The sequence below is a fragment of the Francisella frigiditurris genome (assembly GCF_001880225.1).
Lineage (GTDB): Bacteria > Pseudomonadota > Gammaproteobacteria > Francisellales > Francisellaceae > Francisella > Francisella frigiditurris.
Genome location: NZ_CP009654.1, coordinates 1,615,001 through 1,671,789, shown reverse-complemented (window position 1 = coordinate 1,671,789; position 56,789 = coordinate 1,615,001). Strand labels below are relative to the sequence as shown.

The window sequence follows — 56,789 nt, the reverse complement described above, 5'->3', positions numbered from 1 at the left end:
TATTTCAAATTAGATAATTCTTCTGCTTCTGGGATATTTGGAGTAACTATATTTACAATAGGAAGTAGTTTATCTCTTAAAATATTTATAGCATCTTTTTGTAATAAGAGATCGCCACTTTTAGCTACCATTACAGGATCTAAAACTATAGGAATACCTTTGGCATTTTTTTCTAAAAAGTTAGTTACAAGATTTATTATTTCTGATGTGAATAACATTCCTATTTTTATAGCATCAGGTCGGATATCTTCAAAAATTGTTTCGAGTTGTTCCTCAATACATTTTAAAGAAATACCGTAACAATTTTTTACTCCACAAGTATTTTGGACAGGTAATGCAGTAAGAACAGTCATTCCATAACATCCAAGAGCAGAAAACGTTTTTAGGTCAGCTTGTAATCCAGCTCCTCCAGAGCCATCAAAACCAGCTATTGATAGACATTTATATTTCATAATTTTTCTCCAAAGTGAGTAAAGGGCGTTAGCTTGAGTTCTATAGGTTTATTTTGTTTATTAAATACAATTTCTTTAGAGGAAGTAATTTTACCTATAGACTTTAATTCATACTTGAAGGTGTTAAAAAAACTATTTGAGATTTCCTCAAATTTATTGCCTTTAACTGTAAAGAGAAGACTATAATCTTCTCCTCCAGATAAAGCTATTTGGGTAGGATCAAACTCTAAAAGCTTACATGCCTCTACAAATTGTTGATCAAGATTTAGTTTATCTAAATCAATTATGGCACCGACATCTGAAGATTCACAAAGTCTCTTGATATCAATATATAAACCATCAGAAATATCCATCATGCTGGTGATAGATTTATGTTTACTAAGCCATTGTCCTTCTTTTATTTTTGCATTAGGCTCTAAACAAAAATTTTTATAGTATGCGCCGATATCTAAGTTATTTTCTAAAGCAAACAACCCTAATCTAGCATAGCCTAAGAAACCAGCGACACAAAGGATATCATCATTTTGAGCAGAGTTTCGATATTTTATATTTTCAGGATTACAAGTCCCAATAGCAGTTATACTAATGCTAATTTTATCTGGAGATTTAGTCGTATCTCCACCAATCAATATTATGTTTTCTTCTATACAGAGCTTAAGTAAGTCTTCTAAAAATTCTTGAGCATATATAGAACTGTTATCAGGAATTGCTATACCACATAGTATGTATTTTGGTGTTGCTCCCATAGCAGCGAGATCACTTAAATTTACATGAAGGGCTTTGTGGGCAAGATTTTTAGCACTAAAGTAGCTAGTTCTAAAATGAATATCCTCTATAAGTAAATCTTTTGTTATTACATACTGTCCATTATCTAAACTAGGAAGAATTGCAGAATCATCTCCAATAAATCCATTTGAGTTTTTAGCTAGCTTCTTTACTATCTTATCCTCATTTAAATTCATATTATCTTCTCCATAAGTTTGAAGTTGCTAGCATGTAATTGATCCAAAAAAGATATTTTAAAAGAAGCAGGGTGTTTATTTTCTAAAGAAGTTAATTCTCCACAGAGCGTAAAGTATTGAGTAGCTAATTTTGTTGCTTCAAAAGAATCTTCAATGACACATCTAAAAGCAGCTATAACTGCTGTTAAAGAGCAACCCATACCAGTAACAAGAGGCATTAAGTTAGAACCAAAAGGTACTTCAATACTTGTTTCTCCATTCGTAATAAAATCTATTTCACCACTTATAGCTATAACTGATTTATAGGTATTAGCTAACTTTATAGCAGCTGGTTTTGCATCATTTATGGTATTAGCTGTTTCAACACCTTTTGAGAACAAGAGTGAATCAGTAAGGGATATAATTTCACTAGCATTACCTCGTATAATAGATGCATGGTTTGCTATTTTTTTAGCAGAAGTAGTTCTAATTTGAGTAGCTCCGGAACCAACAGGATCAAGAATTATTGGTTTCTTATATCTATCTGCAGAATTTATAGCTTGTGTAATTCTATTTAGAAAATTGTTGTCTAATGTCCCAATATTTATATATATGGCTGAAGATATAGATACTAGCTCATCAAGCTCCTCTTCATATTGACTCATGATAGGAGCAGCACCAACAGCTAATAAACTATTTGCAACAAAATCCATAGTTACAAAATTAGTAAGATTAAGCACTACAGGTTTTTTCTCTCTTAATGAGTAAAGAGCCTTTTGAATTTCTTTAAGCATATTTTCTTTCATCAACAATTCTCCTTAAGTTTTGGTAATTTTCTTTGCTGTTTTGATTATGAAAAGCTTCTATAGCAGCAATTCCATAAACTCCTGTTTGCAGAACATTTTTAGCATTTGTATTATTTATTCCGCCAATGGCAACAATTGGATGTTTTGAGATTTTGTAAGCTTCTTTTAAGTTGTTTATACCCCAGATGGTTTCAATATTCGGTTTATTTCTTGTGGGAAAAATACTACCAACACCTATATAATCGATAGGTAAGTTATTTGCGATTTTGATTTGTTCTAGGTTATTTGTACTTAGTCCTAGTATTTTGTTTGGACCCAGAAGTTCTCTAGCTTTTTGAATATTTCCATCTGACTGTCCTAGATGTAGCCCATAAGCATTTAACTTTAAACAAAGCTCTATATTATCGTTTACTATTAAAGGAATATTTAAAGCGTCTAGTAATTTCTTTAACTTCTGCCCAAATAGTAATAAATCATGACCGCTCAAAGTTTTTTCTCTAAGTTGAACAGAGGTTATACCAGAGGTTGCACAAATTTTTATCAATTCTAAGTAGTCACTAATTGGTTGATTTTGCTTATTTGTAACTAATATTAGTTTTAGAGCATCTTTCATGTATATCTTCCTTATTTTTAACAGAGGAAGAAAGTAAAAACATAAAAGATAAATTGATTAAAATACTTTTTAAGTTTACTTTCACACTCCCTCCGCAGGTATTAACCAGAGCAGGTTCAAAGGGTCAAGTCTCAGCCAACTAAAAGTCAGCACCCCTGGTGAACTTATTTCAAAATTGATTCTAGTAGAAATAGTTTACGTAGTCAAATAGATTTAATTAGATGTCTTCTTTCCAGATTTCTCTAAAAATCTTGATGATTTGATCATGTTTAAGAAGGAAATCATTATTATAAGTTTCTTTTGAATATCTCTGAGTATTCACGACTCTTTTGTCTTCGTTAAGCACTATTCTATTTCCAATGCTAAACATTATATCCATAATAGGTTTCAAAATCTTAGCGGTTAAAAAGTTACGATAATGTAATATATATATTTTTGTTTGATTTTCATTTATAGGAACAAAGTAAGCGCTAACTTTCATTTTCTTTGAAATATTAAGAAGCCAAGCATTTGGAAAAATATATTTAATCATTAATTCACCACTCTTTATGGCTTCAATATTTTTGTCTTTCTCTATAATTTTAATATCATCTGATATTTTATAGCCTTTACCAATAGTTCTTTTATGTACAGTGGCTAGATGTGTATAGTCAAGTTGGTTCTCTATGCAATGCCTTATATTATTATTCCAGATATCAGTTATCATCGCATATTTGCCATTAAATGAGTCAAAGAGTTCCTGGCAGAATTTAAATGCATAATCATTGTTTAAATCTTCATCAAAGATATTTATCCAGATCATATCCGCTATTATTTTTGTAGGATAAACGTTAGCTTTTAATTTGGGAATAGAACACTGCGTTTCAGGAGTATATTTGCAATTACCAACATCATTAAATTGAAACCCATGAAAAGGACATGTAATACAATTATCAATAACTTTACCTGAGCTTAGCTCAGCACCTCGATGTGGACAGTTATTATCCATAATGATTATTTTGTTATCATCATTTTTCCAAACTACAAGATTTAAGCCAAATCTTTCTAATTTTTGAGGTTTATTTTTAAACTCATTAATATGTGCTATAGCATACCAAGCTTTTGGAATTTTCATTATCCATTCTCCATATGGTGTGGATTAGAAATATAATCAAATTAAATTTTAATATACATCTCTATGAAGATATATTAAATAATTATACAATCATACTAAAAGCTTTTAAATCCAATAGAATATGAGTAGAAAAGAGTATCTTAGAAATACAAAAAGAATTGTTATAAAAATAGGCACTAGTACTTTGACTCATAGTAGTGGTTTATTGAATATTGATCGTATAGAAAAAATAGTTCGTCAATTATCTGATTTGCATAATCAAGGATATGAAGTTGTATTGGTTACCTCTGGAGCAGTTGGTGCTGGTATGGGTAAATTGAACCTTACAAACAAACCTAAAACTCTACCAGAAAAACAGGCAGTCGCAGCTGTGGGTCAAGTAGCTTTGACTCATTTATATCAAAAGCTTTTCTCTGAGTATGGTAAAAATATTGGTCAGCTGCTTTTAACAAAAGATGATATTGCAAATAGAGAAAGGTATTTAAATGCCAGGAACACATTTTTTGCTTTAATTAATAAAGGAGTTATACCAGTAGTTAATGAAAATGATGCTGTTGTTGTTGATGAGATAAAAGTAGGGGATAATGACACTTTGTCAGCTTTAGTGGCAAGTCTAGTAGAAGCTGATCTTTTAGTTATATTGTCAGATATAGATGGTTTATATACAGCTAATCCAAAAGTCGAGAGTTCAGCAAAGTTCTTAGATACAGTTCTACATATTTCTGCTGAAATAAAAGCTATGGCAGGAGGAGCAGGTTCAAAATTTGCTACAGGTGGTATGGCAACAAAATTAAAAGCTGGTGAGATAGCTACAAAGTCTGGGACTAATATGATTATAGCTTGTGGCGAGAATCCACAAAATTTGAGAAAGATTATAGATGGTGAAGATATCGGGACTCTTTTTCTAAAAGATAGTAAGCAGATTGCCGCTAAGAAACATTGGATAAGTTATAGCAGTAATAAAAAAGGAATACTGATAATAGATGATGGCGCAGTAGAGGCACTTTATAAATCTAAGAGTTTGCTACCTTGTGGAGTAGTAAAAGCAGAGGGTAGTTTTTCTAAAGGCTCTACAGTAGCTATATTTAATAAGTATGGTGAAGAAATAGCTACAGGGCTATCTAACTATTCATCAAAAGAGATTGAGCTTATTAAAGGTAATAAAAGCTATGATATTGTAAAAATACTAGGCTACTGTGACTATAATGAAATAGTTCATATTGATAACTTACATATTAAAGAGGCTTAGAAATGAGCAGTAATTATATTTTAGATCTTGGAGTAAAAGCTAAGGAAGCTTCAAAGCATCTAGCACAGTTAAATACTATAACTAAAAATAAAGTTTTATATGATCTAGAAAAAGCTTTACTAGAGAAGGCTAATTATATTAAAGAAGAAAATCAAAAAGACTTAACTGTAGCTAGTGAAAGAGGCTTATCAAAAGCCTTTTTAGATAGGTTAACTCTGACTGATACAAGAATAAAATCAATGGCTGATGGAGTTAGGCAAATAGCTGATTTTGCTGATCCAATAGGTAAAATTGAAAAAGGATTTAAACATCCTAAAGGTATGACAATATCTCAAGTTAGAGTACCATTAGGTGTTATTGCTATGATTTTTGAATCACGTCCTAATGTAACTATAGATGCTGGTGTATTAGCTTTAAAATCTGGTAATGCAATTATCCTAAGAGGTGGCTCTGACTCAATAAATACAAATAAAGCTTTGAAAAATATATTTGTTGACGTTTGTACTAAAAATGGATTACCTGAAGGCACTGTTCAACTAGTTGAAAATACAGATAGAGAGTTGGTTAAAGAGCTAGTTACTTTAGATAAATATGTTGATGTAATAATACCAAGAGGTGGAAAGGGTCTTAAAAAAGCTATTCAGAATGATGCAACAGTTCCAATGATTGAGACAGGAGCAGGAATTTGTCATACATATATAGATGAGTTTGCAGATTTAGACAAAGCATTAAAAATAGTTATTAATGCTAAAGTTCAAAGACCTGGTGTTTGTAATTCTTTAGAAACATTGCTTATTCATGAAGATATTTTAGATAAGTTTTTACCAGAATTAGAAAATGAACTTATAAAAAATAGTGTTGAAATAAGAGCTGATGATAAGAGCTTAGAATATTTGAAACAAGCTAAATTAGCGACTGTAGAAGATTGGGAGACTGAATATCTAGATCTTATTTTATCTATTAAGACAGTTTCTAATGTTAAAGAGGCTGTAGAGCATATTAATACTTATGGAAGTATGCATTCCGAAAGTATTATTACTGAAAGCTATACTAATACGGAAATATTTCTAAATGAAGTTGATGCAGCAGCTGTTTATGCAAATGTTTCTACTAGATTTACAGATGGTGGTGAATTTGGTTTTGGTGGAGAAATTGGTATTAGCACACAAAAGCTTCATGCAAGAGGACCTATGGGGATTAATGAGCTTACAACATTGAAATATGTTATTAGAGGTAATGGACAAATTAGAGAATAATATGAATTCTAATAATATGCCAGAATGGTATTTTACAACAAAGTTTGAAATACCTATCAAACCAGCTAAATATCCTGATAAATTTATGATCTTAACAGCATGGAATCCTTTAAATCAAAAGCTATCTAAAGAAGAAAATATATCTAGAAATAATGCTTTAAAAAAAGATTTGAAAGAAAGCTTCTCTTTTATATATGAAATAAATGGCTTTGATCCAGAATCTAAACATAAAGAAAATGGATTTATGGCAAACTGTTTTGATTTAGAAAAAGCTTGTGATTATGGACTAAAGTATCAACAAGATGCGATTTATTATGTCGTAGAGGATAAGTTATATGTTGTTCAATGTGCTTTAGATAAAAGAGAAATGATTAGTGTTGGTAAATTTCTTGATAGAGTTTTCTAATAATTTTTATAAAAAAATTTATACATTAATGAAAAAATAACTATAAGTATCACCCCAGAGAAAACTACTATTCTCTGATCTGGATCACATAACATCCCTAGTATGATTAGGCTATTAAATATAATGCTAGCATAAGGCAGTATTGGAAATCCAAAGGCTTTAAATTTAAGCTGTTTAATTTCTTCTTTTGATAAAGATTTTCTGAATTTGATATGGCACAAACTAATGACTAACCAGATTAAACATCCAACCATTCCGGATGATGATATTATGAGGATGAAAACTTTTTCAGCACCTATAAATCTACTAAGTAAACATATGCAAGAGATAATAGCTGTAAAAATTACGCCATAGTATGGAATATGGTGTTTATTAATTTTCTTAAATAATTTAGGTGCTTGGTTATCATTAGACATAGACCAAAGTAGTCTAGCACAAGCATAAAAAGCAGAATTAACCGCAGATAAACTAGCTGTTAGTATTACAAGTTGCATTATTGTGTCTATATATCTTATATTTACTAGCTTGAGCACAGTTACAAAAGGTGTATCAATTACGCTAGAATCTTTATAAGGTATTATGTATGCAATTATAAAAGTTGAGAAAATAAAAAATACTAAAATACGTAAGGCTACACTTTTAATAGCTTTGATAATATTTTTTACAGGATCTTTAGTTTCTCCAGCTGCAATACCAACTAATTCAGCGCCCTGAAAGGTACAAACTATTATTACTAAACCAAAAGCAAAAGCTTGGAAACCATTTGGGAATAATCCATCAGTATAAAAATTTACTAATCCAGCAACGGGTTTATTTGTATGTAAAAATCCAAATACTATTAATCCGCCAATTAGAATAAAAATCAGAATAGTTAAGATTTTTATACCAGCCAGCCAAAATTCAATTTCTGCAAAAATCCTAACAGATAAAAAATTAAGTAGACTTATTGAGACAATAAAGAGTAAACAGTATTGCCATACTGATATTATAGGGAAAAAGTTATTACAAATTATTGCAGCAGCAACAAGAGAAGCTGCTGCTGCGGTGACCCAATTTATTAGGTATAGCCAACCAGTTAAAAAGCCAGCATATTTAGATAAGAATCTAGTGGCATAGCTTTGGAATGATCCACTTACTGGGAGTGCTACAGCCATCTCTGCTAAGCTGACTAGGACTATCATCATGAGTATGCCACCTAGTATAAAACCTAGAACTGTACCAAAAGCTCCTACTGTGTTTAATATACTTCCAACGCCTAAGAAAAAACTAGCAGAGATAGTTCCTCCTAGGGATATCATAACTATGTGTCTAGATAATATTGATCTTTTTAATTCTTGATTTGACATATTTTTGAAAAAGAGAATCAATAAATTCATTATATGCCATAAGTCATATTTTTAGATAATAAAAAATTTTCTATAGGGTAACTTTTAGATAGTTGATATTGGAATATATATTAGGTTAGAGGTTTTGATTTTATTTTGTTTCAGGTATTCTTTTCCAAAAGTATTATTTAAATAAATGAGAAAAGATGAGAAATAATTATTTATGGTTTATAAGGAATAAGATTAAAAAAATAATATATTCTTATTAGGTTCAGTCCATGACCTTACTATAGACCAACTCCCTGCTCCTCTAGAAACAGTCGATTTTATTACTTCTACAAAATTTGAATCAGTTTTTATAGAAGATAATTTTCTTGGGCAACGACAGTTTAGCTATGCTCAATGACAACTTGAAAAGATAGGCTTGGGAAAATATATTGATGTATTAAAAAAGAGAATTGCAGAGGAACCAATTACTAAAGAGGAGATGTGTGAAATAGATAAAATCTTAAGGTTTAATTCTCTAGAAGGCATTCCATTAGATTATACTTTTGCTACATTAGCAAGTTACAATAATAATTTAAAACAATTTGATACAAAATCTTTAAGATCATTAGATTCGACCTTAAAATTTTCAAATGAAGAAAATGAGGTTGTTTATTATGAATATGACAAATATCTTAAAGAAGGAGGAAACTCAACTATAAAAGATTTGCCATGTGATAATACTATAATTAAAGATGTTAATAAGCTTATAGAATATAGTGAGAAACTAGATGAACTTAATAAAAATACTCAAGATGGAAAAAAGAAAAAAAAGAGATCTGAGTTATGGACTAGAGATATTGAGGAACTATTAAAAATAGGAAATAGTAAAAATCATATAATGATTATGGGATTTGGTCATATTGTTGATATTATTTCAAATTTCAGTACAAATAAAAAAGATTATGACACATATTATAAAAAAATTAGTTTATAAAACCTTTCCCAATTTCTTAATAAGAAAAAATTAAGAAAATATATAGACTTATAGAATTTATTTATAAACTGGGAACTTGTCACAAAGAGTAACTACTTTAGCAGCAGTTTCTTTTTCTATTTTTTCATCACCACAATTAAATACTACATCTGCTAACCAATTAGCAACTTGCTCACATTCAGCTTCTTTAAATCCACGAGTAGTAATAGCAGGGCTTCCTATTCTTAATCCACTTGTTACAAAAGGAGAACGAGGATCGTTAGGAATAGAGTTTTTATTTACTGTAATATTTGCTCTACCAAGAGCAGCTTCGGCATCTTTACCTGAAAAACCAGTATTTGTGATATCTAGAAGTAATAAATGATTGTGTGTACCACCAGAAATAATATTGATATTTCTTTCTTTAAGAGCTTTTTCTAAAGCTTTAGCATTTTTCAATACTTGCTTTTGATACTCTTTAAATTCTGGTCTTAGAGCTTCTTTAAATGATACTGCTTTAGCAGCAATAACATGCATTAAAGGACCGCCTTGAATACCAGGGAATATAGCAGATTGAAATTTTTTAGCTAAATCTGGATTATCGTTACAAAGGATAAGACCACCACGAGGACCTCTAAGAGTTTTATGTGTAGTAGTTGTAGCTACATGCACATGCGGGAATGGATTAGGATATAGTCCAGCAGCTACAAGACCAGCCACATGAGCTATATCAGCCATTAATACTGCATCAACGCTATCAGCAATTTCTCTAAATTTTGCCCAATCAATAATTCCAGAAAATGCTGAGAAGCCTGCAATGATCATTTTAGGCTTATGTTCTTTAGCTAGTTGAGCAACTTGAGCATAGTTAATATCACCTTTCTCATCTAATCCATATTGAATAGATTCGTAATGTTTTCCAGAGAAGTTCACTTTAGAACCATGTGTAAGGTGCCCGCCAGCACCTAGATCCATTCCTAATACAACATCACCAGGTTTTAATACTGCAGTATATACAGCAGCATTTGCTTGTGATCCAGAGTGAGGCTGAACATTTGCATAATCTACGCCAAAAAGCTCTTTAGCTCTTTCAACAGCTAGCTCTTCTGCGATATCTACATACTCACAACCACCATAATATCTTTTACCATGATAACCTTCAGCATACTTGTTTGTTAGTTGAGATCCTTGTGCTTCCATCACAGCTGGACTAGCATAGTTTTCAGAAGCAATTAATTCTACATGTTCATGTTGTCTTTTTACTTCTAATTGAATAGCTTTGAAAATTTCTGAATCAGTATTTTTTAAATTATTTTTATCCCAACTAAACATTATATTTATCTCCTGATGATATGTGTTGAAATTATATAAGTGTGAATATATAAATAAATTGGATGTTCGTAATTATATCTTATATTCTTATATATAAAAAGTTTTTGAAAGGCATTTGGGTTATGGGAAAGGTCATTGACTTAGATCAAATAGAGCAACAAGAATGGGAAGAAGAAAATGCCTATTATAGGCAGTCAGAAAGTAAGTCTAAAATAAAAAGAGATATGTTAGAAATAACAGATTTCGGGAGAGAGCTTACGGAGTTAAATAATACTCAATTAGATAAATTACCAATAGATGAAAATCTTAAGAAAAATATACTTACTGCACGGAGTATGCAAAAAATAGCCTTAAAAAGGCAAATTCAATTTATTGGTAAACTTTTAAGGAAGGTTGATAATCTAGAAGATATTCAGGAAGCTCATAGTAAATTAGTAAATAAGAATAAAGAAGCTAATTTAGTTTTTCATAGATTAGAGCATATTAGGGAAGCTTTATTGGCTACAGAAACTGCTGATAGTATGCTTCAACAAGTTTTAGAAGAATTTCCAGGAATAGATATACAGAATTTAAGACAATTAATAAGAAATCATCATAAAGAAATGGAAAAAAATAAGCCTAAAAAGTCTTACAGACAAATATTTCAAGTGCTTAAAGAAGCATCTCCTGAAATTAACTAATTATTGATTAATGCTAGATACTGCTTTATCCTTTAAGACAAACATTTTTGCATACTGTTTTTAATCTTAATGAAAAGCTTAAAAGATATTAGAAATTTAATGAAAGAAGATATTGAAAAAAATGATCGATTGATTGTCGATTCATTATCTTCTGAAGTCGTTCTTATCAATCAGATTAGTCAATATATTATTAATAGTGGTGGTAAAAGATTAAGGCCTCTTTTAGTTTTGTTGTTTGCAAAAGCTATGGGTTACCAAGGTCAAAAACATTATGCAGCAGCAGCAATAATAGAATTTATACATACAGCAACTTTATTACATGATGATGTGGTTGATGACTCTCAGTTAAGAAGGGGGCGTCAAACTGCAAATAATGTCTTTGGAAATGCAGCAAGTGTTTTAACAGGGGATTTCCTTTATTCAAGATCTTTCCAGATGATGGTTAAGCTAGATAATATGCATATTATGCAAATACTAGCTGATGCAACAAATAAAATATCTGAGGGAGAGGTTCTGCAGCTATTAAATGCTAGAAATATTAATTTAGATGAAGAAGGGTACACGAACGTAATTTACTGTAAAACAGCTAAGCTTTTTGAGGCGGCATGTGAATTAGCAGGTATTCTAGCTTTAGATAAAGAAGATTTTGTACAAAAAAGAAATCAGATTCAGCAGTACGGTGTATATTTAGGTAATGCTTTCCAAATAGCAGATGATGTTTTAGATTATATTTCAGATGCTGAAAGTTTAGGTAAGAATATTGGTGATGATTTAGATGAAGGTAAAATGACTTTACCAACTATTTATGCATTAGCTAATGTCTCAAAAGAAGAACAACAAGTTTTAAAGAATGCTATTGAAAATGGTGATTATAATATAGAAGAAATAGTTTCAATAGTTAAGCAAAGTGGAGCTATAGAGTATTCTTATAAAGTTGCTTGTGACTACGCAGAAAAAGCTAAGCAAGCAATTGATTTCTTGCCTGATACGGAATATAAAAGTGCAATGATTTTACTTTGTGATTTGGCTGTAAATAGAAAGGCTTAAAATGAATTTTTTTAGGTTAAGTTTTATAAGGTTTGTTGTAGCTTGTGTTTCTTTACTAGCGATTAGTTATTCAATTTATGATAGTGGTTTTAACATTTTCCAAGTATTTGCACAATTTACATATATAAGCAACATATCGGTCATTCTGGTTCTGTTTCTAGTTTGTTTTAAGTGTATTAGTGATAAATATATTTTGATGGTTTTACCACAAATAACTCTTACATATATTGTATTTGCATTACTTTTGTCTAAAGGTATAGTAAATGAAACACCTTATAGTTTAGTGGAGCATTATTTTTTACCAATATATCTTTTGTGTGATTATTTTCTTTTCGTAAAAGAAAGGGTGAAGATTTATAAAGTATTAATAGTATTGGTTACATACACTGTTATATATATGATTTATATGTATAGTTATGGGTATTTTTCAGGATATTATCCTTATTTCTTTATAGATTTGACAATTAATCCTTTGTGGAAGGTAGTAGCTAATAGCATAGCTATTATAATCTTAGTATATGTAATATTTTTTGTAATTGCTGCAGCTAAACAGGCACAAAATAAAATATATAAGAGATTTTCAGATAAAAGGAATACTATTTAAAAGATTTTAAATTTATTTCAAATGATAGTGCTTGATTTGAGCCAATTGTTGCAGGTGCTCTTTCTCCATAGGCTACATCAGGAGCACAGTAAAGTATAAATTTTGATCCTGTAGGTATTTTAGGAATAGCATCTTTCCAACATTCAATTAGGTTTTGAAGGGGGAATGTCATGTTTTTGTTAGAGTCAAAAGTGCTACCAACGAGTTTTCCTTCTTTAATATCATTTAATACAAGCTTATTTTTTTCATAAGATATAACTGGAGTGGTACCTTTGTAGTCTATGGTAACTTGACTGTTACTTTTAGGTTTTTTACCATCTCCTTGTTTAAGCATTTGATAATAAATTCCATCATCTACTTTGATGATATTATCTATTTTAGCTATTTGTTCCATGAACTCTGTAGAGTATTTAAGGTTTTCTTCAGCTAAGGAGACTTGTCCACTTCTAATTTTTTTCTTTAAGTCAGATAGGTTTTCTCTTATTTGAGATTTAGATAGTTTAGGAGGCGCATTATTTAGAGCATCACTATAGCCTTGTATTAGGCTGTCGTCATCAGTATCTAAACTTTGTCTAGCAATGCCAGTTCCTATGCTATAACCTAATGAATAGCTACTTTCCTTACTAGCTTGAGTGGTGTTGCTGTCAGCAGCGAAAGCAGAGGCTCCAAAAGATGATAAAATTAAAGTTAACAGTAGTTTGTTCGATATTTTCATAAGACTATCTCCTAATTTCTGTTGTAGAAATATTAAAAAAATCAAAAAGTTCTTTATCTAACATTTGTGATGGAGAAATATTAGATAATGCTTTAAATATAACATTTTTTCGATCAGGATTCTTTTCTTCCCATCTATTAAGCATATCTTTAATAAGAACTCTTTGTAAATTGTCTTGAGATCCACAAAGGTTGCATGGAATTATTGGGAAGTTTTTAAGCTTAGCATATTCTGATGTTTCTGTTTCAGAAACGAATGATAATGGTCGTATTACAATGTTTCTCTTATCATCACTAAGAAGCTTTGGAGGCATGGATTTAATAGAGCCATTATAAAATAAGTTTAAGAAGAATGTTTCTATAATATCATCACGATGGTGACCTAATGCAATTTTCGTTACATTATGTTCTTCTGCAAAGTCATATAGTATACCTCGACGCATTCTAGAACATAATCCACAAGTGGTTTTACCTTCTGGAATTACGCTTTTTACAACACTATATGTATCCCTTTCTATAATATGATATTCAACATTCTTCTGTTTTAGATAATTTGGTAAAACTTCTTCTGGGAAACCTGGCTGCTTTTGATCGAGGTTGACAGCAATAATATCAAACTTTATTGGAGCTTTTTGTTGTAATAGTAATAATATTTCTAATAAACAATATGAATCTTTGCCTCCTGATAGACAAACCATAATCTTGTCATTTTCTTCAATCATATTATATTGATTGATAGCTTGAGCAGTTTTTCTAATTATTTGTTTTTCTAACTTTTTTAAGTCTAGCTGATCGTTATTTATCATTTTCTAGTAAATAATCCTTTATTTCCTTTGGAAGCTTATGTAATCTGCCTGTCGTAGCATTATAACATGCTAGTTTTACGCGAGCTGCTGTTGCTATCTCATTAGAGCCAAAAATTTTTATTTCGTAGTTCAGCTCTATACTTGCAGCACCACATTTAATTACTGTTTGAGAAACTTCTAATTTGTTTGGATGAGTAAGAGGAATTTTATAGTTACAGCATTGTTCAGATATTACCAGTTGTATAGTATTTTTTTTTGCCCATTGTATTAATGCTGGAGTTTGATATACCCATGTAGTTCTTGCTTCTTCAAAATAATCAAAATATTTTCCATTATTTACATGCCCATACTTATCTGTATCTGACCATCTTATATTAGTTATTAATTTAAAACTGTTTTTGTTTGTCACTTGGTAGCCTTAACTAAAAAATATAAGAAAGGATTGGTTTTCTAGGAACTGGACAGTTCTTTAATTGTACTGAGTATTTACTAGCGACATCAGCTGTTTTCTTAGCATAGTTTAGTAGGAATGAATTATTTCTATGACTTCCTTTTTTATATCCACCTATCCCTTCATGATATGCTAAGTATAAATTATAAGCATCAGTTTTACTTATGCCTGTTTTATTGTGAACATTATTTAAATACCAGCCAATAAAATCAACAGAATCACTAAAACTACTTCTACTAACAAAAGATTGCTTAGTTTCTTTTTTATAGTGATCCCAAGTTCCATCTAAAGCTTGAGCATATCCATATGCTGATGATGCACGGCCAACAGGAATAAAGCCCATCCAATATTGCATAGGAGGTTTAGCACCTTCCCTAAAAGAAGATTCTTGTCTTATAAAAGCCATTTGTATATTTAATGGAACTCCCCACCTATTATAAGAATCAAGCATGTCATAATACCAATCAGGGTATTCATGAATGATTGAGCAAGCGTTATTTATATTTGAAGGAGGCTTTGATGCACAAGAGGATAAGGCTATTAAAGCACAAATAATAAAAGTAGTTTTAAGTAAATATTTTCTTTTAATCATAAGCATTATAAATTTCTATAAAAAACTTCTACAACTTTATCTTGGAATCTGCGAGCATTATTTCTATCAGAGGTTTTCAAATCATTTAATATAATAGTAAAGCTAATTCTATGATTTTTAGCAGTTAAAACATAACCAGATAAAGAAGAAACACCTTTTAAAGTTCCCGTTTTTGCATGTACTCTTCCAAGTAATTTACCACCCATTCTATAAGATATGGTTCCATTCATACCAGAAGCTGGTAGATAGTTATAGAATTTCTTGCCGACAGGACTATTAAATGTTTTAGTTAAAAAATTAACCATGAATAAAGGCGTAACATGATCTAAGTGTGATAAGCCTGACCCATCATACATTACTAAATCTGAGGTATCTAGGTTTAATTTTTTACGTAATATATCTTGTACTGAGCTAACACCAACTGCTGTGGATCCAATGCCTTTATATTTGTAACCAATAGTATTAAGTATGGTTTCAGCATATAAATTATCAGAATGTTTTAGAGTTTGATCAATAAAACCACCAATAGTGCTGGAATGTGTTTCTAACTGAATTGTGTAATCAGAAGGTATAGAGTTAGTAAGAGATACTTTATTATGTTTGATTCCATAAGAATTCATAAAATCATTAACAGTATCTAAAGTTTTTAGAGCTGGATTTTTAATAGCTAGCTTGAACATTTTCTCAGCTGTTCTAGATAAATAACCTTTAAGATATAAAACATTATTATCATCCATGAAAATCGAGATTGTTTTATTAGAGCTAGTGTATTGAGTAGTATTTTTTATATCGATATTTGAATCATTACTTAGGCCAATTACCCTAGTATTTAAACTATTTGGATTTTTAGCTAGTTTGATAACTAAACAGTTTCTATTTATGGTAAAGCTAGAAGCAGGAGCACCATAACAAAAAGTTTGGTCCTCTGCAGACCATCCTTCAGGTATATATGGTCCTGAGAATACACCTACAAGATAAACATCTCCAGTTATAGATTTAATTCCTTTTTCTGTTTTTATTCTCTTTATAAGGCTTGCTAGCTGTCCACCTGTTAAAGCAGGGTTTCCAGAGAATTTTATGTACATATCACCGTAAAGAATGCCATTTTTAACTTTGCTTGAAGGGTAATTTATAGTTGTATCAAATGTAAAGTCACTCGGAATTGCAAAAAGAGCTGCGGCCATAGTGAAAACTTTATTATTACTAGCTGGCTTCAATGGTCTATCTTGAGCATAGCTATATAAATTTTGACCATTCATAGTTCTTTGAGCAGCAAGACCTATTTTAGCATCTCCTAAATTATACTTTTTAACTAAATATTGAACTTCACTACGAGTAGAGGCAAAAGAAAAGCTAATGCTCAGAATAATAAGAAGAACGTATACAATAAGTTTGCTAAATTTATTCATTCAGAGCTATAAAGGTTTTAATGAGTCACATATCCGAAATAATAGCACTTCAAATACTATAAATATAGGCACTTTGTTATTTAATTTATGTGGAGTTTTCTTTTTAGTGGTTATATGTTACAATTGGGCTTCATAAAAATTTATATAGCAGTTTTAGCTGTTTTACAAAACTTTATAAAAGGCATTTAAGTGAGGTGAGAAAGCATGCCAAGCGTTAGAGTTAAAGAAAGAGAACCTTTTGATGTTGCTCTAAGAAGATTCAAAAGATCTTGTGAAAAAGCAGGAATTGTATCTGAACTTCGTCGCAGAGAATACTTTGAAAAGCCAACTTGGGCTCGTAAAAGAAAAAAAGCTGCAGCTGTGAAAAGAGATCATAAAAGCAATATAATTGCTGGAAGGTAATTTTTTATCTAATGTTTGGAGGGAGCTTTCCCTTCAAAATCACTTTTATTTAATTTGTATTATTTAGGAAATCAATATTTATATGTCAATTTTTAATCAATTAACTCAAGATATGAAAGAGTCTATGAAAGCTAAAGATAAAGATAGGCTTACAACAATACGAATGGCAATAGCTGCGATTAAGCAAAGACAAATTGATGAAAAAATTGAAATTACTGATGAGGTTGTTATTGCTGTTATTTCTAAAATGATCAAGCAAAGGCAGGATTCATATAGTCAATATATGCAAGCAGGTCGACAAGAGCTTGCTAATACTGAAAAAAAAGAGATTGAGATATTAGAAGAATATATGCCTAAACAACTTACTGATGATGAAGTAGTTATAATTATCCAAAAAGCAATTGAGTCGGTTGGAGCGTCATCTATAAAAGAGATGGGTAAAATTATGGCTTTAATAAAGAAAGAAATTGCAGGAAGAACAGATATGGGTAAAGTTAGCGCTATTGTAAAATCTAATCTTTCTTAATTAGTATTCTAAATTTATGGCAAAAAAAATATCAACTCAGTTTATAAAAGAGCTAATTTCTTCCGCAGACATAGTTGATGTTATATCTAGGTTTGTTAATCTAAAAAAATCTGGAAAAAGTTATAAAGGTTGCTGTCCCTTTCATAATGAAAAAACCCCTTCTTTTTTTGTTAATCCATCTAAAGGATTTTTTCATTGTTTTGGTTGTCAAGAATCTGGGGATGCTCTTACTTTTATTAAGAAAATAAATAATCTAGATTTTGTAGATGCTATTGAAAGTTTATCTAATATCGTAGGTAGATCTGTTGAGTATGAAAATTTTTCTGAAGAAGATCAGCAAAAAGAAAAGATTTATAATCAGTGTTTAAGCTTCTTAGATATTAGCTCAAAGTACTATCGTTGGAATTTGATGAACTCAAATACAAAGGAAAAGGCTATAAGTTATCTAAAGGCTAGAGGAATAGATGGCAAAATAGCGAATTTTTTTAATATTGGATATGCTACTGATGATTGGAATGGTATTTGTAATTTTGCAAATAAAGCTAATGTGACAACAGATATTGTTATTGAAACAGGTTTAGCAATTAGAAATGATAATGGTAAGGTTTATGATAGGTTTCGATCTAGAATAATGTTCCCTATAAGGAATATTCAAGGGCGAGTTATAGGCTATGGTGGAAGAGTTATCGATAATGAAGATGGTGTTAAGTATATAAATTCTCCTGAAAGTATAGTTTTCCAAAAGAGTTCAGTTTTATACGGCTTATATGAATATAGGCAAAAGAGGAAGGAAATTAGTTCTATTGGCTCAATTGTTGTGGTTGAAGGATATATGGATGTTGTAGGGTTGGCAAAGTATGGCTTTTATGAGGCTGTTGCTACTTTGGGAACGGCATTTTCTCCTCAGCATGCAAAAATTCTCTTTAGAGAAACAGCATCGGTGATTTTATGTTTTGATGGTGATGATGCGGGTAAAAGTGCGGCTATTAGAACAATTAAATTAATACTTCCAGTTTTAGATGCAAATAAGAAACTAAAAATTTTAGTATTACCAGATAATAAAGATCCTGATGATTATGTAAAAGAGTATGGACTAGAGAGCTTTAAAGAAAAGCTAGGGGATGCTCTTCATGTTGCTGATTTCTTAGTACAAACCTTCCTTGGTAATAGAGATCTTAAAAAAGCTGAAGATAAGTTAGAAGTTGCTGAAAGCATGAAAGAATTCTTCTCTGAGGTTGGTGCTAATATATATTCCGAAAGTATACTTGTAACTATTGCTGATAAATTAGGATTTTCAGCGGATCAGTTAAAGCAATTAATTAGTAAAAGAGAAAGAAAAGAGCATCATCAACTTAATGTTGTTAGAAAACAGAAGTTAACAAAGAATATAACTTTAGAGCAAAGAGTAATATCTGAACTTTTTACAAATCTAGATTTATTTAAAAAAATAGTAAATGAAAAAGAATTTGATATCTTACCTAACTCTGAGAACCTAGATATTCTAAGTAAATGCTTGAAAATTTTAAAAGATGACTTATATATAAATATAGAAGTAGTTGCTTTAATTCAGATGTTAACAGAAAGTTATTCTGAATATAGAGAATATTTTTTTGAGTTATTGGGTTTTGGTCTTGAGAACAGTAGTTTTAAAGATAATACGGAAGACTATGAAAAAGAAGTTGAAAACATGCTTAGAAGAATAGAAAAAAATAGTGTAAAAGGGCGATTAATTTATTTAAGACAGCAGCCTGTTTTAACAGAAGTTGAAAAAATGGAGTTAAAGTTCTTAATAAATAGATTAAGATAGTTGTAAAATATAGAATTTGTAAATTATATAAAAATATCTACTGGAGTATTTTGGATGACTAAAGAAGATTTGATATCGGATTTAAAAGATTTAATCATTGATGGTAAAGAAAGAGGCTATTTAACCCGAGCTGATATTTTAGATGCTTTGCCAGGTGATGTATCTGATGATCCTAAAGTATATGAAGAAATAGAAGCAATCTTAGTAGATGCTGGCATTGAAGTGTATGATAAAACTCCAGAAATACATGAAGAAGATGAGAGAAAAGTAAGTGAAGCTAATCTTGATGATTTAAGTGGTAAAACTTCTGATCCTATAAGAATGTATATGAGAGAAATGGGAGTCGTTGATCTTTTAACAAAAAAAGGTGAGACAGAGATCGCCGTTAGAATTGAAGAGGGAACTACAGAGGTTTTTAATACTATTCTTAAATATCCAATAGTTATCAAAACTTATTTAGAAAGATTTAGAGAGTTAGAAGAAAATGCTATAGAGTATATGAACTCTCAGGATATAGAAGACGAAGATGTTTGTAAGTATGTTAGATTTTCAGAGATAATGGCAGGATTCACAGATGATACGGATACTGAAGAGTCTACAGCAGAAGATGATCATGATGAAAAAATAGATACAAAAAGAGCATATGAATTTTTTACTAATTTAGAAGATAGTTTTAATGAATATGAGTCTAAAAAAAGTGGTAAAACTATTTATAATAAAATTCTTAAAGAGTTTGATAGTATTAGACTTTCAAGCTCACACTTACAAAAATTAGTTGATTATATAAGACTTCCATATTCAAAAGTAAAAGAGTATGAAAGAAAGATTCTAAGAATCTGTGTTGAAAGAGCAAAAATGCCAAGACAAGAGTTCTTAGATATGTATGTTATAGGTGATACAAACTGGTTAAAATCAGTTTCATCTAAATATAGATTTAATGACAATATGTTAAGAGAAATTGAAGTTTTAACAAAACAGATTAATCAGTTTCAAAAGCTTACTATGATGGATATTGAAGAGCTTAAAAATGTTAATATTCAAATTTCTAAAAGTGAAGCCAAGATTACACAAGCTAAAAAAGAAATGATCGAAGCTAACTTACGTCTTGTGGTTTCAGAGGCTAAGAAATATACAAATAGAGGACTTCATTTCTTAGATATTATCCAAGAGGGTAATATTGGTTTAATGAAAGCAGTTGATAAATTTGACTATAGAAAAGGGTTTAAATTTTCAACTTATGCGACATGGTGGATTAGACAAGCAATTACTCGTTCTATTGCTGATCAAGCTAGGACTATTCGTGTACCCGTTCATATGATAGAAACTATTAATAAAGTTAATAGGATTAAGAGACAGATTTTACAGGAAAAGGGTAGAGAAGCGACAGAAGAGGAAATAATTGAATATACTCCTAATATGACTAAGGATAAACTTAAAAAGATCCTTAATATTTCTCATACCCCTATTTCTATGGAAAACCCTATTGGCGATGATGAAGATTCTACAGTTGGAGATTTTATTGAAGATAAGAATAATTATTCACCAATAGAAGCAGCTAATTTAGAAAACCTAAGAGAAGCAATAAAAGAGCTTATAGAAACTGGACTTACAGAAAGAGAAGCTAAAGTTCTTATGATGAGATTTGGTATTGGTATGAATACAGATCACACTTTAGAGGAAGTTGGTAAGCAATTTAATGTAACTAGAGAAAGAATAAGACAGATTGAAGCAAAAGCTTTAAGAAAATTAAAGCACCCATCAAGATCTGCTTTCCTAAAAACTTTCTTATAATAAATTTAGAGGTTTATATTTTGAGACGTTTATCATTTTTAGATAGAGTTTTAGAAGAGATTGATACTTATGTGAAGCTTACTAAAGCTCCACTACATCCTTCTAAGGATTCTCCTTCGTTAGCTATAGCCGATGGAAATATGTCAGAAAGTGATAAAAAGCACTCAGCTGGGCTAATGAGAGTTGACTATACTGGTGAGGTGTGTGCTCAAGCTCTTTATCGTGGACAAGCTGTAGTTGCTAAATCAGAGCAAACTAAAGAACATCTATATCAAGCTGCTGAGGAAGAGTATAATCATTTAGCATGGTGTGACTCAAGATTAAATGAATTAGATTCTAAACCAAGTCTTTTAAATCCTTTTTGGTACTGGAGCTCTTTTGGTATAGGTGCTGTGGCTGGTAGTATTAGTGATAAACTAAGCTATGGATTTGTTATTGAAACAGAAAAACAGGTGATGAAGCATTTAGACTCTCATTTAAAATCTTTACCAGTAAATGATAATCGCTCTCGTGAAATCTTAAAACAAATGTATATAGATGAGGCGGAACATGCTGTAGAGGCTGAAAAAGCTGGTGGAGTTAATTTACCATTTCCTATAAAGATAGTTATGAAATTGCAGTCGAAAGTTATGACAACTTTGGCTTATAGATTCTAATTCTAAAAACTATTTAATTTTACAATTTTTAAACTGTTTATTATATAGGTCGGCGCGAGCTTTTACCTTAGAAGCAATAGACTCATTTTTACGAACTACTTCTTTATTTGCATAAGTTCCAGCTTTATAGCGTTTATATCCAGTTTGTCCAAGCATATAAGCCATATATAGATTATAGCTATCTGTCATATTTAACTTTAATCTTTTTGATAGATCAGACATATACCAACCTATAAACTGTACACTATCATTAAAGTTGTCTCTTTTAGCACTTGAGTTAACTTCATCTTGGAAAACTTTCCATGTTCCATCTATCGCTTGGGCATAACCGTAAGCAGACGATGATTTGCTTTTAGCTGTTCCAATAAATTTAGACTCTTGGTAAATTATGGCCATAGCAAATTGAGGTGGAAGATTATATTTAGTTTGAGCTTCTTTTAGAGATTTTGACCATTTGGGATTTTCTTTTAAGATATCACAAACATCAACTTCAGGATCTATAAGAGCTTGTTTTGAGCAACTTAAAATTAGAGTAGTTAGACACAGTACGAAACAAATTTTTAATAAGTTTGATATTCTCATCCTTACCTTATAAATGATTATATTTATAAATTAAGGTTAAGTTATTAAAAGTAAGATGTCTACAAAGTACACCAGATTAGTAATATTAATTAGATTTTTACTTAGTTAAAGAAGCTTTAGACGGTGGAGAGTCGGGATAAACTTCCTGGTAAAGTGATTTTGTTGGATCACCACCGTATGATTTTAATGTTTTCACAGTAATGCCTGACCAGATTTTATCTCCTTTAAGGTTACATGCATTTTTATCATCAGTACCAACAAGGAAGTTTTTACTTTTAATTACAGGGCATTGGCAAGTGGCTATGGTTTTTTCTTCTCCATTGACTTTAATTTTCTCAACTTGGCAACGAACACCATAACAGTTAGCCCATGGCTCAGGTGAATCATATTTACAAGCATTATTAGGAGTTTTAGTAAAATCACTTATATTTGCCATTGAATAATTTGACTGAACCGTTTGTAAGCTTCCATCTGAATTATATGTTGGACTTGCTGACACATAATTAGTAGGCGAGAAAGAAAAAGATTTCCAACCACTCTTATCATCAAATACTTCACATTGGCATTTAGCAGATCCGCCATCTTTAGCAAGCGTACAAGAACTCTTTGAACATAAAGCATAGGCCATATTTGTTATGCCATAAACATAAGGAATATCAATATTCTTCGTGTGATATGCATATTGTTTAGAATCCTTTCCAACATTTTGGGGCTCTGGTTTTTGTTCTGTAGAATTAGTACAAGCTGATAGCATGAATATAGCTATGATAAAAGCTAAAAATTTTCCTTTCATAACATTGATAATTAAGTTTGTATTATTAATTTATACTTTGAGAGGAGTAAGATAACAATAATTTTTACTGCAGAAATTATTAATAAATGCTATTTATTAAACTCATTACCAATAATATCTTTAATGACTATTCCTGCGATAGTTAGACCAAATATTGATGGCATATAACTAAGAGTCCCATTTGTAGCTCTAGCTCGGAATTCGGTATTCTCTGATTCTTTAGGAGGTAATGGTGCTATTCCTGGCTCAGTAGAGAATACGGTTGTAATTCCTTTTTTTACATTTAAACGCTTTAATCGACTTCTCATAGCTCTAGCAAGTCCACACTCATGAGTTTTATAAATATCTGCTATTTTGATTTTAGTGGGATCAGTTCTACCTCCAGCGCCCATGCTAGATATAGTTCTTATTCCAAGTTCGTGGGAGGTTTTCACTAAATTAACTTTAGCATTTAGAGTATCTATAGCATCAATAACATAGTCATATTTTTTTTCTGTAAGGATTTGATGAATATTCTCAGGATTTATAAATGTTTGTCTAGCATCAACATTACAATTAGGATTGATATCTAAAATTCGTTGTTTCATAACTTCAATTTTAGGTTTGCCTATGGTGCTATGTAAAGCTACTAGTTGTCTATTAATGTTAGATGGGTCAACAGTATCCATATCTATAATTGTTATATTACCAATTCCTGCACGAGCAATAGCTTCAGCAACAAAAGAGCCGACTCCTCCAACCCCAGCTAAGAAAATATGAGATTGTTCTAATTTTTGAATTCCAATTTCATTTACTAAAATAGATGTTCTTTCAGTGATTGCTTTTATCATGATGTTTTATAAATAAGCTTTATTTAGGTCATTAATATAATTATAGGTGAATAGGTTAGCATAAATTTCACCAGTTAAGTGATCAACTTTGTTGATATCAAGTTTTATAGGGAAACCGCCCATACTGTTTCTAATTATTTTATCATTATCAAATACATACCCATCTACGATAGCATTAGCATTTTTCATGAATTTATCGTAATTAAGCTTTGTCACTATAGAATCTTCTTTAAAGGTGAATAAATATGTAGGAGTTCTAGTTTCTGATCCAAAATCATCTATATTTGCATCTTGCATTGCTTGTAATAGTAATTGATTATCAAAAACTTTCTCGCTTATTAGGTCTAATATAGAGTTATTTCCTGTAGGGATGGCATAATGAGAAGCTGACTCTTGATTAGGGAATTTTTTATACATCGCACTACTGAAAATAGCACCTACAACTTTTTCATCCTCAACATGTTTTTGCAGAAAGACATTTCGCAGATTAAGATTTTCATATCCTATATTACAGTTATCTTGAGGCAGAGTTGAACACTTCATATCAAAGAAGCCTTTATCAAAGTCTTTAGCGTTTAATGAACTGTCTTCATTTCCATAATACAGATAGCTTACCAAAGTATTTGCAGCAAGAGCTGGTTTTAATAGAGTAGTTACTAGTTTGCTTTGTAGTTTATATTCATCAGAATCATTATTATCTTCTAGGAAATTAAGAGTGACATTACTAATATTATAAGCACCACTCATCCCAGCAACAGCTCTTAATCTATATAAATTATTAAGTGGGTTAACATAGTGATAACAACTATAAGATGACTGTAAGCATTTTGCTGTCCATATTGCATAACTAGCGCCCTCTGAGTATCCAGTAGCATGTAGATTTAATTTTTCATTATCACCTAATTTATATTTTTCTTTTATAGTTCCTGCAACATCATTTAATAAGTCAACGGCTGTATTTACAGATTGTTTAGGATATAAAACGTACGGATGAGGATTGGAATAATCATCTCCTTGACCAATATAATCTGGTGCGACTACTATATATCCTTGAGATGCGTATATAGAAGCATATATAGTATCAAACATAAAAGCATCTTTATTTTTAGGATCTAAGTTTGATGGAACTCCAGAATTATCAAAAACTGTTGGGTGATAATATAAAACCACGCCTTTAGGGGATTTGGTATCAGGAAGCATCAATAGTCCAGAAACCTTAGATGTTATTTTCCCAGTACTAGGAAATTCATTGTCTGTTGTGTAGGATATTTCATTGAGCTCAATTTCTTTAATATCTGAACTTCCAAAAGGAATCTTGTTTAGATCAATTCCTGTTAATTCTTTTAAATTATTTTTATTAGTTGAGCAGTCATCAGCATTAATAGCATCATTACATATAAAATCTTTAACATAGGCATTTTGAGCATCACTTACATTCCATGTGACTGATTTTGTAACTTCAGCATTTCCTATTGAAACTAAGGTTAGAATTGCAAGTAGGCTTCTTTTAATCATCAGCTTTTCCATGTTCTAAATCTATAGTGGATTTTAGCATTGTTTAATAAATTTTTCTATTAGACTAATGTTAGCAAAAGCTATGAATATATTAGTTTTTAAGAAGATATTTATTGATATCAGAAGAAGTTAGTTCTTGAGAAAAAGGTATTTTTTTTGATGAAACATCTAGAGAATCTATTTTATCTATTAACCCTGATTTAACTTCTATTGTGATATTGTGATCATTTTCAGAATAAGTTTTTGTGAATGGGAGAGTCTTACCATAAGTCCAGTCCCAACTTCTTAGGTTTTTTGCCTCATTTATTATTAGATCTCTATTATTTAAAGGAGTTCTTTCACCAATAAAGCTTATACTAGAGCTTTTGAAATAGGTTAAAAAAGCTCTTATTACATCATTCGGAGATAGATCTTCTTTGATTGTATTTAAATTTAACACTTTTGAGCGATGTGATTTAACTCCTTTAGCATCTAGAGTTTTATCAATGGGTTGATGTAAATATTTATATAGCTTGTTAGTGTTGGTTTTAATAAGTAAAGTTCCATGATGAAATGCTCTATCTCTTTTTTCCCTAAAGGCGCTACCAGAGACTTTATAGGTAAAATCTTGAAAGTCAGTCACAATGTCATTTCTACAATTTGGATAGATATCTATACCAATTTTTCTTATAACATTACATATTAATTCTAGGTTCTCTTTCACATTATGATCTTTTTTTGGGGATAAGATTGTATAGTTAAGATTACCCATATCATGAAAAACGGTCCCACCACCACTTTGGCGACGAATAACGGGAATGTTATCTTTCAGCATTGCTTTTAAGTAACATTCTTGCCAAGGGTTTTGTGCTCGACCAATAACAACACAAGGATTATTTTGCCAAAGAAACAAAATCTTATCAGATTCTAAAGCTTCTAAAAAAAGCCAATTTTCTAAGGCTAAATTAAAATAAGGATTATTACTTTGAGAAAGGTAAATTTTCATTAACTAAATAAAACAGATTATAATTTCTTTTGATAGTATAAGATTTTCTTTAAAAGTATAAAAATACTTTTTAAATATTTAAGTCAAAATAAGTATGAATATAAGTATAAATTTAAAAAAACCTTGTTTTAATGTTATAATCAGCCCTTTAGAAGCATATAAGAATTTATAAATAAATGATTTCTATAAATGAAACTTTAGAAATAATTAAAAGAGGTACTGATGAGGTACTTATTGAACAAGAGCTTATAGAAAAGCTAAAAAAGGGTAGACCATTAATAGTTAAGTTTGGTTGTGATCCAACAGCTCCAGATATTCATCTAGGTCATACAGTTGTGTTAAATAAATTGAAGCAACTTCAAGATTTAGGTCATGAAATCCATTTTTTAATAGGTGATTTTACTGCGCAAATAGGTGATCCAACTGGCAAAAATGCTACAAGACCAGCACTATCTGCACAAGATGTTGCAATTAATGCAGAAACTTATACTAAACAAGTTTTTAAAATTTTAGATAAAGAGAAAACGATTGTACGTAGAAATGGTGATTGGTTTAACCCTATGTCAGCGAGCGATATGATTAAGCTTGCTTCTAAACAGACTGTTGCAAGAATGCTTGAGAGAGATGATTTTTCTAAAAGATATAAGTCTGGACAGTCAATTTCTATTCATGAGTTTTTATATCCATTAGTACAAGGATATGATTCAGTTGCGATGAATGCAGACATTGAGCTTGGTGGTACAGATCAGAAGTTTAACCTTCTAATGGGTAGAGAACTTCAAAAGCAAGCAGGTCAAGAGTCGCAAATAATTATTACTATGCCATTACTTGAAGGTTTAGATGGTGTTAAGAAAATGTCTAAATCTAGTCAAAATTATATTGGTATAGAAGAGCCGCCAACAGAGATCTTTGGAAAAGTAATGTCAATATCTGATAATCTTATGTGGAGATATTATGAATTACTTAGCTTTAAATCATTAGAAGATATTCAGTGTTTAAAAGAGAGTGTTGATTCTGGGGCTAATCCTAGAGATATAAAGATTGAATTAGCAAAAGAGCTAATTGAAAGGTTTCACTCTGCTGAAGAAGCTGAAAAAGCATATGAAGATTTTGTACAAAGATTTCAGAAAAACCAAATTCCTGATAATATAGATATTATAGAATTAGAAATTTCTGAGGAACTACCTATTTCAAACCTGCTAAAAGAGGCTGGTTTAGTTGCAAGTACATCTGAGGCTAATCGTATGATAAATCAAGGTGCTGTAAAAATAGATGGTGAAAAAATTTCTGATAGTAAACTTCTTTTTGGTAGGGAAACTAATAATGTTTTCCAAGTTGGGAAAAGAAAGTTCGCAAGGATTATTTTAAAATAATAAAGGAGAGTTAAATGGATAAGTTCTTATCGATATTTGTAGCGGTTTTAATTATCACTTCGATAGTTACTATTTTTATAGAGTTATTTCCAATAGCTTTAAAAGTTTGTATTATTTCTTTGATTATAAGTGGAATTATTTATATTGCACTTAAGCTTATAGAAAAATTTAGCGATTAATTTTACTGTCTTTTAAAGTCTATTATCTCTCTTCTTTGCTTTTTATTAGGCTTTTCAGAAAAGTGTGTGTTAGCAAGTTTTCTTAATTCTGCTTCCTTTTCTCTTTTTATAATACTTTCGCTAGTTTCTTTATAGAGTTTTTGAGCTTCAGCAGCGGATTTTCTAGTTTCATCTAAGGCTAGGACTTCTATTGTTTTTTTAATAAATGACTGTTGAATATCAGACATATCACCAACATTAACTAGTTTGCTAACTTTAGTCTTTTGACCTTGGAAATGAACCTTTCCACCTTCTATTGCTTTCTTAGCTAGTTGGCGAGTTTTATAAAATCTAGCAGCCCATAACCATTTATCTAAGCGAACACTCATAAGAAATATTATTTGTTATAATCTTTTTGTTGTAGTAATGAAATATAAGTGGCAATGAAAACAGCGATCATTATGAATGTGCCTGCATAGTTATCAAGTAGCCCTTTATCATTAGCTATACCAAATATATAAACTAGAGTCATATAAGCAAAAATACTCCATGAAGAAAAAAGTGCGAGTTTTGCTTTGTGTAGATTGAATCCATAGAAATTAAATACATAAATTATAAAAAACAATATATGCAGTATTAGTCCCCATAATAATGCTTTTTCACCAGCTTGAACTAATAAGTAACTTAGTATTATAAACATGAAAAAGCTTAATATAGAGCCTGCAGGCATTTTAAATAGTCTTTTATCTTGATCTTGTTTTGTTAATCGTAGTTTTGCAAAAGCAACTGGTATAGCTACACAAGAAATTAATTGGAAGACAGTTACAACTATCATTATATCTTGCCAGTTTTTGAAGAATATAGGGATAGAGCAGGCAATTACTAAAGACAGAATTAAAGATCTTCTTGATAGGTTAAAGTTAGGGTTTACTTTAGAGAAGAACTTTGGCATTTGGTTATCAATAGCCATTCCATTAAGCATCCTTGTCCCTGAGCCAAGATATAAAATACCTGCTCCAGAAGGACTAACTGCAGCATCAGCATACAATATCATTGCCCAGACGTTGATATTAAGTAGGATAAGTAGTTGAGCTAAAGGAGATGTGAAATCTAGATTTTGCCAGCCTTTACTAATCATTTCTGATGGTAAAGCGCCAATAAAAGCAGCTTGGAGTAATAAATATATAACTAAGCTTATTACAACAGATAGAACTAAAGCTATAGGAATATTTTTTTGAGGATTCTTTATCTCACTTCCAAATGTAGCAACCATTCCAAAACCATAGAATGCATAAAAGATACCACAAACTACGACAGCTCCAACTACTTTATCATAACCCATAGGCGCAAATCCATATTTGGTAAAATTGTCTGGATTGAATGATGTCCAAATAAGTATGGCAGCAGTTAAAATTGGAATTACTATTTTGAAAAAAGTTATAATATTGTTAACTTTTGCGAGAGCTCGAATTCCCCAAAAATTAACTAATCCATATAGTACCATCAAGATGAACATTGCTGTCAATCCAAATATAGTTAGTTCATTATTAAAATAGAATACGTGTTCGATGTTTGGGAAAGTGGCACTTAAGTATTGGACTGTTGCAGAAGCTTCAGATGGTATAATTATTATCAAGCCTAACCAGTTGGAGATTGCTATTACAAAGCCAAAATCTCTATTATTATGGCTAATAGTTAATAGCCTTGCAAAAAGAGCTGTTTCTTTATAAATAGTAGCAATCTCTGCAAGAAGTAGTGCAAGTATGAGAGCTAGTGAAGCGCCTATTATCCACGATAAAAAGGCTGAGGGTCCAGCATATTTTGCTGCATAGTATGCTGCAAATAGCCATCCACTGCCTATCATGCATCCAAGTCCAATTCCAACAGCAGTAAAAAGGCTAGGTTGTTTCTTTGAGTTTGATAATTCTATAGCCATAAAAATCCCACTTTATAGTAGCTTCATAATTTTAAAAATAGCATAATAGCAATTCTATAGCTAATTATTCACAATCACTAAAGCTAAATTTAGTATCTATATAAGAGACTATCTAACTTTAAACTATCTAGCTACTTTGGTATTCTAACTTATTGATATAATCTAATGATTTTAAATTAAAATATGCAAAAAGAATTGAATCTTCATAAGTTAAAAACTTCTCTTAATGATAATAACAATGCGATATATTTTTTAGAGGATATTTGTCTAAATGAGTTTGTAGGAAAAAAATTAAGTATAAAATTTTTAGAAGAAATAAACTGTGTAGCATGTGGGACTAAAACAAATAAAAGTTATTCTCAGGGATATTGCTTTATGTGTATGAGAAAACTACCAGAGTGTGATATTTGTATAGTTAAACCAGAGCTTTGTCATTATGCTCAAGGAACTTGTAGAGACTCTAAGTGGGGAGAGGATCATTGCATGAAAACACATATAGTTTATTTATCAAATACTGGTGATGTAAAGGTAGGTATTACTCGGCTTAAAAATATTCCTTCAAGATGGATAGATCAGGGTGCTACTCAGGCACTACCAATTTATGCTGTTCAAAATAGACTGATTTCTGGACTAATGGAAATGGCATTAAAAACTCATATAGCAGATAAAACCAATTGGAGAAAAATGCTACAGGGTGATTCTGAATCTATCGATTTGGAAGCTATTAGAGATGATCTTATAACTAAATCTCAAGCAGAGATTAATAATATTAAAGATAAATATGGAGATAATGCCTTAGAGCCTGTTGAGGGTAATTTAGTAAATATAGTTTATCCAGTATTAGAGTTTCCCACAAAAATAAAGTCCTTTAATTTACATAAAGACTCTATAGTTCAAGGTAAGCTTGAAGGAATAAAAGGCCAGTACCTAATTTTTGATACCGGAGTTATTAATATCCGTAAGTTTAGTGGCTATAAATGCTTAATAGAAGCTTAAGCAAGGAGAATAGTAATGAAATTAGGAACAGCTAAAACTAATTCGCAAAGAAAAATTTTGCTTTTAGGAGCTGGTGAGTTAGGTAGAGAATTTGCAATATCTGCACAAAGATTAGGGCTGTATGTTATCGCTGCAGATAGGTATGATAATGCTCCGGCGATGCATATTGCACATGAGACTTATGTATTAGATATGCAAGATAAATTACAACTGAGAAGTCTTATTGTAAATACGAAACCTGACTATATAGTTCCAGAAATAGAAGCAATAGCTACAGATGAGCTGGTTGATTTAGAGAGTCAGGGCTTTAAAGTTGTTCCATGTGCTAAGGCTGTTAAGTTAACTATGGATAGGGAAGGAATTAGGCGTCTTGCAGCAGAAGAGCTTAACTTGCCGACCTCAAGGTTTATGTTTGCTGAAACTGAAAAAGAATATGAGCAAGCAGTAAAACAAGTTAGACTACCGTATGTTATAAAACCAATAATGAGTTCTTCAGGAAAGGGTCAATCAATAGTTAAAAAAAGTGAAGATATTCAAAAAGCTTGGCAGTATGCTCAAAGTGGCAGTCGAGGCTCTGCAAAAAGTGTTATTGTAGAGCAGTTTATTCCTTTTGATTATGAAATAACTCTTCTTACAGTTCGTCATGAGAAAGGTACTTCTTTTTGTGAACCTATCGGACATATACAAGAAAAAGGAGATTATCAGCTATCTTGGCAACCACAAGCGATGCCTGAGAATACTCTTAAACAGGCACAACATATAGCTAAAGAAGTAACAGATGCTTTAGGTGGATATGGTATTTTTGGAGTTGAGCTTTTTGTTCAAGGAGAAAAGGTTTACTTTAATGAAGTCTCCCCTCGACCTCATGATACAGGTTTAGTTACGTTAATATCTCAAAGGATAAATGAGTTTGATTTACATTTAAGAGCGATCTTAGGATTACCAGTGCCAGATAAAATTTCAAATATAGCTCCATCTGCTTCTGCTGCACTTTTATTAGAAGGTGATTCAGATGCTCCAGAATTTGAGGGTGTTGAGAATGCATTGAGTATACACAATGTAGATGTTTGCCTCTTTGGAAAGCCAGAAATAAAAGGTTCAAGAAGAATGGGCGTTATTTTGGTGAAAGGTGATGATGTTGATCATGCAAAGTCAAAAGCCCTTCAAGCCCGTGAGCTTATAAGTATCGTAAAATAATTAAATAAACGAGGAATAAGCCGTTAGTGAGCAGAATAAAATCAGGAATAATTGTTCTATTATTAGTTTTGATTACATCATGTAGTAATGTTCCTTTAGTGCCTAAAGGAAGATTTATTAATTTATTTATACCTAATGGAAAGTACAAGGTTATTGGTTTTAGAAATTTACCAAGTAGTATTGTAGTATATGATGGAACTTTAGGAGCTACTCTAGGAACATTAAAAGTAACACTATCAAATTCTGAAACTTGTAGTTTTTTATATCTTGATGAGCAAGGTTTTTTTAATCAGGGAAATGCAGGGAATTCTTATCAAGCTTATCTTTGGAGTGGAGAGGATCCATTTGGAGAGTATGAAAAGTGTATTGTTGGTATTGTATGTGCTGATGATAATCATACTGATTATACTATTAATGTAAAACTTAATGGTAAGGTCTATAATTATCAAGGAAAATACTAAAAATATTTATTGTAATAAGTGTATTAGTGTATTAACATGCTAGTACAGAGATGAATTGAATAAATCTTAAATGTCAGAAATCAAAGATAATGATAAGAATTTATCAGATCTATTTGAGACTTTTACCAAGTTTGAAAATGCAGAAGAAGCAAAATTATTTTTTGAAGATTTGTGTACCCCAGTAGATTTAATTGCTATGGCTGCTAGATGGCGAGTGGTTAAAGAAATTAAAAAGAATAAGTCATATAGACAGATACATGCTGATACCGGAGTTAGTTTAACTACTATAAGTAGAATAGCTCGTTGTATTACATATGGTACAGGTGGTTATAATATTATTTATGATCGAATTAATAAAGAGGAGCTATAGTAGTTATAATGAGAAATAGATTAAGAATAGCTATTCAAAAGAAAGGGCGTTTACATGATAGCTCAATGGAGCTATTTACCAAAATAGGTATTAAAGTTGAGTTTTCTAGTAAAAGTAATTTACTTTGCCACTCTATAAATGCTCCTGTAGATTTTCTTTTTGTTAGAGATGATGATATTCCAACTATGGTAAATGGTAATGTTTGTGACCTTGGTATAGTTGGTGAGAATGTTTTAGAAGAATATTTGTTAAGCATTAAAGATACTACAAAAAAGAATGACATTATTAATGATAAGAAATTAGGCTTTGGATATTGTAGATTATCTATAGCTGTACCAAATGATGCTAGTGATAATTTAGATAAATTAAAAAATACTAGAATAGCTACATCTTATCCATATTTAGTGCAAAAATTTTCAAAAGAATATGGATTGAATCTAGATCCTCTCTCAATTTCAGGATCTGTAGAGATTGCACCAAATTTGCAAATGGCAAACTCTATATGTGATTTAGTCTCTACAGGAAGAACTTTAGAAGAGAATAATCTTAAAGAGATTCATACAGTTATGAAGAGTCAGGCAGTATTGATTCGTTCAAATGAAAATTTCAAACCAGAATTAGAAGAATATTATCAGCTTTTATTGAGAAGAATTGAAGGTGTTAAGCATGCGCAAGAGCGTAAATATATTATGTTCCATATTGATAAAAATGCAGTAAATGATATTGCCCATATTCTTCCAGGCCATGAAGGCCAGACTATTATGCCTATATATGGTGATACTAAAGTTGCTATTCATTTAGTAACGAAAGAGGGAGTTTTCTGGAGCACACTAGAAAAATTAAAAGCAGCTGGAGCAAGTTCTATACTAGTTCTACCAATAGAAAAAATGCTTGAATAGGTTTTGTTAAAAATGATTAAAATATTAGATTGGCAAGAGCTTAGCTTATTGGAGCAAAAGGAGCTTTTATCTAGACCTGTTAGCTCCAATAAAGATAGTCTAATTTCAGGAGTTAGAAATATTTTAGATGAAGTAAAGCAGAAGGGAGATCAAGCTCTTTTAGATTTTACAGCTAAATTTGATAAAGCTAATTTAAAAAGTATTATGGTTTCTAAGGCTGAAATAGAAAAAGCATATACTTTAGTTTCAGAAGAAGAAATTAGTCTTATAAAAAAAACTATAGCACGCATATCTAACTACCATGAGGTAATGAAGCCAAAAACTACTATTTGTCATACAAATGATGGAGTGGTTTGTAAGAAAATATATAAGCCAATTGAAAAAGTTGGATTGTATGTACCTGGTGGATCAGCGCCATTGGTTTCTACTTTAATAATGTTAGCAGCTCCAGCTCAAATTGCAGGCTGTAAAAAAGTTTATGTTACTACACCATGTGACGAAAATGGAAATATACATCCATTAATATTAATAGCTGCAGATATTTGTAATGTATCTAGTATTTATAAATTAGGTGGAGCTCAGGCTATAGCTGCTTTAGCATATGGTACAGAGACGGTACCTAAAGTAAATAAAATCTATGGTCCTGGTAATTCATGGGTTACAGAGGCAAAGCAACAAGTTTCTCATGATAGTCAAGGTGCAGCGATAGATTTACCTGCTGGTCCTTCAGAAGTGTTAGTGATTGCAGACGAAAGTGCTAATCCAAAGTTCGTTGCTGCAGATTTATTAGCTCAAGCTGAGCATGGGGTGGACTCTCAAGCATTGTTAATTACAGATAGTCAAAATTTAGCGAACAAAGTAAAAGAAGAAGTTATCAAACAAACAAGTATTGCTCAAAGAAAAGAGATAATTGAAAAATCTCTATTAAATAGTGCAATTATAGTTACAAAATCTGTTGATGAAGCAATTAATATAGCTAATGAATATGCATCTGAGCATCTTATATTAAATATTAAAAATGCTGATGACTATGTAGAAAAAATTGAAAATGCTGGAGCGGTATTTGTTGGTCCATGGGCAGCAGAAGCTTTAGGGGATTATGTTACTGGTTCAAATCATGTTTTACCAACTTATGGTTATGCAAAGGCGTATAGTGGTTTAGCAACCATAGATTTCATGAAGGCAATAAGTATTCAAAATGTGTCTAAAGAAGGTATAAAAAATATAGGTAAAATGGCAATGAGATTAGCTGATATAGAGGGTCTCAAAGCTCATGAAAATGCAATAGCTATTCGTTTGGAGAGTTTATAAAGTATGCAAAAACAAACCACAGAAAATCTTATTCGTAAAGATTTACAAAAATTTAGTGCTTATTCATCTGCACGCTCTTTAAAAGTGGATGGAGATATATGGTTAAATGCTAATGAATCTCCTTATAATGATGAGAATTTATATAATCGTTATCCTGAACCGCAGCCGAAGAAACTGGTTCAAAAGTTGGCTAGTATATATGAAGTTAATGAAAGTGATTTACTAGTTACTAGAGGCAGTGATGAAGGAATTGATCTTTTATTTAGACTCTATTGTGAATACCAAAAGGATTCTGTTTTTGCAGTTGAGCCTACATTTGGAATGTATAAAATAGCAGCTCAATTACAGGGAGTAGAATATAAAACTATAAAACTAAAAGAGGAAAATGATTTTGAGATTAATGTTTCTGAACTTTTAGATAATATCTCTAATAATTGTAAATTGCTTTTTTTATGTACTCCTAATAATCCTACTGGAAAATCTATACCGTTAGCAGATATTGAGTTTATTCTTAATAAACTAGCTGGTAAGTGTATAGTTGTAGTTGATGAGGCATATATTGAGTTTAGTTATGAGAAATCAGCGGCTTGTCTTATTAATAAGTATGAAAATCTTGTAGTATTAAGAACTTTATCTAAATCTTTTGGTATGGCAGGACTTAGATTAGGGGTTGTAATTACTAATTCTGATAGAATTCTCTGGTTAAGAAAAATACTAGCACCATATCCTATTCCTAAAACTACAGAAAGTACTATATTAAGCCTACTTGATGAAAAAAGTTTAGATAAGATAGCTCACCAAGTATCAGAAGTAAAAGTCCAAAGACAATATATATATGAGAAGCTATCTGAGATGAAAATAGTTGATAAATTATGGTTATCAGATGCTAATTTTATTTTAGTAAGATTTAAAGAAGGAATCTTTAACAAATTAATGGATAATAAGATAGTTGTTCGTTCTATGGCACATTTTTTTAATGATGAAAGAATGTTAAGAATAAGCGTAGGAACAGTGTCTGAAAATAAGAAGTTAATAGAAGTATTAGAAAAGTTAAGTAATGAATATGAAGCAAAGTAAATATTTATTTATAGATAGAGATGGAACTCTAATTGTTGAGCCACCTATTGATAAGCAAGTTGATAGTATAGAAAAACTTGAATTTTTTGAAGGGGTTTTTGAAGCATTAAAGAAGCTGCAATCTGCTGGATTTAAGCTAGTGATGATTTCAAACCAAGATGGCTTAGGAACAGAATCTTTTCCAAAGGCTGATTTTGATGCACCTCATGATCTAATGCTTAAAATATTCAAATCTCAGGGGATTGAGTTTGATGAGATATTAATCTGTCCACATTTTAGTCATGAAGATTGCAATTGTCGCAAACCTAAAGTTGGTTTACTAATGGACTATTTAGTTGAACAAAGAATTTCATTAAAAGATAGTTATGTGATTGGTGACAGAATAACTGATGTTCAATTGGCAAATAACATAAAAGTGAATCCTATCCAAATAGGTGAGGATGAATATAAAACTTGGGATGATATTGTTAATGCTATATTAAATAAGCCTAGAGTTGCTGAAATAAAGCGTGTTACTAATGAAACAGATATTTTTGTGAAGGTTAATTTAGACGTTCCAGGTAAGAGAAATATAACAACAGGCATTGGCTTTTTTGATCATATGTTAGATCAAATAGCAAAACACGCTGGCATAAGTGCTGAAATTATAGCTAAAGGTGATTTACATATAGATGATCATCACTGCGTTGAAGATGTTGCAATAAGCTTTTCACAGGCTATAGCAAAAGCTCTTGGTGATAAATATGGTATAAATCGTTATGGTTTTTTATTACCGATGGATGAGGCACTAGTTGAGGTAGCTTTAGATCTAAGTGGTAGAAGTTATTGCTCTTTTGAGGCTAATTTTGATCGTGAAATGGTTGGTGACTTATCAGTAGAATTAGTAAAACATTTCTTTGTGTCTTTTGCCGAAGGGTTAAAGGCAACTCTACATATCAAAGTTACTGGTGAGAATACTCATCATATGATTGAAGCATGTTTTAAAGGCTTAGGAAAAGTTTTAAAGCAAGCTATAGCTAAAAGTAATATTGCTGAAATTCCTAGTTCTAAGGGAGTGTTATGATAGCAATAATAGACTGTTGTGGTAGTAACTTTGCTTCAATAAAATATGCATTTGAGAAATTAGGTCAAGAAATACTTCTAACACATGACGCTGAAGAAATAAAAAAGGCAGATTGCGTAATACTTCCTGGGGTTGGTCATGCTAAGTCAGCTATGGAGAATCTAAGATTATATGGTTTAGATACTGTTATTTCACAACTTAAACAACCAGTATTGGGAATCTGTTTGGGAATGCAAATTATGTATAGTCATTCTGAAGAGGGTGATACAGAATGTTTAGGTATCTTTAATGAAAAGGTAAAATCTTTTAGAAAAACTCAAGGTTTTAGTATTCCACATATGGGTTGGAATAGTTTACAAAATATAAATAAAGATCATTTTTTGTTTCAGAATATAGCAGAAGATGATTTTGTATATTTTGTGCATAGTTTTTATGCTGAGATTAATGATTATTCATTAGCAACAAATGATTATATTAATAACTTTACTGCTATAGTAAATAAAGATAATTTCTATGGAATACAGTTTCATCCTGAAAAATCAGGAGAGATAGGAGTGAAATTTCTCCAAAACTTTATAAAAGGAGCTCTATAGATGAATATATTTCCAGCAATAGATTTAATAAATGGTAAATGTGTTCGCTTAGAAAAGGGTGACTTTAATAAAACTACTACTTATCAGCTAGAACCAAAAGATGTAGCTAATTCATATCAGCAGGCAGGAGCTAAATTTATCCATGTGGTAGATTTAGATGGTGCAAAAAAAGGTCAAACTTGTCAATTTGAAACTATACAACAAATTAGAGATAACTGTAATATGACTCTACAGGTTGGCGGAGGAATTAAGGATTTTGCAACTATTGATAAGCTTCTGGAAATTGGTGTTGATAGAGTAGTTGTTGGTAGTTTAGCTGTTAAAGATATAGAGTTAACTAAGAAGTTTTTTGAAAAATATGGAGCTGAAAAAATAGTTTTAGCTTTAGATGTTTTTATTAAAGAAGGAACTCCATACATAGCAACACATGGTTGGCAAGAATCTAGTACAACCACTTTAGATCAGATAATTCAGACTTATCTTGCTGATGGTCTTGAATATGTGTTGTGTACCGATATCTCAAGAGATGGTATGTTACAAGGTCCGAATTTTGAGTTGTATAGAGTTTATTCATCAATATATCCAGATGTTAAATTTATGGCTTCTGGTGGAGTTGGTAAGTTAGAGGACTTGAAGATATTGAAAGAGCAGGCTGCATATGGAGTAATTATTGGTAAAGCTTTATATGAAAATAAATTTACACTACAAGAGGCTTTAGAATGCTAACTAAAAGAATAATCCCATGCCTTGATGTTAAAGATGGCGTGGTTGTTAAAGGTGTCAAATTTAGAAATCATCGAGTTATTGGCGATATCATTGAGCTTGCACAGAAGTACTCAGAGGCGGGAGCTGATGAGCTGGTGTTTTATGATATTGGAGCAAGTCCAGATAATAAGTTACTTTCTATAAAATGGATACAAGAAATAGCTAAGAAAATTAACATCCCATTTTGTGTGGCTGGTGGAATAAAGTCTGTAGAAAATGCTAGAGCTATCCTTAATGAAGGAGCAGATAAGATATCTGTAAATTCAGCAGCATTAGCTAGGCCTGATTTAATAAATGAGCTGGTGTATGAATTTGGTACACAGTGTGTGGTAGTAGGAATAGATAGCAAATTCATCGATGGGGAGTTTAAGGTTTGTCAGTATACAGGTAGTGCAGATAAGACTGTCCAAACTTTATTAGACCCTGTCAGTTGGGCAAAAGAAGTTGAATCTCGAGGAGCTGGTGAGATAGTCCTTAATTGCATGAATCATGATGGTGTAAAAGGTGGCTATGATTTAGAACATCTAAGGGAAGTTCAATCTAGTGTTTCTATACCAGTTATAGCTTCTGGTGGTGCTGGAGAAATTCAGCATTTTGTTGATGTATTTAAATATACAAATATAGATGGAGCTTTAGCTGCTAGTGTATTTCATGATGACATTATAGCTATACCAGAGTTAAAGAAAGAGCTTTCAAAAAATAATATACCTGTAAGAATAGTGAAGGATTAAAATGAGTAATGAAATTATAGAGTCTATAGACTGGAAAAAAATGGATGATTTAGTACCAGCTATTATCCAGTCAGTGGTGGATAGTACAGTTTTGATGTTGGGCTACATGAATAAAGAGTCTTTAAGGAAAACATTAGAGATAAAAAAAGTTACATTCTATAGCCGTAGTAAAAATCGTTTATGGACTAAAGGTGAGGAGAGTGGAAACTTTCTTGAATTAGTAGATGTTTTAATAGATTGCGATAATGACTCAATACTTATAAAAGCTATACCTTATGGACCAACTTGTCATACAGGTAGTAAATCTTGTTTTACTAAGAATGAAGAATCAAATTCTTTTTATATAATTGATAAATTGGAAAAGTTAATCGCAGAGAGAAAAGATTGGTTACCAGAAAATAGCTATGTTTCTAGCTTATTTAAAAAAGGTTTACCAAGAATAGCTCAAAAGGTTGGTGAAGAAGGTGTGGAAGTTGTAATTGCTGCGATGAAGCAAGACTCCAATGATGAGCTAATTTCTGAAACAGCAGATTTGCTATTTCATTTACTAGTTTTATTAAGAGAAAAAGGAATATCTTTAGATCAAGTTTGTCAAAAATTAGTCTCTAGAAATCATTAAATAATTATATTTAATATCTCAAAATCCAATAAAATTTCTATTTTGTTCCATTTTCATAATAAAAAATTATAGACTCTATAAAATCAATATATTTAATTTTAAATAACAGAAAGTATAACATTATCGGTAATAAAAGATATTAAATTACAAAAGGTTATCAAAATGAAAAGAATAATAAAATTAATGTTGGTTAGTAGTTTGTTAATAATGCCAGTTTACTCAATGTCATATATACGAGTGGTTTCAGCTAGTTCATATGGTTCTGTTATTAGACATGATGTTTCAAGTATGGGTAGTTATAGTGCAGCTATTCAGAATCTTGGTTAGTTTGTATATTACCTATCCTTATCAAAAAAACTTATAAGTTATATAAGATCAATCAATTTAATATTTAGTTTTTATCGGTATATGATTCTTCCCACTTAATTTTTAAAACAACAAAATAAAGGGAAGGAAACTTAAGTAATGGAAAAAATAATAGGCGCAGTCTTAGTAGTAGTTTTATTAATCGTACCAATTTGTTCTATATCATATGTGAGAGTGAACAATTACCAAACAGGCTCATACAATTACGCTATTAAAAATAATGGTAGTACTAGAGGAATTGGGACATATAATGAAGCTCTTAGAAACTACGATGAGCAGCTTATGGAGATGCGTTTAGCAGGATAATTCTCGGCTCGTTATAATAAAATCTATTTTTTATATGACATTAAAAAGTTTTCAATTAGTTTATAAGAAAAACTTATTAACCATATCAAATCAATCTGTTTAGTGGTAATCAAATTTAGGTATAACATTGATAGTAAGAGAACAAAAAATTATAAAGAGAATGAAAATGAAAAAGATTGTAAAACTCATGATAATTACATGTTTCTTGATTGTGCCAATTTATTCATTTTCTTATGTAAAAGTAAGTAGCAATAAAGCAGAAGATTATAATAATCATTTGATAAAACATAATAATGCATATTTAGAGGAACAAAATAGTATAGATCAGTATGGTCATGAACACTATGAAGGAATTTGTAAATATGTTAAATAATTTTAAGACGCTCTTATAAGAAAAACTTATTAACCATATCAAATCAATATATTTCACATTGATAAGTTGTGTGTATAACATAGTGATCAGGTAATACAAATACAAATTATATAAAGGTAAATAAGATGAAAAAAATAATAAGTTTAATGTTAGTAAGTAGTTTATTAGTTATGCCAATCTATTCAATGGCTTTAGCAAATGTAAGTTCTTATAGACCATCTTCTGCTGGATTTAAACATGTATCTCAAGGGATAGATAGTTTTGGACAAGATCCATATGTAGATAGTCAAGTAGATAGCATAGGAATAAGATAAGTTTTTTAAAAAGAAGGAGAATAGTTATGAGAAAAACAATAAAACTAATAATAGGCTCTTTGTTAATAATGCCGGTTTGCTCTATGGCACTAAATAATATGAATGACAATATTTCAGGATTTAGATATTCATCTCAAGATGATTACAGAGTTGGAAATAGATTCTCTGATATAAAGAAGAAAGATTCAGATAATTCTTCTAATGATAATTCGTTAAAATTTTATTTCTAGACTCTTATAGTTTCAAATCTTATACTTTATTTATCTCCAAATTTTCTAAACTTTTTTATGATTAAAACAGCAAATAACTGGAATGCTGATCTTTATGATAGCAAGGCTAATTTTGTCACAAACTATGGTGATGATGTTATAGAGCTTTTAGCTCCAAAATTTAATGAGATTATTTTAGATCTGGGATGTGGTACAGGTAGGCTTGCTAATACCATAGCTGAATCAGGTGCTAAAGTAACAGGTGTTGATTATTCATTGGATATGGTTAATAGGGCAAAGAAGCTTTATCCAAATATCGATTTTCATGTTGCGGATGCTCAGCAGAGTTTAGACTTTTCGGAAAATAGTTTTGATGCAGTTTTTTCTAATGCTGCTTTACATTGGATGATTGATGCTGAATCTGTAATAAAAAATGTAGCTAAAGTCCTTAAGCCAAATGGTAGATTTGTATTTGAAATGGGAGGAAAGGGTAATATAGACAGATTACTTTTTCATATAAATAATATTTCTCAAGAGTTTAATCTTACGGATTATCACATTAAAAATTATTATCCAAGTATTTCTGAATATAGCTCATTACTTGAAAAGAATGGTTTCGCAGTACGATTTGCGGTTTTATTTGATAGACCAACTAAGTTAGAAGGTGAAGATGGAATCACCAATTGGGTTACTAACTTTAGAGCTGACTTACTTGAGAGAGTAGAAGATAAAGAAAAGTTTTTTACAAGATTAAAAGAAGTCGCAAGAGCTGATTTACTTAATAATGGTGATTGGTATGCTGATTATGTAAGGTTAAGGATGGTTGCTACTTATAAATGAAATTGAATTAATGATTTTTTTTAGTAAAATACTATATTGTATTTATTTCAAGTGAGTGTGCCAGTGAATAATTAATTTTTTGTAAAAGTAATTTTTAATACACAAATACAAAAAATTAAGGTCTGAGTATGCAAACATTTTTAAAAATAAGTGATTTATCTGTAGGTTATACTACAAAAGAGTGTTTCTCTAACTTTTCAGTAAATATTTGTTATGGTGATAGAGTCACAATAATTGGAAAAAATGGTTCAGGTAAGTCTTCTTTGTTAAATAAGATTTATGAGTTAGCAATAAAAAATAAACTCAAGGTGTCTTATATAAAACAGGTATCAGAAACTGATAATAGTATAAGTGGAGGAGAAGCTTTTTTACTGAATTTTACAAATGCTATTTCAACGTATCCTGATATTTTATTGCTAGATGAACCAACTAATCATCTTGATAATAAGAATAGGAATAATCTATTAAGATTTTTAGACAACTATTATGGGACTGTAATTATCGTCACACATGATAGAAGTTTGATAAATAACTGTGAATATATATGGCATATTTACAATTCAAAAGTAAATAAATTCCATGGTAGTTATAGTGATTATTTGACTGAACAAGAGATAAAGAAACAAACTATAGAAACTAGAATAAAAGAAATCTCTGAAGAGAAGAAAAGGCTACATGAGAAACTGATGCAAGAGCAAGAGCGTTCCTCAAAAATGTCTTTAAGAGGAAAAAAGAATATTAAAAATAAAAAATGGGCAACGATAAAAAGTGCAACAAAGCTCGGGAACTCAATAGTAACATCAAATAAGATAAAAAAAGAATTATTCAAAGAAAATAAAAAGATCGAGACAGAAAGGAAAGAACTATATATTCCAGAAGATTTAAAAGTTAGTTTCTCCCTAAAAAATAATCAAAAGCTCGATAAAGATATATTGGTCTTAAAAGATCTTAAAATATATTATAAAGAAGGGCTTAATGTCCTAGAGAGTATTAATTTCTATATGAGAGGTGATGAGAAGGTTATTATTACTGGTGATAATGCAAGTGGTAAAACAACATTTATTAAAATGTTATTGGAAGATCCTAGTGTTAGAGTGAAAGGAGAAAAACTAATATCTAATTTAAGCATAGGCTACTTAGATCAAAATTATATTAACTTAAACAAAGATAAGACAGTAATTGAGCAGTTTGAGAAATTTGATCTAATACAAATAGATATTAGAAAACATTTAAGTCAATTTCTTTTTAGAAGAAATGAAGAAGTAAATCTTTGTGTTAATCAACTTTCTGGTGGGGAGATGTGTAGGTTATCATTGGCTCTTATAGCATTAGAGAAAAATGATTTGTTATTAATTGACGAGCCTTCAAATAATATTGATTTAGAAACAAAAGAGCAATTAATTAATATATTAAATGATTTTAAGGGAAGTTTTATTCTTGTATCTCATGATGAAGAATTTTTAAATAATATAAATATGGATTCTATCTATAAAATTGAAAATAAAACTATTAAAAAAGTACAGTAATTAATTATTGTATTGATTGATATCTAGCAAATTCTTATCCATCAAATGACTAGGCAATACATTTGAAAGTGAGCTTAATATATTGCTTGGGACTTTTGGATTTTCATGAGCTAAATCTTGAATAAGCTTTTTAACTTTTTTTCTTTTTAAATTTTCTTGAGAGCCACATAGATTGCATGGAATTATTGGGAAGTTTTCCTCTTTTGCAAATTCTATCAAATCTCTCTCTTGCACATAAACCATAGGGCGGATAACTACATTTTCACCATCTTGGGTCACAAACTTAGGTGGCATAGATTTTATCTGACCTTGATAGAGAATAGACATTAGTAATGATTCTATTAAATCATCACGATGGTGGCCTAATATTACTTTATCCATGTTGTGGTCTTTTGCATATCTATAGATATTTCCTCTGCGTAATCTAGAGCAAAGTGAACAATAAGTTTTACCTTCAGGTACTTTATCTATAACTACACCATAAGTATTTTTTGTTTCTATTTCATAACTTACACCTAAGTTATCTAGATACTTCCTAAGTTCACTATCATCCCAACCAGGTTGAGACTGATCAAGAGTATATACATGTAGATCAATTTCGTAAGTTTTATCAGCGATTAGCCCATGTAATACTTTTAATAAACCAAAAGAATCTTTACCGCCAGATAAACAAAGCATAACTTTGTCACCTTTTTTAAGGAGGTTAAAATCAGCCACAGCTTTTGTTATATAGTGCCTTAGCTTTTTTTCTGTGCTTGTCATATTTATTTATGTGCCTTTTTGAAAAGTCTATCTTTCTCACGATTCCAGTCTTTGTCTTTCTCAGCTTGGCGTTTATCATGAGATTTCTTACCTTGTGCTAAAGCTATTTCTATTTTCACATTAGGACCTTTCCAGTACATAGCTAATGGCACACAAGTTAAACCTTTTTGTTCAACTCTACCCATTATCCTATCTATTTCTCTACGGTGTAGTAGTAGTTTACGTGACGCACCAGGATCAGCTACCACATGTGTAGATGCAGACAATAATGGCGTGATTAAGCAGTTGAAAAGCCAAGCCTCACCTCTTTTGATGTGGACATGACTATCAACCATTTGTACTTTTCCAGCACGTATGCTTTTTACTTCCCAGCCTTTTAATGCGATTCCAGCCTCAAACTTTTCTAATATTGTGTAATCATGAAAGGCTTTTTTGTTTCTCGCTATAGTTGCTGGAGAAACCTTATTTTTTTTCATAGATTTTTTTTCTAAAAGATATAGAATATAAGGCTATATGTTATCAGTAAACTAATAAAGATTAAATACAATGAACACTGTTAATAAGTCTGCTGTTGTAAACTATACTTGTCATCAAATGTATACTTTAGTAAATGACGTTAGAAGTTATCCTGAATTCTTACCGATGTGTTATGATATTGAAATTTTTGAAGAAAATGAGACAGAAGTCAAAGCAGCTTTGAAAATTAAATCAGGCTTCGTGAAGTTGGATTTCTCTACTCATAATACAATGGTTCCAGATTCTAAGGTTGATCTTAAGCTTATGAATGGGCCTTTTAAAAGCCTAAATGGTCATTGGACTTTTGAACCTATAGAAGAAAATAAGTCTTGTAGAGTCTCATTGGAAATGGATTTTGCTTTTGAAAATAAATTCGTTGAAATGGCTTTGGGACCTGTTTTTAAAGGTTTGGCTAATAAAATGTTAGATGCATTCTGTAAAAGAGCGGAAGAGGTTTATAGCTAATGAATAAGGTAGAAGTAATATACGCTCTTCCAAACGAACAAATATCTTTTTTTGTGGAATTTGAAGAAAATATTACTGCTAAACAAGCTATAGAAAAATCTGGAATATTAGATAAGTATTCAGAGCTTGAGCTTGAGAATCTTAAATTAGGCGTTTATTCAGAGATGATTGACTTAAATGCAGAGCTTAAACATAAGGATAGGCTAGAAATTTATAGAGATCTAACTATCGATCCAAAACAGGCTCGGATGATAAGAGCTGAGCAAAAAAGAAAAAGAGAAGGTATAAAGCTTTTTGGAGCATGATAACAATTCTAAAAAAGTTGCAATAATAGGTGCTGGCCTAGCAGGTTGTGCACTAGTTTATGAACTAAGTCAGCATAAGGATTTTTCAATTACTATTTTTGATAAAAATTCAGACTTTGCCTCAGAAGCTTCTGGAAATTTTGCTGGAATATTAAGACCATCCCTTACAAATGATAATAATTTCTCAGAGCAATTTCATACCTTGGGATATGAGATTCTTAATGATTACATCAAGAAAAATCAGGCTGATATAGAGATTTGTTCGAAAGGTGTTTTACATGTTTTATCCAATCCTAAAGAAGCACTAAGATATAGTAAAATATTTGCTAATAGGCAGATAAGTTCAGATCTTGCAGTATTGCTAGACAGTAAAGAGTCTTCTAAACTTCTAGGGAAGAAGATTGACTATGATTCAATATATTATCCTAATGCTTTATCTCTGATTCCTAAATCTTTATGTAAAAGTTGGTTAAACTCTTCAAAAGCTAAGCTTAAATTAGATTCAGAATTAAAAACTATTGAGAAAACTCAAAATCAAAAGTGGTTATTACAGTTTCAAGACTATCAAGAAGAGTTTGACATTGTTATCTTTGCGGGAGCATATGAGTTATTTAGTCAAATTGATTATTTGAAAAATATTTCAGTATATCCATCACAAGGGCAACTAACTGTTATTAAAGAGTCTATTGATACTGATTTTACCATCATGGATAAAGGCTATCTTATTCCTCATTATCTAAATAATCTTCAGGTTATAGGTGCAACTTTTAGAGAAAATAGCGATACTTCTGGAGAGGTTAGGGATTGTGATCACCAAGAAAACTTAAATCATGTAAAAGAAATTTTCCCAGAAGAATCTATTGCTATGGAATCAATTTTAGATGCAAGAGTTTCTACTAGATGTGTCACATCAGATCATCTACCTTTAGTAGGTAAACTAGTGGATTATGATTTATTTAGAGAGATGTTTTTTAAGCCTTTATCTAAGGGCTATCCTAAAAATAAAATGCCTAATGTGATTTATGAAGAGGGTTTATATTTATCTTCAGGATTTGGTTCTAAAGGTATTTCATCATCATTACTTTCAGCAAAAATTATTTCTAATTTAATTAGGCAAGATCAAAAAAATATCTCAGATAAGCTTTTAGAAGCATTATCTCCACAAAGGTTTTTGGTAAGAACTTTTAAAAAAGGCTAAATTAAGCTTAATATACCGATTTATATTTTATTATGATTCTGTACGATTTTATCGTTGACCCTCATAAAAATTATAGGTGATGCCATTAGTAGACCACCTAATATTAACGATGATATAAAAGTACTTATGCCTAAGACACCATCAAGATAAGCGCCATAATATGTAGTAATAGAGATAGGCAGAAATAATAGTGTTGCAGTTATAACTCCAGGGGATATTATTCTTTGAATTAGAGTTGGTAATATATGAAAAAATATTCCATTTATAAGCATGAGAGCAGAAATTATTAATCCAAATGCTGGAAGCTGCCAACCAACCATTGCTGAAGCTATACTAATAAACATAACAGCAGCGTTTGCTATATAAAATGTGCCCCATTCCATATTTTTAAACCCTAAAGAGCTTCGAGCCCATGTTCTCCAGTCTAGAGTCAGCTCTTCAAGGACATGAACTGCATATGCAGCTAATCCCAACCATAGTAAATATTGATGTGTCATTTTAAAGGTTCCTATTAAGATATATGGCAATCATATAATTAGTTTTAAGTCTAATCAAATTTTGTAACTTAAATTTAAGATATTTTTTGATGCAATATCAAAATAAATTTTTTTGGCGTAGAAAAAGGGTTGTGTGAGGTGTTTTAGAATGTTAGACTCAAAAAATACTTCAAAATTCTAGATTCTAGAAGAAGTGTAATTAAAGAGGTGCGTAAGTTATATCTCTAATGTTAGGTGCATAAACCCCGACGATCATTAGAAAAGATAGAACTTATGCCGAAAGGTTGCCCAGTTTATGATTGGTAATCTTGGTTCTGATATTGAAAGGTAGCAGAACTGTCATGTCGTTTAAAATGTGTGTCGACGTGGAGTGCTTTAGTTTGTGTATGTATTTCTCAAATTTTATGTTCTCTCGTCTGATATTGTAGCTATTAGAGAGGAGAGCTTATATGTCAGAAACAATTGTTGCCAAATTTGGTGGCACAAGTGTAGCAAATCAAGAAACTATTAGACAATGCGCTAGTATAGTTAATTCAGATAATAGAATAAAATTAGTAGTTGTTAGTGCTCAATCAGGCATTACAAATCTACTAATTCAATTAGCAAATAACAGTAGAGATAAGACAAAAGTAGATGAAATTATAGGTCAGATAGAGTCTATAATTAATCCTATATTGCAGTCTATTAACTCAGAGGATGTTACTTCTTCTGTAAGTGATATGATTGCTGAGCTTAGAATGTTTGCAAATATGGCTGCTTATTTTAGTGGTAAGCAACTATCAGATTCTATCTTAGCTTTTGGTGAAGTTATTTCTTCTATTCTAGTTGCTAATATTTTTAATCAAAACGGTATAAATGCTTATCATTTAGATTCAAGAAAGATCCTTAAAACGAGTAGTAATTTTGGTTGTGCTAGCCCAAATTTATCATCTTTAGAAACTAATGCTATTGAGTATATCTTACCCAAAATAGATCAAGGATATGTTTGCGTTCTTGGAGGATTTATTGGTTCAGACGCTCATGGAAATACAACAACTTTAGGTAGAGGATGTGGTGATTATTCTGCAGCTTTATATACTCAAGCTATAAAAGCAGATCAGCTAAAAATTTATACAGATATTACAGGTATTTATCAAGCTGACCCAAGGGTTGTGCCTAGTGCAAGTTCTTTAGTAACACTAGGGTTTAGCGAAGCGGCAGAATTAGCTACTTTTGGAGCTAAGGTTGTACATCCTAAAACTTTTTGGCCAGCAATGACTAGTAATTTTGATGTTTATATTGGTTCAACATTTCAGCCAGAGCTTGGTGGCACTTTAATAACACAAAAAATAGACTCTAACAGAAATATCATAGCTGTAGCTGAAAGAAAAGATCAAACTTTACTAACTATAAGAAGCTTTAATATGTTTGGTTCCCAAGGTTTTCTAGTAAAGGTTTTCAGTATTTTGGCTAACCATAATATTGCAGTTGATCTGGTTTCTACTAGTGAGATAAACGTTGCAATTACTTTGGACAAGCTAGGTAGTCATTCTATGGGTGATGATTTAGTAACTCCAGAGCTTTTAAAAGATTTAGAGTCTATAAGTAACGTAAATATCAAAGTTGAAAACGATTTATCATTAGTTAGCGTGGTTGGTAGTAACTTACACCAAATAAATGGCGTTAGTGGAGAGCTTTTTAACAGCCTTAAAGACTACAATATTAGGCTTTTTAGTCATGGAGCTAGTGAGAATAGTATATGTATGCTTGTCGCTAGTAAAGATGCGCAAAAAGTTGTTAATAATGTTTACAGTAGTTTTTTCAGCTAGAGGAGAGAGGGATGAGAGTAGCTATAGTTGGTAATGGTAAAACAGGATCTGCAGTAGCAGGTCTTTTACCACAAGATGAGATATCAGGAATATATAACTCAAAAAATGTATTAACAATAGAAGCATTACAAAATACAGATGTGGCAATAGTTTTTGTTAATGCAAAAATATTACAAGAGCTTTTGCCTATATTATTAGAGGCAAATACTCCAGTGATTTGTGGTACAACAGGATATAACTGGGATCAAGATTTTATTAATTATATAAATCAAAGTCAGAAAACTTGGGTTGTTGCCAATAATTTTAGTTTGTCTATGGTGGCTGTAAGAAATATTTTGGAGTCATTAGGTCAGTTAAATCAATTACATGAAAATACTGATTATTCAATTACAGAAAAGCATCATGTACAAAAAGTTGATACTCCTAGTGGTACGGCGGTATCTTGGAGGAATTGGTTAAACATAGGGGATGTATATATAGAGTCTATTAGAGAGGGAGACATAAAAGGACAGCATCAAGTTAAGGTAAATACACCTCATGAAACAATTGAATTTAAACATACAGCTCATGACAGAAGCTTGTTTGCTGAAGGAGCTATATGGGCAGGACGAGAAGTGTTTCAAAGAGGTATTACAGGATTTGTTTATTTTGATGAGTTAGTGGGAGAGAGATTATGTCTATAGATATTAATAATAGATTATACACTGCGTTAGTTACCCCGATGTTTGAAGATGGATCTATTGATTGGGTTAGTTTTGAGAACTTATTAAGAATCCAAGAGTATCAAGGATGTGGAATTTTAATACTTGGCAGTACAGGTGAAGCTTTAGCTTTAGATTTTGATGAGCAATGCGAGGTTGTAAGATTTGTAACCAATTTAAACCTTAATGTCCCAATTATGGTTGGAGTTGGCGGTTTTCAGCTTACTAAACAACTTCAGTGGATAGAGTTTTGTCAGACGCAAAGAGTTGATTGCTTTTTAGTTGTTACTCCACTTTATGCAAAACCTGGATCAGCTAGCCAGACTAGTTGGTTTAAGACAGTCTTAGATAGAGCGGAAAGGCCATGTATGCTTTATAATGTTCCTTCAAGAACAGGAGTAAATTTAGCAGAAGAAGTTTTAACGAGCTTAAAAGATCATCCAAATCTTTGGGCGTTAAAAGAGGCTTCTGGAGATATTCAAAGATGTGCTCGTTACCAAGAGTTAGCTCCAAATTTAGTTATATATAGTGGAGAGGATGGCTTGCTACCAGAGTTGGCTGATATAGGAGTTAAAGGGCTTGTTTCGGTTATATCTAATGTTTGGCCAGAGCAAACAAAAGAGTATGTTAGACAGAGTCTAGCTCATGAAATAACACTTGAAGATAAGGCAGTATGGGAAGCCGCAACTAGATCTTGTTTTAGTGTTGCAAACCCAATACCTGTTAAAGTGTGGTTAGCACATAATAGTGTAATAACTACAAATACTCTAAGAGCACCACTGTTGGCTGACGAGCTTCAGGACTTAAGTTTATTGATAGGGGCAGATAGTTTAGTTAAAGATTGGTTTAGTCATATATAAATAGAAAGAGGAGAGAGGTTTATAATGAATTGGAAAAATGTTATTGAAGAATTAGAAGCAGGAAGACTAAGAGCAGCAATACAGTTAGAAAATGGTGAGTGGATTGCAAATCAAGATGTTAAAAAAGGTATATTAGCAGCTTTTAAAGCTGGGAATAATGTTGAGCTCTTAGGATCCTATTCTGGATTTGTTGATAAAAATAATTTGCCAGTCAGAAATTTTAGTGTAGATGATGGAGTTAGACTAGTACCTGGAGGTTCGTCGGTTAGAGCAGGAGCTTATGTGGCACCATCTGTTATTATTATGCCTCCAGCTTATATTAATATAGGAGCATATGTTGACTCTGGAACTATGGTTGATAGTCATGCTTTAGTTGGATCATGTGCTCAGATTGGTAAGAATGTACACTTATCAGCAGCAGTTCAGATTGGTGGTGTTTTAGAGCCAATAGGCATGAATCCAGTAGTCATTGAAGATGATGTGTTCATTGGCGCAGGCGCTGTGATTGTAGAAGGTATTGTTGTTGGTAAAGGTGCTGTTATAGCGCCATCTGTTGTTTTATCAAAAGGCGTAGCTGTCTATGATGCTGTGAATGATAAGGTTTTACCAAAAGGCTCAAAAATTCCAGAAAATGCAGTGATTATTCCAGGTAGTAGGCCAATTAAAACTAGTTGGGCTCAGGAGAATGGTCTTCAAGCTTATTGCCCAATCATTATTAAATACAGAGATGAAAAAAGTGATGCTTCATTAACTTTAGAGGAAATATTAAGGTAGTTTAATGAATATAGAAGCTCATAGAAATAATTTAGAAAGTATATGCAAAGAGAGTGATTCACCTTTCTTTTATTATGATTTGGATATGTTAGAGGCCCATGCTAAAGAGTTGAAAAAACTACCAGTAAAATTATGGTATGCACTAAAAGCAAATCCATTATCTAGAATAATTAAGATTTTCGATGAGCAAAAAATAAGTTTTGATGTTGCTAGTATTGGTGAGTTGGACCAGGTTTTAGATCAAGGAGTAAATCCTGAAAATATTTTACATACTGGGCCAGCTAAGTCATATTCTCAATTAGAATATTTTCTAGCTCAAGGCGTTAGAATTTTTGTAGTCGAGAGCATAAATCAATTTAAAGATTTATCAGGCCTTGTAGAAAGAAAGAATATAAAAGTTGAAATTCTTTTAAGAGTGCAACTTGTGTGGAGTGATCAAGAAAGCAACGTGCTTGGTGGAGGAGATTGTGTAACTCCTTTTGGATTATCTATAAATGACTGGAAAGATTTTTTTAATAGTTCTCCAAGTATTTCTAATAATATGTCTATAATTGGGATGCATTGTTTTCAGTGGGGAAATATTCTTTGCTTAGATAAACTATCTCAGATATGGAAGACAATAACTAAGGCTTTGCTAGATTTAAGTGAGGCTATCAATATTTCTTTAAAAATTATAGATTTAGGTGGTGGGATAGGTGTCCCTTACAACTCTAGTCAAAAAGTAGTATCAATCAATGATTTAATGTCTTGCTTTGATAATCTAAAAAAAGAATTTCCTGATATAGAGTATTGGTTAGAGCTTGGTAGATATGCTGTTGCAGAAAGTGGAGTCTATGTAACTAAGGTTATCGATAGGAAATCAGTAAATAATATTAATTTACTCGTAACTGATGGTGGTGCTCAACATTTAGTTAGACCTGTTCTAACGGGCGAAAGTTTTCCTGTGGAATTGCTTAGAAAAGAATTTTGTAATGATACTGAAAAATTTCAGATTCATGGTCCATTGTGTACAAGCCTAGACAAAGCTGGTGTAGCAAGTTTACCAAAAGATATAAAGTTAAGTGATTATTTAATATTTAAACAAACTGGTGCATATGGTTTTACTGAGAGTATGCCATTCTTCTTATGCCATAATTTACCAGCGGAGATAATTTTTTATAAAGGGCAGCTTCAAACTGTCAGGCAGAGTAAAAAGGCATCTAGTTGGTTAGTATAAGGTAGGAGGTTAAATAGTGTTAAAAATTAGTGGTAAGGTAAGTAGTATTGCAGCATCAGCTACAGTTGTAATGTCTGAATTAGCAGCGGAGTTAAAGCAGCAGGGAAGAGATGTGATATCTCTTTCTATTGGAGAGCCAGGATTTTTCTCACCTGATTGTGTCAAAGAAGCTGCTAAAAAAGCTATAGATAATAATATTACTAAGTATCCTCCAATAGATGGAATTCCTGAATTAAAAGAAGCTATAGTCAAAAGGTATAAAAGAGATTATGGTTTGAATTTTGATAAAAATCAGATTTGTGTAACAAGTGGAACTAAACAAAGTATACATAATATTTTTACATGTATTTTTGATGATATGGATGAAGCTATATATTTCGCACCGTATTGGGTGTGTTATCCAGAACAATTAAAATTAGCTGGAGCAAAATCAGTTGTAGTAAAAACCCATGCCGAAAACAATTTCCAATTAGATATTGAAGAAATTGAAAAAGCTATTACATCTAAAACAAAAGCTATTATTCTAAACTCCCCTAATAATCCAACAGGTGTTTTATATACAAAAGAAACACTAGCTTCTTTTGCAGAGCTGATTAGAAAGTATCCGAATATATGGATTATTTCAGATGAAATATACGATCAAACTTTATTTGATGATACTGCTATTTCTTTATTGCAGATTGCTCCAGATTTATCTAATAGATTTATCATAGCAAGTGGGATGTCTAAGGGTTATGCTATGGCTGGTTGGAGAGTTGGCTATGTTATAGCACCAGAGATCTTAAAAAATGCTATAACAAAACTACAATCGCAAACTACTGGAGGTGCTTGTTCAATATCTCAGATGGCATCCATTGAAGCTTTAGCTTTAGATAATAAGTATTTAGAGAGATATACATCTGCTTATAAAGAAAGAGTAATGTATGTTTATGATTATCTTAATAATATAGAAGGAATTGAAGTGGTAAGACCTTCGGGGACTTTCTATCTTTTTCCAAAAATAGAAAAGCTATTGCAAAAAACTTCATTTAAAAATGATATAGAGTTTTGTTTAGCCTTATTAAAAGATCAGGCTTTAGCTATAACTCCAGGTAGTTATTTTGGTTTGAAAAACTATATAAGAATAAGCTGTGCCGATGACTTAAGTGTTTTAAAAGAAGCAATAAAAAGGCTTGGTCAGTTTATAAATCCATAAATCTCTATTTACTTTTTCTAAATAGCTGGTATTTAGAAATGGTAATAGTTCTTTTATGCAAATGTTGAAATACTTATAATATATACTTTAAGCTCCTCATTTATCTTAGGTGAATTTGTAATAATTTTCTAATTTTTTAGAAAATACAAAAAAAACCTAAAAAAACTAAAAAAAGGTATTGCAAAAGGTTAATTGAGGGCGTATTATATGTTTTCACCGGCTGACGGATGATGTTAGTTGGGAGGTCCTGAGGGGCTAGATATTTAAGAGATATATTATATACAAACACTCTTTAATAAATTTGAGTAAATATCAGTAGTTAGAGTCAGAATAGATTAAAACTGAAGAGTTTGATCCTGGCTCAGATTGAACGCTGGTGGCATGCTTAACACATGCAAGTCGAACGGTAACAGGACTAGCTTGCTAGTTGCTGACGAGTGGCGGACGGGTGAGTAACGCGTAGGAATCTACCTATGGGAGGGGGATACCAACTGGAAACGGTTGTTAATACCGCATAATACCTAAGGGTTAAAGGTGGCTTTCGGGCTGCCGCTCATGGATGAGCCTGCGTTGGATTAGCTAGTTGGCGGGGTAAGGGCCCACCAAGGCTACGATCCATAGCTGATTTGAGAGGATGATCAGCCACATTGGGACTGAGACACGGCCCAAACTCCTACGGGAGGCAGCAGTGGGGAATATTGGACAATGGGGGAAACCCTGATCCAGCAATGCCATGTGTGTGAAGAAGGCTCTAGGGTTGTAAAGCACTTTAGTTGGGGAGGAAGGTCAATATGTTAATAGCATTTTGAATTGACGTTACCCAAAGAATAAGCACCGGCTAACTCCGTGCCAGCAGCCGCGGTAATACGGGGGGTGCAAGCGTTAATCGGAATTACTGGGCGTAAAGGGTCTGTAGGTGGTATGTTAAGTCAGATGTGAAAGCCCAGGGCTCAACCTTGGAACTGCATTTGATACTGGCAAACTAGAGTACGGTAGAGGAATGGGGAATTTCTGGTGTAGCGGTGAAATGCGTAGAGATCAGAAGGAACACCAATGGCGAAGGCAACATTCTGGACCGATACTGACACTGAGGGACGAAAGCGTGGGGATCAAACAGGATTAGATACCCTGGTAGTCCACGCTGTAAACGATGAGTACTAGCTGTTGGGTTCGGTGTAAAGGGCCTAGTGGCGCAGCTAACGCGTTAAGTACTCCGCCTGGGGACTACGGCCGCAAGGCTAAAACTCAAAGGAATTGACGGGGACCCGCACAAGCGGTGGAGCATGTGGTTTAATTCGATGCAACGCGAAGAACCTTACCTGGTCTTGACATCCTGCGAACTTTCTAGAGATAGATTGGTGCCTTCGGGAACGCAGTGACAGGTGCTGCACGGCTGTCGTCAGCTCGTGTTGTGAAATGTTGGGTTAAGTCCCGCAACGAGCGCAACCCCTATTGATAGTTACCATCATTAAGTTGGGTACTCTATTGAGACTGCCGCTGACAAGGCGGAGGAAGGTGGGGACGACGTCAAGTCATCATGGCCCTTACGACCAGGGCTACACACGTGCTACAATGGGTATTACAGAGGGCTGCGAAGGGGCGACCTGGAGCGAAACTCACAAAGGTACTCTTAGTCCGGATTGCAGTCTGCAACTCGACTGCATGAAGTCGGAATCGCTAGTAATCGCGAATCAGAATGTCGCGGTGAATACGTTCCCGGGTCTTGTACACACCGCCCGTCACACCATGGGAGTGGGTTGCACCAGAAGTAGTTAGGCTAACCGCAAGGAGGCCGATTACCACGGTGTGATTCATGACTGGGGTGAAGTCGTAACAAGGTAGCCGTAGGGGAACCTGCGGCTGGATCACCTCCTTAAAGGAAATACGAAAATAAAAAATTATCTAATTACTGATTTTAAGTTTGTTTTTGAGTGTTTGTAGCTAATATATTTTAGTGTAAATAAGATACGGGTCTGTAGCTCAGTTGGTTAGAGCGCACCCCTGATAAGGGTGAGGTCGGTAGTTCAAGTCTACTCAGACCCACCATTTTTTTGGGGCCATAGCTCAGCTGGGAGAGCACCTGCTTTGCACGCAGGGGGTCAGCGGTTCGATCCCGCTTGGCTCCACCAATATTTTATTTATGCGAATAGAGATATTTAACAATTTAGTATAGAGATAGACTTAAGAGAATAAGTGCAAGCGGTGGATGCCTTGGCATTCAGAGGCGATGAAGGACGTGGTAGTCTGCGAAAAGCTGCGGGTAGTTGACAAACAAACATTGATCCGCAGATGTCCGAATGGGGGAACCCAGCTAGAGTAGTCTAGTTACCTGCTCGATATAGAGTTAGGAGCGAACGAGGGGAA

General features: G+C 31.8%; 64 protein-coding genes, 2 tRNA genes, 2 rRNA genes and 2 riboswitches (2 of these 70 running past the window's edge). Of the genes, 46 read left to right on the top strand and 22 right to left on the bottom strand.

Annotated features, from left to right (window positions below; translation table 11 throughout):
• The 5 genes from thiD to KX01_RS08360 form a co-directional block, all read right to left on the bottom strand.
• Positions 1–452: the 5' portion of a bifunctional hydroxymethylpyrimidine kinase/phosphomethylpyrimidine kinase gene (gene thiD / locus KX01_RS08380; RefSeq protein ID WP_071664554.1), read on the bottom strand. It extends 355 nt beyond the left edge of the window; the window shows 452 of its 807 coding nt (coding positions 1–452); it begins with the start codon at positions 450–452; the stop codon falls past the left edge of the window.
• Positions 449–1,414 carry a thiamine-phosphate kinase gene (thiL, locus tag KX01_RS08375; protein ID WP_071664553.1) on the bottom strand — a complete coding sequence of 322 codons (966 nt, stop codon included), beginning with the start codon at positions 1,412–1,414 and terminating at the stop codon, positions 449–451. The genes thiD and thiL overlap by 4 nt, the downstream gene beginning before the upstream one ends.
• Positions 1,411–2,199: a hydroxyethylthiazole kinase gene (gene thiM / locus KX01_RS08370; RefSeq protein ID WP_232223327.1), complete on the bottom strand. Its 789-nt coding sequence runs from the start codon at positions 2,197–2,199 to the stop codon at positions 1,411–1,413. The genes thiL and thiM overlap by 4 nt, the downstream gene beginning before the upstream one ends.
• Complete coding sequence (thiE, locus tag KX01_RS08365) at positions 2,180–2,812, bottom strand: thiamine phosphate synthase (RefSeq protein WP_071664552.1); 633 nt, start codon at positions 2,810–2,812, stop codon at positions 2,180–2,182. Before thiE ends, thiM begins: the two co-directional genes overlap by 20 nt.
• A 69-nt stretch (positions 2,813–2,881) precedes the next feature.
• A riboswitch (TPP riboswitch) is annotated at positions 2,882–2,979 on the bottom strand.
• A 50-nt stretch (positions 2,980–3,029) separates the two neighbouring features.
• Positions 3,030–3,929, bottom strand: coding sequence for a Rieske 2Fe-2S domain-containing protein (locus KX01_RS08360; RefSeq protein WP_156860396.1), 900 nt, complete (start codon positions 3,927–3,929; stop codon positions 3,030–3,032).
• Positions 3,930–4,047: 118 nt separating this feature from the next.
• Here KX01_RS08360 and proB point away from each other — a divergent pair, with 118 nt between their 5' ends.
• The 3 genes from proB to KX01_RS08345 are packed head-to-tail and all read left to right on the top strand — an operon-like array spanning position 4,048 to position 6,837.
• The gene (gene proB, locus KX01_RS08355) at positions 4,048–5,175 is read left to right on the top strand and encodes a glutamate 5-kinase (RefSeq protein WP_071664550.1); all 1,128 of its coding nucleotides are present in this window, start codon (positions 4,048–4,050) and stop codon (positions 5,173–5,175) included.
• A gap of 2 nt (positions 5,176–5,177) precedes the next feature.
• Positions 5,178–6,431, top strand: coding sequence for a glutamate-5-semialdehyde dehydrogenase (locus KX01_RS08350; RefSeq protein WP_071664549.1), 1,254 nt, complete (start codon positions 5,178–5,180; stop codon positions 6,429–6,431).
• 1 nt (position 6,432) lies between these two features.
• On the top strand, positions 6,433–6,837 hold the full coding sequence (locus KX01_RS08345; RefSeq protein WP_232223326.1) for a DUF3293 domain-containing protein: 405 nt from the start codon (positions 6,433–6,435) through the stop codon (positions 6,835–6,837).
• Here the strand turns inward: KX01_RS08345 and KX01_RS08340 are convergent.
• Complete coding sequence (locus KX01_RS08340) at positions 6,834–8,183, bottom strand: amino acid permease (RefSeq protein WP_071664548.1); 1,350 nt, start codon at positions 8,181–8,183, stop codon at positions 6,834–6,836. The genes KX01_RS08345 and KX01_RS08340 overlap by 4 nt on opposite strands.
• 466 nt (positions 8,184–8,649) lie before the next feature.
• Here KX01_RS08340 and KX01_RS08335 point away from each other — a divergent pair, with 466 nt between their 5' ends.
• A complete protein-coding gene (locus KX01_RS08335; RefSeq protein ID WP_156860395.1) occupies positions 8,650–9,144 on the top strand; it encodes a hypothetical protein in 495 nt (164 codons plus the stop codon).
• A gap of 57 nt (positions 9,145–9,201) precedes the next feature.
• On the opposite strand, the gene glyA is transcribed toward KX01_RS08335, so the two are convergent.
• Positions 9,202–10,455: a serine hydroxymethyltransferase gene (gene glyA / locus KX01_RS08330; RefSeq protein WP_071664546.1), complete on the bottom strand. Its 1,254-nt coding sequence runs from the start codon at positions 10,453–10,455 to the stop codon at positions 9,202–9,204.
• A 122-nt stretch (positions 10,456–10,577) separates the two neighbouring features.
• Between glyA and yjgA the strand changes: the two genes are divergently transcribed.
• The 3 genes from yjgA (at position 10,578) to KX01_RS08315 (ending at position 12,786) form a co-directional block, all read left to right on the top strand.
• Positions 10,578–11,135, top strand: a complete 558-nt coding sequence (gene yjgA / locus KX01_RS08325; protein WP_071664545.1) for a ribosome biogenesis factor YjgA — start codon at positions 10,578–10,580, stop codon at positions 11,133–11,135.
• Positions 11,136–11,204: 69 nt separating this feature from the next.
• Positions 11,205–12,182, top strand: a complete 978-nt coding sequence (locus KX01_RS08320) for a polyprenyl synthetase family protein (protein WP_071664544.1) — start codon at positions 11,205–11,207, stop codon at positions 12,180–12,182.
• Between the two features lies 1 nt (position 12,183).
• The gene (locus tag KX01_RS08315) at positions 12,184–12,786 is read left to right on the top strand and encodes a Pr6Pr family membrane protein (protein ID WP_071664543.1); all 603 of its coding nucleotides are present in this window, start codon (positions 12,184–12,186) and stop codon (positions 12,784–12,786) included.
• Here the strand turns inward: KX01_RS08315 and KX01_RS08310 are convergent.
• Genes KX01_RS08310 through dacB form a run of 5 tightly spaced genes read right to left on the bottom strand, consistent with a single transcriptional unit; the run spans position 12,779 to position 16,758 of the window.
• On the bottom strand, positions 12,779–13,501 hold the full coding sequence (locus tag KX01_RS08310) for an FKBP-type peptidyl-prolyl cis-trans isomerase N-terminal domain-containing protein (RefSeq protein WP_071664542.1): 723 nt from the start codon (positions 13,499–13,501) through the stop codon (positions 12,779–12,781). The two genes, KX01_RS08315 and KX01_RS08310, sit on opposite strands and share 8 nt — an antisense overlap.
• Positions 13,502–13,505: 4 nt before the next feature.
• Positions 13,506–14,306 carry a tRNA 2-thiocytidine(32) synthetase TtcA gene (gene ttcA / locus KX01_RS08305; protein ID WP_071664541.1) on the bottom strand — a complete coding sequence of 267 codons (801 nt, stop codon included), beginning with the start codon at positions 14,304–14,306 and terminating at the stop codon, positions 13,506–13,508.
• Positions 14,296–14,715: an acyl-CoA thioesterase gene (locus KX01_RS08300; protein ID WP_071664540.1), complete on the bottom strand. Its 420-nt coding sequence runs from the start codon at positions 14,713–14,715 to the stop codon at positions 14,296–14,298. Before KX01_RS08300 ends, ttcA (KX01_RS08305) begins: the two co-directional genes overlap by 11 nt.
• A 13-nt stretch (positions 14,716–14,728) precedes the next feature.
• The gene (locus tag KX01_RS08295; RefSeq protein WP_071664790.1) at positions 14,729–15,349 is read right to left on the bottom strand and encodes a transglycosylase SLT domain-containing protein; all 621 of its coding nucleotides are present in this window, start codon (positions 15,347–15,349) and stop codon (positions 14,729–14,731) included.
• 5 nt (positions 15,350–15,354) lie between these two features.
• Positions 15,355–16,758, bottom strand: a complete 1,404-nt coding sequence (gene dacB / locus KX01_RS08290) for a D-alanyl-D-alanine carboxypeptidase/D-alanyl-D-alanine endopeptidase (RefSeq protein ID WP_071664539.1) — start codon at positions 16,756–16,758, stop codon at positions 15,355–15,357.
• 204 nt (positions 16,759–16,962) lie between these two features.
• Between dacB and rpsU the strand changes: the two genes are divergently transcribed.
• The 5 genes from rpsU to coq7 all read left to right on the top strand — a co-directional run bounded on the left by rpsU (position 16,963) and on the right by coq7 (position 21,940).
• On the top strand, positions 16,963–17,160 hold the full coding sequence (gene rpsU, locus KX01_RS08285; protein ID WP_071664538.1) for a 30S ribosomal protein S21: 198 nt from the start codon (positions 16,963–16,965) through the stop codon (positions 17,158–17,160).
• Positions 17,161–17,242: 82 nt separating this feature from the next.
• The gene (locus tag KX01_RS08280; RefSeq protein WP_071664537.1) at positions 17,243–17,686 is read left to right on the top strand and encodes a GatB/YqeY domain-containing protein; all 444 of its coding nucleotides are present in this window, start codon (positions 17,243–17,245) and stop codon (positions 17,684–17,686) included.
• 16 nt (positions 17,687–17,702) lie between these two features.
• A complete protein-coding gene (dnaG, locus tag KX01_RS08275; RefSeq protein WP_071664536.1) occupies positions 17,703–19,493 on the top strand; it encodes a DNA primase in 1,791 nt (596 codons plus the stop codon).
• Between the two features lie 54 nt (positions 19,494–19,547).
• On the top strand, positions 19,548–21,284 hold the full coding sequence (gene rpoD, locus KX01_RS08270; protein ID WP_071664535.1) for an RNA polymerase sigma factor RpoD: 1,737 nt from the start codon (positions 19,548–19,550) through the stop codon (positions 21,282–21,284).
• A 20-nt stretch (positions 21,285–21,304) separates the two neighbouring features.
• Complete coding sequence (gene coq7, locus KX01_RS08265) at positions 21,305–21,940, top strand: 2-polyprenyl-3-methyl-6-methoxy-1,4-benzoquinone monooxygenase (protein WP_071664534.1); 636 nt, start codon at positions 21,305–21,307, stop codon at positions 21,938–21,940.
• Positions 21,941–21,949: 9 nt separating this feature from the next.
• Here the strand turns inward: coq7 and KX01_RS08260 are convergent, their stop codons facing one another.
• The 5 genes from KX01_RS08260 to KX01_RS08240 form a co-directional block, all read right to left on the bottom strand.
• Positions 21,950–22,522, bottom strand: a complete 573-nt coding sequence (locus tag KX01_RS08260; protein WP_071664533.1) for a transglycosylase SLT domain-containing protein — start codon at positions 22,520–22,522, stop codon at positions 21,950–21,952.
• Between the two features lie 97 nt (positions 22,523–22,619).
• A complete protein-coding gene (locus tag KX01_RS08255; RefSeq protein WP_071664532.1) occupies positions 22,620–23,315 on the bottom strand; it encodes a hypothetical protein in 696 nt (231 codons plus the stop codon).
• An 89-nt stretch (positions 23,316–23,404) separates the two neighbouring features.
• Positions 23,405–24,145 (bottom strand): tRNA threonylcarbamoyladenosine dehydratase, encoded by a 741-nt coding sequence (locus tag KX01_RS08250; protein WP_071664531.1) that lies wholly within the window; start codon positions 24,143–24,145, stop codon positions 23,405–23,407.
• Positions 24,146–24,151: 6 nt separating this feature from the next.
• Positions 24,152–25,657: an alpha/beta hydrolase family protein gene (locus tag KX01_RS08245; RefSeq protein WP_071664789.1), complete on the bottom strand. Its 1,506-nt coding sequence runs from the start codon at positions 25,655–25,657 to the stop codon at positions 24,152–24,154.
• A 94-nt stretch (positions 25,658–25,751) separates the two neighbouring features.
• Entirely contained in the window at positions 25,752–26,645 is an 894-nt protein-coding gene (locus tag KX01_RS08240) for a lipoate--protein ligase family protein (RefSeq protein WP_071664530.1), read from the bottom strand.
• A 176-nt stretch (positions 26,646–26,821) separates the two neighbouring features.
• Here KX01_RS08240 and tyrS point away from each other — a divergent pair, with 176 nt between their 5' ends.
• Both tyrS and KX01_RS09530 read left to right on the top strand, forming a co-directional pair.
• Positions 26,822–28,018, top strand: a complete 1,197-nt coding sequence (gene tyrS, locus KX01_RS08235; protein WP_071664529.1) for a tyrosine--tRNA ligase — start codon at positions 26,822–26,824, stop codon at positions 28,016–28,018.
• Between the two features lie 14 nt (positions 28,019–28,032).
• Positions 28,033–28,197 (top strand): hypothetical protein, encoded by a 165-nt coding sequence (locus tag KX01_RS09530; RefSeq protein WP_162852834.1) that lies wholly within the window; start codon positions 28,033–28,035, stop codon positions 28,195–28,197.
• A gap of 2 nt (positions 28,198–28,199) precedes the next feature.
• Here KX01_RS09530 and KX01_RS08230 read toward each other — a convergent pair whose 3' ends face one another.
• Both KX01_RS08230 and KX01_RS08225 read right to left on the bottom strand, forming a co-directional pair.
• Entirely contained in the window at positions 28,200–28,565 is a 366-nt protein-coding gene (locus tag KX01_RS08230; protein WP_071664528.1) for an RNA-binding S4 domain-containing protein, read from the bottom strand.
• 8 nt (positions 28,566–28,573) lie between these two features.
• Positions 28,574–30,112, bottom strand: coding sequence for an APC family permease (locus tag KX01_RS08225; RefSeq protein ID WP_071664527.1), 1,539 nt, complete (start codon positions 30,110–30,112; stop codon positions 28,574–28,576).
• 183 nt (positions 30,113–30,295) lie between these two features.
• Between KX01_RS08225 and KX01_RS08220 the strand changes: the two genes are divergently transcribed.
• The 19 genes from KX01_RS08220 (at position 30,296) to KX01_RS08135 (ending at position 44,128) form a co-directional block, all read left to right on the top strand.
• Positions 30,296–31,108: a DUF2797 domain-containing protein gene (locus KX01_RS08220; RefSeq protein WP_071664526.1), complete on the top strand. Its 813-nt coding sequence runs from the start codon at positions 30,296–30,298 to the stop codon at positions 31,106–31,108.
• Between the two features lie 15 nt (positions 31,109–31,123).
• Positions 31,124–32,305: a formate-dependent phosphoribosylglycinamide formyltransferase gene (gene purT, locus KX01_RS08215; protein WP_071664525.1), complete on the top strand. Its 1,182-nt coding sequence runs from the start codon at positions 31,124–31,126 to the stop codon at positions 32,303–32,305.
• Positions 32,306–32,331: 26 nt separating this feature from the next.
• Complete coding sequence (locus KX01_RS08210) at positions 32,332–32,766, top strand: hypothetical protein (protein ID WP_071664524.1); 435 nt, start codon at positions 32,332–32,334, stop codon at positions 32,764–32,766.
• Between the two features lie 70 nt (positions 32,767–32,836).
• On the top strand, positions 32,837–33,136 hold the full coding sequence (locus tag KX01_RS08205; RefSeq protein ID WP_071664523.1) for a YerC/YecD family TrpR-related protein: 300 nt from the start codon (positions 32,837–32,839) through the stop codon (positions 33,134–33,136).
• 8 nt (positions 33,137–33,144) lie between these two features.
• Complete coding sequence (hisG, locus tag KX01_RS08200) at positions 33,145–34,035, top strand: ATP phosphoribosyltransferase (protein ID WP_071664522.1); 891 nt, start codon at positions 33,145–33,147, stop codon at positions 34,033–34,035.
• A gap of 12 nt (positions 34,036–34,047) precedes the next feature.
• Entirely contained in the window at positions 34,048–35,346 is a 1,299-nt protein-coding gene (gene hisD / locus KX01_RS08195; protein ID WP_071664521.1) for a histidinol dehydrogenase, read from the top strand.
• Between the two features lie 3 nt (positions 35,347–35,349).
• Positions 35,350–36,423 (top strand): histidinol-phosphate transaminase, encoded by a 1,074-nt coding sequence (gene hisC / locus KX01_RS08190; protein WP_071664520.1) that lies wholly within the window; start codon positions 35,350–35,352, stop codon positions 36,421–36,423.
• The gene (gene hisB / locus KX01_RS08185) at positions 36,410–37,486 is read left to right on the top strand and encodes a bifunctional histidinol-phosphatase/imidazoleglycerol-phosphate dehydratase HisB (protein WP_071664788.1); all 1,077 of its coding nucleotides are present in this window, start codon (positions 36,410–36,412) and stop codon (positions 37,484–37,486) included. Before hisC ends, hisB begins: the two co-directional genes overlap by 14 nt.
• Positions 37,483–38,079, top strand: a complete 597-nt coding sequence (hisH, locus tag KX01_RS08180; RefSeq protein ID WP_071664519.1) for an imidazole glycerol phosphate synthase subunit HisH — start codon at positions 37,483–37,485, stop codon at positions 38,077–38,079. Before hisB ends, hisH begins: the two co-directional genes overlap by 4 nt.
• Positions 38,080–38,805: a 1-(5-phosphoribosyl)-5-[(5-phosphoribosylamino)methylideneamino]imidazole-4-carboxamide isomerase gene (gene hisA / locus KX01_RS08175; protein WP_071664518.1), complete on the top strand. Its 726-nt coding sequence runs from the start codon at positions 38,080–38,082 to the stop codon at positions 38,803–38,805.
• Positions 38,799–39,575, top strand: a complete 777-nt coding sequence (gene hisF / locus KX01_RS08170; protein WP_071664517.1) for an imidazole glycerol phosphate synthase subunit HisF — start codon at positions 38,799–38,801, stop codon at positions 39,573–39,575. The genes hisA and hisF overlap by 7 nt, the downstream gene beginning before the upstream one ends.
• Position 39,576: 1 nt before the next feature.
• Positions 39,577–40,194 (top strand): bifunctional phosphoribosyl-AMP cyclohydrolase/phosphoribosyl-ATP diphosphatase HisIE, encoded by a 618-nt coding sequence (gene hisIE, locus KX01_RS08165; protein WP_071664516.1) that lies wholly within the window; start codon positions 39,577–39,579, stop codon positions 40,192–40,194.
• 162 nt (positions 40,195–40,356) lie between these two features.
• Positions 40,357–40,521, top strand: coding sequence for a hypothetical protein (locus KX01_RS09395; protein ID WP_156860393.1), 165 nt, complete (start codon positions 40,357–40,359; stop codon positions 40,519–40,521).
• A gap of 138 nt (positions 40,522–40,659) precedes the next feature.
• Positions 40,660–40,866, top strand: coding sequence for a hypothetical protein (locus KX01_RS08160; protein ID WP_071664515.1), 207 nt, complete (start codon positions 40,660–40,662; stop codon positions 40,864–40,866).
• A gap of 166 nt (positions 40,867–41,032) precedes the next feature.
• Entirely contained in the window at positions 41,033–41,239 is a 207-nt protein-coding gene (locus KX01_RS08155; RefSeq protein ID WP_071664514.1) for a hypothetical protein, read from the top strand.
• A gap of 125 nt (positions 41,240–41,364) precedes the next feature.
• The gene (locus KX01_RS08150) at positions 41,365–41,553 is read left to right on the top strand and encodes a hypothetical protein (RefSeq protein WP_071664513.1); all 189 of its coding nucleotides are present in this window, start codon (positions 41,365–41,367) and stop codon (positions 41,551–41,553) included.
• A 26-nt stretch (positions 41,554–41,579) separates the two neighbouring features.
• Positions 41,580–41,783 carry a hypothetical protein gene (locus KX01_RS08145; RefSeq protein ID WP_071664512.1) on the top strand — a complete coding sequence of 68 codons (204 nt, stop codon included), beginning with the start codon at positions 41,580–41,582 and terminating at the stop codon, positions 41,781–41,783.
• Between the two features lie 57 nt (positions 41,784–41,840).
• Positions 41,841–42,602 (top strand): class I SAM-dependent methyltransferase, encoded by a 762-nt coding sequence (locus tag KX01_RS08140; protein ID WP_071664511.1) that lies wholly within the window; start codon positions 41,841–41,843, stop codon positions 42,600–42,602.
• Positions 42,603–42,730: 128 nt separating this feature from the next.
• Positions 42,731–44,128 (top strand): ATP-binding cassette domain-containing protein, encoded by a 1,398-nt coding sequence (locus tag KX01_RS08135; protein WP_071664510.1) that lies wholly within the window; start codon positions 42,731–42,733, stop codon positions 44,126–44,128.
• Here the strand turns inward: KX01_RS08135 and ttcA (KX01_RS08130) are convergent, their stop codons facing one another.
• Entirely contained in the window at positions 44,129–44,890 is a 762-nt protein-coding gene (ttcA, locus tag KX01_RS08130) for a tRNA 2-thiocytidine(32) synthetase TtcA (protein WP_071664509.1), read from the bottom strand.
• Positions 44,891–44,892: 2 nt separating this feature from the next.
• A complete protein-coding gene (gene smpB, locus KX01_RS08125; RefSeq protein WP_071664508.1) occupies positions 44,893–45,366 on the bottom strand; it encodes an SsrA-binding protein SmpB in 474 nt (157 codons plus the stop codon).
• 70 nt (positions 45,367–45,436) lie between these two features.
• On the opposite strand from smpB, the gene KX01_RS08120 reads away from it, so the two are divergent.
• From KX01_RS08120 to mnmC, 3 genes are read left to right on the top strand one after another with little or no spacing between them, the layout of a single operon-like run.
• Complete coding sequence (locus KX01_RS08120) at positions 45,437–45,871, top strand: type II toxin-antitoxin system RatA family toxin (RefSeq protein ID WP_071664507.1); 435 nt, start codon at positions 45,437–45,439, stop codon at positions 45,869–45,871.
• Positions 45,871–46,176, top strand: coding sequence for an RnfH family protein (locus KX01_RS08115; RefSeq protein ID WP_071664506.1), 306 nt, complete (start codon positions 45,871–45,873; stop codon positions 46,174–46,176). The genes KX01_RS08120 and KX01_RS08115 overlap by 1 nt, the downstream gene beginning before the upstream one ends.
• A complete protein-coding gene (gene mnmC / locus KX01_RS08110) occupies positions 46,166–47,374 on the top strand; it encodes an FAD-dependent 5-carboxymethylaminomethyl-2-thiouridine(34) oxidoreductase MnmC (RefSeq protein WP_071664505.1) in 1,209 nt (402 codons plus the stop codon). Before KX01_RS08115 ends, mnmC begins: the two co-directional genes overlap by 11 nt.
• Before the next feature lie 20 nt (positions 47,375–47,394).
• Here mnmC and KX01_RS08105 read toward each other — a convergent pair whose 3' ends face one another.
• Positions 47,395–47,871, bottom strand: a complete 477-nt coding sequence (locus tag KX01_RS08105; RefSeq protein WP_071664504.1) for an HXXEE domain-containing protein — start codon at positions 47,869–47,871, stop codon at positions 47,395–47,397.
• A 194-nt stretch (positions 47,872–48,065) separates the two neighbouring features.
• Positions 48,066–48,255, top strand: a riboswitch (Lysine riboswitch).
• Between the two features lie 65 nt (positions 48,256–48,320).
• Here KX01_RS08105 and lysC point away from each other — a divergent pair.
• From lysC to KX01_RS08055, 10 genes are all read left to right on the top strand, one after another.
• Positions 48,321–49,679 carry a lysine-sensitive aspartokinase 3 gene (lysC, locus tag KX01_RS08100; protein WP_071664503.1) on the top strand — a complete coding sequence of 453 codons (1,359 nt, stop codon included), beginning with the start codon at positions 48,321–48,323 and terminating at the stop codon, positions 49,677–49,679.
• Between the two features lie 11 nt (positions 49,680–49,690).
• The gene (locus tag KX01_RS08095; protein ID WP_071664502.1) at positions 49,691–50,362 is read left to right on the top strand and encodes a 4-hydroxy-tetrahydrodipicolinate reductase; all 672 of its coding nucleotides are present in this window, start codon (positions 49,691–49,693) and stop codon (positions 50,360–50,362) included.
• Positions 50,353–51,240, top strand: a complete 888-nt coding sequence (dapA, locus tag KX01_RS08090; RefSeq protein WP_071664501.1) for a 4-hydroxy-tetrahydrodipicolinate synthase — start codon at positions 50,353–50,355, stop codon at positions 51,238–51,240. Before KX01_RS08095 ends, dapA begins: the two co-directional genes overlap by 10 nt.
• Before the next feature lie 24 nt (positions 51,241–51,264).
• Positions 51,265–52,014 (top strand): 2,3,4,5-tetrahydropyridine-2,6-dicarboxylate N-succinyltransferase, encoded by a 750-nt coding sequence (locus KX01_RS08085; RefSeq protein ID WP_071664500.1) that lies wholly within the window; start codon positions 51,265–51,267, stop codon positions 52,012–52,014.
• A 4-nt stretch (positions 52,015–52,018) separates the two neighbouring features.
• The gene (locus KX01_RS08080) at positions 52,019–53,230 is read left to right on the top strand and encodes a PLP-dependent decarboxylase (protein ID WP_071664499.1); all 1,212 of its coding nucleotides are present in this window, start codon (positions 52,019–52,021) and stop codon (positions 53,228–53,230) included.
• A 16-nt stretch (positions 53,231–53,246) separates the two neighbouring features.
• Positions 53,247–54,425 (top strand): pyridoxal phosphate-dependent aminotransferase, encoded by a 1,179-nt coding sequence (locus KX01_RS08075; protein WP_083578922.1) that lies wholly within the window; start codon positions 53,247–53,249, stop codon positions 54,423–54,425.
• A gap of 338 nt (positions 54,426–54,763) precedes the next feature.
• Positions 54,764–56,301 (top strand): 16S ribosomal RNA (locus tag KX01_RS08070).
• 93 nt (positions 56,302–56,394) lie between these two features.
• Positions 56,395–56,471 (top strand) — tRNA-Ile (locus KX01_RS08065).
• Between the two features lie 7 nt (positions 56,472–56,478).
• Positions 56,479–56,554: transfer RNA gene (locus KX01_RS08060), tRNA-Ala, on the top strand.
• A 50-nt stretch (positions 56,555–56,604) separates the two neighbouring features.
• Positions 56,605–56,789 (top strand): 23S ribosomal RNA (locus KX01_RS08055); it runs 2,702 nt beyond the window's last position.
• The 16S and 23S rRNA genes sit together here with 2 tRNA genes alongside, the layout of an rRNA operon.

Coding starts and splice junctions, on each gene's coding strand:
- thiL (WP_071664553.1), bottom strand. CDS start 1,414: ATGAATTTAAATGAGGATAAGATAGTAAAGAAGCTAGCTAAAAACTCA.
- thiM (WP_232223327.1), bottom strand. CDS start 2,199: ATGAAAGAAAATATGCTTAAAGAAATTCAAAAGGCTCTTTACTCATTA.
- thiE (WP_071664552.1), bottom strand. CDS start 2,812: ATGAAAGATGCTCTAAAACTAATATTAGTTACAAATAAGCAAAATCAA.
- proB (WP_071664550.1), top strand. CDS start 4,048: ATGAGTAGAAAAGAGTATCTTAGAAATACAAAAAGAATTGTTATAAAA.
- KX01_RS08350 (WP_071664549.1), top strand. CDS start 5,178: ATGAGCAGTAATTATATTTTAGATCTTGGAGTAAAAGCTAAGGAAGCT.
- KX01_RS08345 (WP_232223326.1), top strand. CDS start 6,433: ATGAATTCTAATAATATGCCAGAATGGTATTTTACAACAAAGTTTGAA.
- KX01_RS08340 (WP_071664548.1), bottom strand. CDS start 8,183: ATGTCAAATCAAGAATTAAAAAGATCAATATTATCTAGACACATAGTT.
- KX01_RS08335 (WP_156860395.1), top strand. CDS start 8,650: ATGTGTGAAATAGATAAAATCTTAAGGTTTAATTCTCTAGAAGGCATT.
- glyA (WP_071664546.1), bottom strand. CDS start 10,455: ATGTTTAGTTGGGATAAAAATAATTTAAAAAATACTGATTCAGAAATT.
- yjgA (WP_071664545.1), top strand. CDS start 10,578: ATGGGAAAGGTCATTGACTTAGATCAAATAGAGCAACAAGAATGGGAA.
- KX01_RS08320 (WP_071664544.1), top strand. CDS start 11,205: ATGAAAAGCTTAAAAGATATTAGAAATTTAATGAAAGAAGATATTGAA.
- KX01_RS08315 (WP_071664543.1), top strand. CDS start 12,184: ATGAATTTTTTTAGGTTAAGTTTTATAAGGTTTGTTGTAGCTTGTGTT.
- KX01_RS08310 (WP_071664542.1), bottom strand. CDS start 13,501: ATGAAAATATCGAACAAACTACTGTTAACTTTAATTTTATCATCTTTT.
- ttcA (WP_071664541.1), bottom strand. CDS start 14,306: ATGATAAATAACGATCAGCTAGACTTAAAAAAGTTAGAAAAACAAATA.
- KX01_RS08295 (WP_071664790.1), bottom strand. CDS start 15,349: ATGATTAAAAGAAAATATTTACTTAAAACTACTTTTATTATTTGTGCT.
- dacB (WP_071664539.1), bottom strand. CDS start 16,758: ATGAATAAATTTAGCAAACTTATTGTATACGTTCTTCTTATTATTCTG.
- rpsU (WP_071664538.1), top strand. CDS start 16,963: ATGCCAAGCGTTAGAGTTAAAGAAAGAGAACCTTTTGATGTTGCTCTA.
- KX01_RS08280 (WP_071664537.1), top strand. CDS start 17,243: ATGTCAATTTTTAATCAATTAACTCAAGATATGAAAGAGTCTATGAAA.
- dnaG (WP_071664536.1), top strand. CDS start 17,703: ATGGCAAAAAAAATATCAACTCAGTTTATAAAAGAGCTAATTTCTTCC.
- rpoD (WP_071664535.1), top strand. CDS start 19,548: ATGACTAAAGAAGATTTGATATCGGATTTAAAAGATTTAATCATTGAT.
- KX01_RS08260 (WP_071664533.1), bottom strand. CDS start 22,522: ATGAGAATATCAAACTTATTAAAAATTTGTTTCGTACTGTGTCTAACT.
- KX01_RS08255 (WP_071664532.1), bottom strand. CDS start 23,315: ATGAAAGGAAAATTTTTAGCTTTTATCATAGCTATATTCATGCTATCA.
- KX01_RS08250 (WP_071664531.1), bottom strand. CDS start 24,145: ATGATAAAAGCAATCACTGAAAGAACATCTATTTTAGTAAATGAAATT.
- KX01_RS08240 (WP_071664530.1), bottom strand. CDS start 26,645: ATGAAAATTTACCTTTCTCAAAGTAATAATCCTTATTTTAATTTAGCC.
- tyrS (WP_071664529.1), top strand. CDS start 26,822: ATGATTTCTATAAATGAAACTTTAGAAATAATTAAAAGAGGTACTGAT.
- KX01_RS09530 (WP_162852834.1), top strand. CDS start 28,033: ATGGATAAGTTCTTATCGATATTTGTAGCGGTTTTAATTATCACTTCG.
- KX01_RS08230 (WP_071664528.1), bottom strand. CDS start 28,565: ATGAGTGTTCGCTTAGATAAATGGTTATGGGCTGCTAGATTTTATAAA.
- KX01_RS08225 (WP_071664527.1), bottom strand. CDS start 30,112: ATGGCTATAGAATTATCAAACTCAAAGAAACAACCTAGCCTTTTTACT.
- KX01_RS08220 (WP_071664526.1), top strand. CDS start 30,296: ATGCAAAAAGAATTGAATCTTCATAAGTTAAAAACTTCTCTTAATGAT.
- purT (WP_071664525.1), top strand. CDS start 31,124: ATGAAATTAGGAACAGCTAAAACTAATTCGCAAAGAAAAATTTTGCTT.
- KX01_RS08205 (WP_071664523.1), top strand. CDS start 32,837: ATGTCAGAAATCAAAGATAATGATAAGAATTTATCAGATCTATTTGAG.
- hisG (WP_071664522.1), top strand. CDS start 33,145: ATGAGAAATAGATTAAGAATAGCTATTCAAAAGAAAGGGCGTTTACAT.
- hisD (WP_071664521.1), top strand. CDS start 34,048: ATGATTAAAATATTAGATTGGCAAGAGCTTAGCTTATTGGAGCAAAAG.
- hisC (WP_071664520.1), top strand. CDS start 35,350: ATGCAAAAACAAACCACAGAAAATCTTATTCGTAAAGATTTACAAAAA.
- hisB (WP_071664788.1), top strand. CDS start 36,410: ATGAAGCAAAGTAAATATTTATTTATAGATAGAGATGGAACTCTAATT.
- hisH (WP_071664519.1), top strand. CDS start 37,483: ATGATAGCAATAATAGACTGTTGTGGTAGTAACTTTGCTTCAATAAAA.
- hisA (WP_071664518.1), top strand. CDS start 38,080: ATGAATATATTTCCAGCAATAGATTTAATAAATGGTAAATGTGTTCGC.
- hisF (WP_071664517.1), top strand. CDS start 38,799: ATGCTAACTAAAAGAATAATCCCATGCCTTGATGTTAAAGATGGCGTG.
- hisIE (WP_071664516.1), top strand. CDS start 39,577: ATGAGTAATGAAATTATAGAGTCTATAGACTGGAAAAAAATGGATGAT.
- KX01_RS09395 (WP_156860393.1), top strand. CDS start 40,357: ATGAAAAGAATAATAAAATTAATGTTGGTTAGTAGTTTGTTAATAATG.
- KX01_RS08160 (WP_071664515.1), top strand. CDS start 40,660: ATGGAAAAAATAATAGGCGCAGTCTTAGTAGTAGTTTTATTAATCGTA.
- KX01_RS08155 (WP_071664514.1), top strand. CDS start 41,033: ATGAAAAAGATTGTAAAACTCATGATAATTACATGTTTCTTGATTGTG.
- KX01_RS08150 (WP_071664513.1), top strand. CDS start 41,365: ATGAAAAAAATAATAAGTTTAATGTTAGTAAGTAGTTTATTAGTTATG.
- KX01_RS08145 (WP_071664512.1), top strand. CDS start 41,580: ATGAGAAAAACAATAAAACTAATAATAGGCTCTTTGTTAATAATGCCG.
- KX01_RS08140 (WP_071664511.1), top strand. CDS start 41,841: ATGATTAAAACAGCAAATAACTGGAATGCTGATCTTTATGATAGCAAG.
- KX01_RS08135 (WP_071664510.1), top strand. CDS start 42,731: ATGCAAACATTTTTAAAAATAAGTGATTTATCTGTAGGTTATACTACA.
- ttcA (WP_071664509.1), bottom strand. CDS start 44,890: ATGACAAGCACAGAAAAAAAGCTAAGGCACTATATAACAAAAGCTGTG.
- smpB (WP_071664508.1), bottom strand. CDS start 45,366: ATGAAAAAAAATAAGGTTTCTCCAGCAACTATAGCGAGAAACAAAAAA.
- KX01_RS08120 (WP_071664507.1), top strand. CDS start 45,437: ATGAACACTGTTAATAAGTCTGCTGTTGTAAACTATACTTGTCATCAA.
- KX01_RS08115 (WP_071664506.1), top strand. CDS start 45,871: ATGAATAAGGTAGAAGTAATATACGCTCTTCCAAACGAACAAATATCT.
- KX01_RS08105 (WP_071664504.1), bottom strand. CDS start 47,871: ATGACACATCAATATTTACTATGGTTGGGATTAGCTGCATATGCAGTT.
- lysC (WP_071664503.1), top strand. CDS start 48,321: ATGTCAGAAACAATTGTTGCCAAATTTGGTGGCACAAGTGTAGCAAAT.
- KX01_RS08095 (WP_071664502.1), top strand. CDS start 49,691: ATGAGAGTAGCTATAGTTGGTAATGGTAAAACAGGATCTGCAGTAGCA.
- dapA (WP_071664501.1), top strand. CDS start 50,353: ATGTCTATAGATATTAATAATAGATTATACACTGCGTTAGTTACCCCG.
- KX01_RS08085 (WP_071664500.1), top strand. CDS start 51,265: ATGAATTGGAAAAATGTTATTGAAGAATTAGAAGCAGGAAGACTAAGA.
- KX01_RS08080 (WP_071664499.1), top strand. CDS start 52,019: ATGAATATAGAAGCTCATAGAAATAATTTAGAAAGTATATGCAAAGAG.